Below are 57450 nucleotides of genomic sequence, written 5' to 3'. Positions count from 1 at the left end.
GATGCACCTGCTCGAAGGCAGCGTCACCCTGCAAGACAACGAGGGCGGCGAGGTCACGGTCAATACCGGGGACACGGTGTTCGTGGCCAAAGGCGCGCCGTGCGCCTGGACCAGCACGGTGTATGTGCGCAAGGTCTACGCCGTGCAATAAAGCCGTCAGGCTTTCAGCGCCTCTTCCAGGAAACGTCACCAGCGCCTGTTTGCGCTGGTGACCCGAGCGATCAGCTGAGGCACACCGCCTGCCGGCCGGATTCAGCAGATTATCCCTTGCCGGGTTGAATAACGGCATTTTCCCACTGACACCTTTTGCTAGCTTAGTGAAGCGTCGGACCAAGCTGTGCACAGCGCCTATTACCGCGCCAGGAAGCCATTTGAATGACCACATACCCAGCGATCAGCGACAGCCTTGACCGGCAGACGTCCCAGCAGTTTTACATCGACGGCCGCTGGGTGCACCCGGCGATTGCGGCCAGTTTGCCGGTGATCGATCCGGCCACTGAGCAGGTGGTTGCCCAGGTCGCGCGAGGCTCTGCCGAGGATGTCGAGCGGGCCGTCGCCGCCGCACGCGCAGCGTTTGCCGGTTGGTCTGCGACCCCCGTCGCTGCAAGAGCGCAGGTGCTGGGAAAAATCCACGCGCTGATCCTCGAGCGCACCGAGCAATTGGCGCAGGCGCTCTGCCTGGAAATGGGCGCGGCCATCGGCTTCGCACGGGCGATGCAGGTGCCGCTGGCGGCCGAACACGTGCGGGTCGCCCGTGATGTGCTGTCCAGCTATCGCTTCCAGACCGTCGAACGCGGCACGGCCATCGAGCGCGAGCCAATCGGCGTGTGCGGTCTGATCACGCCGTGGAACTGGCCGCTGTACCAGATCACCGCGAAAGTGGCGCCGGCCATCGCCGCTGGCTGCACCGTGGTGTTGAAACCCAGCGAACTGTCACCCTTGAGCGCCCTGCTGTTTGCCCAACTGGTCCATGATGCTGGCCTGCCGCCCGGCGTGTTCAACCTGGTGAACGGCAGCGGCGCCGAGGTGGGTGCGGCCATGGCGGCACATCCGGATATCGACATGATTTCCATCACCGGCTCCAACCGAGCAGGCGCGCTGGTTGCACAAGCGGCCGCGCCGACGGTCAAGCGTGTCACCCAGGAGCTGGGCGGCAAGTCCCCGAACGTGCTGCTGCCCGACGCTGATTTTGCCAAGGCTGTGCCGCTGGGGGTGATGTCGGCGTTTCGCAACGTCGGCCAGTCGTGCAGTGCGCCGACGCGAATGATCGTGCCAAAAGACCGCCTGGCCGAGGTCGAAGCCCTGGCTGCGGCAACCGCCAATGCACTTATCGTCGGCGACCCGCAATCGCAAGACACCCAGCTGGGCCCGATTGCCAATCAAGCGCAGTTCGATCGCGTGCAGGCCATGATTCAGGTCGGCCTCGACGAAGGTGCCAGGCTGGTATGCGGTGGACCTGGGCGAGTGGCGGGTTTTGCCACCGGTTTCTATACCCGACCCACGGTTTTTTCCGAGGTGGCCAGCGCCATGCGCATCGCCCAGGAAGAAATATTCGGCCCGGTGCTGTGCATCCTTGCCTATGAAAGCGTGGACCAGGCGGTCGCGATTGCCAATGACACGGTCTACGGGCTCGGCGCCCATGTGCAGGGCCGCGACCTTCAACTGGCGCGGGCAGTGGCCTCACGCATACGTGCAGGCCAGGTGCACCTGAACCACCCGGCCTGGAACCCGATGGCACCGTTTGGCGGCTACAAGCGCTCCGGCAATGGCCGTGAATATGGCGTGCAGGGGTTCGAGGAATATCTGGAAACCAAAGCCATTATCGGGTTTGGCGAATGACCTGTGACGAGGTCCACGGCCTGCTGTGGCCGCAATAGCCTGTCATCTATAACTGCTATGACCCATACGGAAGCCCAGTACATGCCAGCACCCTTGATTCCCGTGCACTCCTCCCCCGACCTGCCGACAGACGCTGACGTGGTGGTGATCGGCGGCGGCATTATCGGCGCGTTTACCGCCTACTTCCTGGCTAGGCGCGGCATGAAGGTCGCCCTGGTCGAGAAGGGCCGCATAGGCGCAGAGCAATCAAGCCGCAATTGGGGCTGGTGCCGTCAGCAGAACCGCGATGCGCGTGAGCTGCCGATGGCCACCAAAAGCCTGGAACTGTGGGAGCAGTTTGCTGCGCAGACAGGCGAGCAGACAGGCTTCACGCGGTGCGGCCTGCTTTACCTGAGCAACGATGAGAAGGAACTGGAAGGCTGGGCGCGCTGGGGCGAGTTTGCCCGAACGGTCAACGTGCAAACGCATATGCTCAGCGCCGAACAGGCCGCCGAGCGCGGCAGGGCCACCGGCAAGCCGTGGAAAGGCGGCGTCTTTGCCCCCTCCGACGGTACCGCGGACCCTTCCCGCGCCGCGCCGGCAGTCGCACGCGCCATCATGGCCCTGGGCAGCACGGTACATCAGGAGTGCGCCGTGCGTGGGGTCGAGACCGAAGGCGGTCGACTGTCGGCGGTGGTCACGGAAAAAGGCACGATCCGCACCCGGCTCGCGGTGCTTGCAGCAGGCGCCTGGGCCTCTTCGTTCTGTCGTCAATACGGCATCCGGTTTCCCCAGGCGACGATTCGCCAGACGGTGCTCTCGGTGTCGGCCCCCCTTGAGGAAATCCCCAGTGCCTTACACACCACCGGCGCTTCCATGACGCGCCGCGCCGACGGCAGCTATACCCTGGCGATCAGCGGGCGCGGGCGAGTCGACATTACGCCGCAGTTGCTGGGCTTCTCCACGCAATTTCTGCCGATGTTCCAACGTCGCTGGCGCAACCTCGCGCCGGGCGGGCTGGAGGGCTGGCGCGCAGGTCACGAAAGCTTCAAGCGCTGGCGCCTGGACCAGCCGACGCCGATGGAAAAAATGCGAATTCTCGACCCGCGCGCCGACGCCTCGGCAGTCGCGCTGACCTACAAGCGTGCCGTGGAACTGGTGCCGGCACTGAAGGAAACCTCGATTCAGGCGGCCTGGGCCGGTTATGTGGACAGCACGCCCGATGGCGTCCCCGGTATCGGCGAAATGGCCAGCCTGCCCGGTCTGATATTGGCGGCGGGGTTCAGCGGGCATGGCTTCGGTATCGGCCCGGGTGCCGGACATTTGATTGCCGATATCGTCAGCGGCATGGCGCCTATCGTTGATCCGCGCCCCTATCACCCGGACCGTTTTCAATCGTCTGCGTGGGGCAAGGTGGCGGATTTCTGAGCCTGCGCTGAGCAAGCGCGGCAAATCGCAGGCAAGAAAAAGCCCGCTCAATGAGCGGGCTTCTTTTGGTGACCTGGCGTTCAGTGTTCCAGGTTGCCGAATATGGCGCAGCGGACGGGACTCGAACCCGCGACCCCCGGCGTGACAGGCCGGTATTCTAACCGACTGAACTACCGCTGCGCGTAACACATGAAGCGAATGGTGGGTGATGACGGGATCGAACCGCCGACCCTCTGCTTGTAAGGCAGATGCTCTCCCAGCTGAGCTAATCACCCTTCGTTTCGGTGTGGGCGCATCATACATCAAAAATTCGTAATGTCTTGATTTAAATGTACTTTATTTAAAAAAAGTTTACCGCACGAGTTTTTTCCGTATTTCGGACAATAAAAAGCCCGCTCAATGAGCGGGCTTCCTGTGGTGACATGGCGTTCAGCGTTCCAGGTTACCGAATATGGCGCAGCGGACGGGACTCGAACCCGCGACCCCCGGCGTGACAGGCCGGTATTCTAACCGACTGAACTACCGCTGCGCGTAACACTTGAAGCGAATGGTGGGTGATGACGGGATCGAACCGCCGACCCTCTGCTTGTAAGGCAGATGCTCTCCCAGCTGAGCTAATCACCCTTCGTTTCGGTGTGGCGCGCATTCTACGGAGCGCTCCCAGCTCTGGCAAGCACTTTCTTAAATCTTTTTTTTCAGCCCTTCCAATGGCTTACGCAGGGTTGGCCTGCGGCGTGATCAAGAGAATAATGCCCCCCTTTGTATAGAGGAGAGACTCACCCCATGTGGTTCAAGAACCTGCTTATCTATCGCCTGACCCAAGATCTGCCTGTTGATGCCGAGGCGTTGGAAGCGGCCATGGCCACTAAACTGGCGCGCCCGTGCGCAAGCCAGGAACTGACCACTTACGGTTTCGTCGCGCCTTTTGGTAAAGGTGAAGACGCACCCCTGGTCCACGTCAGCGGGGATTTCCTGCTGATCGCCGCGCGCAAGGAAGAACGCATCCTGCCGGGCAGCGTTGTGCGTGATGCAGTCAAAGAGAAGGTCGAGGAGATCGAGGCCGAGCAAATGCGCAAGGTCTATAAAAAGGAACGCGACCAGATCAAGGATGAAATCATCCAGGCCTTCCTGCCACGCGCCTTCATTCGTCGTTCGTCGACCTTCGCCGCCATCGCGCCGAAACAGGGCCTGATCCTGGTGAACTCGGCCAGCCCGAAACGCGCGGAAGACCTGCTCTCCACCCTGCGCGAAGTGATCGGCACCCTGCCCGTTCGCCCACTGACCGTCAAAACCGCACCGACGGCGATCATGACCGACTGGGTCACCACCCAGAAACCGGCCGATGACTTCTTCGTGCTCGACGAATGCGAGCTGCGCGACACCCATGAAGACGGCGGGATCGTGCGCTGCAAGCGCCAGGACCTGACCGGCGAAGAAATCCAGCTGCACCTGACCACCGGCAAGGTCGTGACCCAATTGTCCCTGGCCTGGCAGGACAAGCTGTCCTTCATGCTCGACGACAAGATGACCGTCAAGCGCCTGAAGTTCGAGGACCTGCTGCAGGACCAGGCCGAACAGGACGGCGGCGACGAAGCCCTGGGCCAACTGGACGCCAGCTTTACCCTGATGATGCTGACCTTCGGCGAATTCCTGCCGGCGTTGATCGAAGCACTCGGCGACGAAGAGACGCCACAAGGCATCTAAGCCATGTGAAGCTCAAAATGTGGGAGGGGGCTTGCCCCCGATGGCGGTGGTTCAGCTGATAGATGTTTGGCTGATACACCGCTATCGGGAGCAAGCCCCCTCCCACATTTGATCGTATTGGCAATTCAAAAAAATCGAACAAGAAAGGACACTCCCATGCGCGCACTCGCCGCCCTGAGCCGCTTCGTCGGCAATACCTTCGCCTACTGGGTGTTGATCTTTGCCGTCGTCGCATTTCTCCAACCCAGCTGGTTCCTCGGCCTGAAAAGCGCCATCGTCCCCCTGCTGGGCCTGGTGATGTTCGGCATGGGCCTGACCTTGAAACTCGAAGACTTCGCCGAGGTCGCCCGCCATCCGTGGCGCGTTGCCCTGGGCGTGGTCGCGCATTTTGTGATCATGCCCGGCGTAGCGTGGTTGTTGTGCCAGGTCTTTCACCTGCCGCCGGAAATTGCCGTCGGCGTGATTCTGGTGGGCTGCTGCCCAAGCGGTACGTCATCCAACGTGATGACCTGGCTGGCCCGTGGCGACCTGGCACTGTCAGTGGCCATTGCCGCCGTCACCACCCTCCTCGCCCCGCTGCTCACCCCGGCGTTGATCTGGCTGCTGGCTTCGGCCTGGCTGCCGGTGTCGTTCATGGAGCTGTTCTGGTCGATCCTGCAAGTGGTGTTGCTGCCGATCGTGCTCGGCGTACTCGCGCAACGCCTGCTGGGAAATCGTGTCCGTCATGCGGTCGAGGTGCTGCCGCTGGTCTCGGTGGTCAGCATCGTGATCATCGTCGCCGCCGTGGTCGCCGCCAGCCAGGCGAAGATCGCCGAGTCGGGCCTGTTGATCATGGCCGTGGTGATGCTGCACAACAGCTTCGGCTATCTGCTCGGCTACTTCACCGGGCGCCTGTTCAAGTTGCCATTGGCGCAACGCAAATCCTTGGCGCTGGAAGTGGGCATGCAGAACTCCGGTCTTGGTGCCGCGTTGGCCAGTGCGCACTTCTCGCCACTGGCGGCGGTACCCAGCGCGCTGTTCAGCGTCTGGCACAATATTTCCGGGGCACTGCTGTCGACTTACTTTCGACGCATGAGCGAGAAGGAAGATCGCCGCGCGTTGGAGAATGCCCCGCACACTTGATCGACCGGCCCATGTTCGGCACTCTTGGCAGCTCGCGGGGACGACCCCGCGACGCCAACGCGCGTTGAATCCGGGGACGACCCCGCCTGAAGAAGCGAGGTCATCATGTCCTGGATCATTCTGTTTTTCGCCGGGTTGTTTGAAGTCGGCTGGGCCGTCGGCCTGAAGTACACCGACGGCTTCAGCAAGCCCCTGCCCACCGTACTGACTATCGCTGCCATGGCTATCAGCCTTGGCCTGCTGGGTCTTGCGGTAAAGGAACTGCCGCTGGGCACCGCCTACGCCGTATGGACGGGAGTGGGCGCCGTGGGTACGGTGATCGCCGGGATTATCCTGTTTGGGGAATCCATGGCGTTGTTTCGGTTGGCCAGTGTGGCGTTGATTATTTGCGGGCTGATTGGGCTCAAGATCAGCGCTTAGGCCGCTACCGCCATCGGGGGCAAGCCCCCTCCCAGATTTTGAATGGGTTCACAAATCAAAAGGTGGGAGGGGGCTTGCCCCCGATGAGGCCCTTACATCCAGCACAGAACTACCTGACACTCCCCCGCAGAACACCGACCACAGCCTGCAACTGCGCAGGTGTCGCCTCCTCTACCCGAACAGGCTCCCCCGCCACCAGCACCACCCGCGACCAGATCCGATGAAAGAACCCCTTGTTCGGATCGCGACTGAAAAAACTTCCCCACAACCCCTGCAACGCCAGCGGAATCACCGGCACCGGTGTCTCTTCGAGAATACGCGTCACGCCACCACGAAACTCATTCATCTGGCCATCGCCGGTCAACTTGCCTTCCGGGAAGATGCACACCAGCTCACCGTCCTTCAGGTACTCGGCAATCCGCGTGAAGGCTTTCTCGTAGATCTGGATATCTTCGTGACGCCCCGCAATCGGGATCGCCCCGGCGGTGCGGAAGATAAAGTTGAGCACCGGCAAGCGGTAGATCTTGTAGTACATGACAAAACGAATCGGCCGACGCACTGCGCCACCAATCAGCAGCGCATCGACAAACGACACATGGTTGCAAACGAGCAAGGCCGCGCCTTCGTCCGGAATCCGCTCCAGGTTGCGATGCTCGACGCGGTACATGGAATGGCTGAGCAGCCAGATCATGAAGCGCATGGTGAACTCGGGCACGATTTTGAAGATGTAGGTATTGACCGCGATGTTGAGCAGCGACACCACCAGGAACAACTCGGGGATCGACAGCTTGGCCACGCTCAGCAGCAGGATCGACACGATGGCCGACACCACCATGAACAATGCGTTGAGAATGTTGTTGGCCGCGATCACACGCGCGCGCTCGTTCTCGGCGGTACGCGACTGGATCAGCGCGTACAGCGGCACGATGTAAAAGCCGCCGAACACGCCCAGGCCAAGGATATCGAACAACACCCACCAGGCTTGCCCGTAGCCGAGCACCGCGAGCCAATCGTTGGCCTGGACATTCTGCGCGAAGCCGCCGGAATGCCACCACAGCAGCAGACCGAACACCGTCAGCCCGAACGAACCGAACGGCACGAGGCCGATCTCCACTTTACGTCCCGAGAGCTTTTCGCAGAGCATCGAGCCCAGGGCAATCCCCACCGAGAACACGGTGAGAATCAGGGTCACGACGGTTTCATCGCCATATAGCCATTCCTTGGCGTAGGCCGGAATTTGCGTCAGGTAGATCGCGCCGACGAACCAGAACCATGAGTTGCCGACGATCGAGCGCGATACAGCCGGGGTCTGTCCCAGCCCCATGCGCAACGTCGCCCAGGACTGGGTGAAGATATTCCAATTCAGACGCAGTTGCGGCGTGGACGCCGCCGCCCGTGGAATGCTGCGGCTGGCCAGATACCCCAGCACCGCCACACCGACAATCGCCACGGCCACTACCGGCGCGTAATCGGTGGACGACATCATGATCCCCGCGCCGATGGTGCCGGCAAGAATTGCCAGGAACGTGCCCATTTCCACCAGGCCGTTGCCGCCGACCAGCTCATCGTCGTGCAGGGCCTGGGGCATGATCGAATACTTCACCGGGCCGAACAGCGCCGAGTGGGTGCCCATGGCGAACAGTGCCAACAGCATCAACTCCAGGTGATTGAACAGAAAGCCGGCGGCCCCCACGGCCATGATCAGGATTTCTCCGAGCTTGATCGCACGGATCAGCGCGTCCTTGTTGAATTTCTCGCCGAACTGCCCGGCCAGCGCCGAGAACAGGAAGAACGGCAGGATGAACAGCAAGGCACACAGGTTGACCCAGATGGAACGGTCGCCCTCGATGCTGAGCTTGTAGAGAATCGCCAGAATCAAGGATTGCTTGAAGATGTTGTCGTTGAAAGCGCCCAGGAGTTGGGTGATGAAAAACGGCAGGAAACGCCGTGTGCGCAGCAAGGTGAATTGTGAGGGGTGGCTCATCGTCCGTGTTCCTGCGTGGCCTGTTATCAGTCAGGCCACGACTTTACCTAATCCTGCTTACTTATTCGCTAACCCCGCAATGCACGGCGAAACAAAAAGCTCGCCTTTGTAGGCACCTTGCACGGTGCGCTTGGCCACGATCAGCCACATCAGCGCCAACGCCGCCACCAGCACACTGCCCAATACGCTGAAGAACCCCAGGTGCAGCAGGCTCGCCAGCTTGAGCGTGGCCAGCGCGTACACCCCCAGCGGAAAGGTAAAGCCCCACCAACCCAGGTTGAATGGAATGCCGGCGCGCAGGTAACGCAGGGTGATCAACACCGCCATCAACATCCACCACAAGCCGAAGCCCCACAGCGTAATGCCCGCCACCAGGCCGAGCCCGTTGGCCATCTCGCCGACACCCGGCAGGCCATTGGCGGCGAAGATCGCGGGCGCATCGCCGCCCAGCAGCAACATGCCCAGGGCACCGGTGCCGATGGGGCCCAGCGCCAGCCAGCTCGATGCCGCCATATTGGCGTGGGGCAGTTTGTGCAGGGCCATGCGCAGCATCAGGATAGTCAGGATGCTGAAGGCGACCGGCAGGGAGAACGCCCAGAGTACGTAACTGGTCACCAGCATCACCAGTTGCCCATGGGCATCGATCAGGTGCGGCGCCAGCAGGCCACCGCTGGCGGCGGCGACTTCGGCGGCCACCACTGGGAGCAGCCACACCGCAGTCATCTGGTCGATGCTGTGTTCCTGGCGAGTGAACATCATGAACGGGATCAGTACGCCGCAGGCCAGGGACATCAATACGTCCGTCCACCAAAGAGCTTCGGCCAAGGGGATGACATCGCTGCCCCAACGCGGCAGGCCGAACAGCAGCAAACCATTGAGAATCGTGGCCAGGCCCATGGGGATGGTGCCGAAAAACATCGAGACTGTGGAGTGCCCGAAAATCCGGCGGGCCTCGTGGAAAAACAGCACCCAGCGTGCGCCGTACAGGGCGCTGAACAAGATGAACAGACCGATGGTAAACATCCACAGACCTTCGGCGACGGCATGCAAGCCGTGCACATTGACCGGCAGTTGCGCCAGGGCCAGCGCCAGCACGCCGGTGCCCATGGTCGCGGCAAACCAGTTCGGGGTGAACTGGCGAATCACTTCCCGGGGACGGGTCAGGTGGTTGAAGGGTTTATAGCGGGTGGTTGTCGAGCAGGTCATGATGGCAATCCTCTTCCTCGCATGAGGTTGAGGCCATCATAGAAGCGCATCGAATATCTATATAACGGGTAATATCTCTAACTGTTATCTGTTTTACAGATATGCGGTGATGGCGCGCGCTGCAGCAGCAGTCCGGCCAAGGCACTGATGGCGAGCAGTATAAGCAGCGCACCGTAGGCATCAGTGGTCGCAATCAGACCGAATTCCCGGCTCAGGTTGCCCGCCAGCAGTGCCGGCAGGCAGAACGCCAGGTAGCTCAAGACATAGAACGCCGACATTAATCCCGCTCGCTCATGGGGCAAGGCCAATCCCACGATACTGCGCACACTGCCCATGAACCCGCCGCCGAAACCCAGGCCTGCAACCACGCTGGCGAAGAAGAACAGCCACAAGCTGGCACTTTGCACAGCCACCAGCAACAGCGCTACGCCCGCTGCCAGCAATGCCGCCGACAGCCGCATGACCTTGTCCGCCGGGTGCTCGCGCAGGCTGTAGATCATCACCGCCCCGCTGAGGGTGATCACCGCCACCAGGCCACCGCCGATCAGGTGCGACGTCGACCCCGTCGCGGCCCGTACCAGGGAGGGCGCCAGGGATGAAAAGAACCCTCCCAGTGCCCATACCGCCACATTCAGCGGCATCGCCAACCCCAGCGCGCGGCGTGCCTGCTTCGGCACATGCAGGGTCGGCGCCAGGGACTTCAAGGCTCCCGGGATTCGGCTGACGGTTTCCGGCAAGCGCCAGACATACATCGCCTGGAGCACCATCAGTCCGAGCAAGGCAAAGTAGATCAACTGGGTCGGCCAGGGTGCGTATTCCACTAGCAAACCGCTGCCCAGGCCGCCACTGGCCATGCCCAGCATCGGCGCGAGGCTGTTGAGCATCGGGCCGCGCAGGCGATCGGTGTCGAGCAGGGTGGCACCCAAGACTGCCGTGGCCGTCCCGGTGGCGAAACCTTGCAGTGCCCGCGCAGCAATCAGGTATGCGGTGCTGTCGGCGTTGATGAATAACAGCATCGCCACGATATTCAGGATCAATGCGGCGAAAATCACCGGCTTGCGCCCGACGTAATCCGACAGCGAACCCACTGTCAGCAGCGCCGCCAGCAGGCTCACGGCATACACGCCAAAGATCAGCGTCAGCATCGCCGCAGAAAAATGCAGGTTGTCCTGATACACCTGATACAACGGCGTCGGCGCGCTGGAGGCGGCGAGAAAGGTCAGTACGGTGATCACCAGGAAGGTCAGGCTGGACCGTTGAGACAGGTTGCTTGGCATAGGTTTGGTGGGCATAGGCACGCTCCGCTAAAGCTAATATTTTGCTTTTGCGGAGTGTGCTACCCGCCGGCGCTTAAAGCAAATTCTTTGTGTTAAGGTTTTACCCATGGCGATCAAAGAAGGCCTTCGCCCGGGGGGCCGTAGTGCCCGGGTACAAGAATCCGTGCATTCGGCCGTCCGCGAATTGCTGCACACCCATGAACGCGCAAACATCACCGTACCGATGATTGCGGCACGCGCGGGCGTCACCCCCTCGACGATTTACCGTCGCTGGGGCGACCTCTCGGCGCTGCTGGCCGATGTGGCCCTGGCGCGCATGCGCCCGGACACCGAACCGGCCACGACCGGCAGCCTGCGCGGCGACCTGCAGGCCTGGGCCGAGCAATACCTGGACGAAATGAGTTCGGAGCCTGGGCGCCACATGATGCGCGACGTGCAGTGCAGCCTGACGCCGGGGTACTGCGTGAGCATCTTGAGCGGGCAGTTGCAGATCATTGTTGACCGTTACCCGGAGCAGGCAGTACCCAGCGTGGATCGTTTGATCAACCTGCTCGCGGCGCCCACGGTGTTTCGCATTCTGTTCTCGACCCAGCCCCTGAGCGTCGAAGAGCTGCATGCGCTGATCGATCTGGCACTGACAAACTAAAGCCTTGCACAAAGCAAATGTGGGAGGGGGCTTGCCCCCGATGACGGTGTGTCAGCTGCAGATAAGCTGGCTGACACACCGCTATCGGGGGCAAGCCCCCTCCCACATTTTCAACCGCGTTTAACCGGTATTACGTACGCATCCCACGCCCGCTTACCAGCAACCGCGCACAACCGATATACAAGACAATAGTGGCGACGATCATGAAGGTGATCGCCACGCTGATCCTGATATCCGACACCCCCAGGATGCCGTAGCGAAAGGCATTGACCATGTGCAGCACCGGGTTGGCCAGGGACACGGTCTGCCAGAACGGCGGCAGCAACGTGATGGAGTAGAACACCCCGCCCAGGTAGGTCAGCGGCGTCAGCACAAACGTCGGGATGATCGAAATATCATCGAAGTTGCGCGCAAACACGGCATTGATGAAGCCCAGCAGCGAAAAGATCGTTGCCGTCAGTACCACCACCAGAATGGTGACCCCCAGGTGATGCACTTGCAGGTGGGTGAAGAATAGCGACAGCAAGGTCACGATCACCCCCACCATCAGGCCACGCAGCACGCCGCCCAGGGTATAGCCGATCAGAATGGTGTGCGGCGACACCGGTGAAACCATCAGTTCCTCAATGGAGCGCTGGAACTTGCTGCCAAAGAAACTCGATACCACGTTGCCGTAGGAGTTGGTGATCACCGACATCATGATCAGGCCCGGCACGATGTACTCCATGTAGGTGAAGCCACCCATGTCGCCGATCTGCCGACCGATCAGGTTACCGAAGATCACGAAGTACAGGACCATGGTAATCGCCGGCGGCAGCAGGGTCTGCGGCCAGATGCGGGTAAAGCGCTTCACTTCGCGGTAGACGATGGTCTGCAGCGCGACGAGGTTGGGTTGCAGTTCGGAACTCATACCGCCACCTTCGCCAGATTTTTCTCCACCAGGGACACGAACAACTCCTCAAGGCGATTGGTTTTGTTACGCAGGCTCGACACTTCGATGTTCTGGGTCGCCAGTTGGCTGAACAGCGCGGTGATGCCCATGGCTTTGTCGACCTGGACTTCCAGCGTGTGACTGTCCACCAGGCGGCTCGGGTAGCCCAGCAGTTGCGGCGGCGCCGACAGGTTGTTTTTCAGGTCGAGCAGGAAGGTTTCCACATGCAACTGGCCCAGCAGGTTACGCATGCTGGTGTTCTCGACAATGGTGCCGTGGTCGATGATGCCGATATTGCGGCACAGCTGTTCGGCTTCCTCGAGGTAGTGCGTGGTGAGGATGATGGTGATGCCCTTCTCGTTCAGCTCGGTAAGAAAGGTCCACATCGACCGACGCAACTCGATGTCCACGCCTGCGGTGGGTTCGTCGAGGATCAGCAGGCGCGGTTCATGCACCAGTGCGCGGGCGATCATCAAGCGGCGCTTCATGCCACCGGACAATGAACGCGAAGGCACATCGCGCTTGTCCCACAGGCCCAGTTGGGTCAGGTACTGTTCGGCGCGCTCCTTGGCGACTTTCATCGGGATGCCGTAGTAGCCGGCCTGGGTCACGACGATGTCGAAGGTCTTTTCAAACTGGTTGAAGTTGAATTCCTGTGGCACCACGCCGATGGAGCGCTTGAGCGCCGCCGGGGATTTGTCCAGGTCATGGCCGAAGATATTCACCGTGCCGCTGGTCTTGTTGACCAGGGTCGAGAGGATACCGATGGTGGTGGATTTGCCGGCACCGTTGGGGCCGAGCAAGGCGAAGAAGTCACCTTCGGCAACGTCCAGATCGATACCACTCAGGGCCTGGAAACCGTTGCCGTAGGTTTTGGTTAGCTGCCGGATGGACAGAGCGGAACTCATATCGGATTACGCACCAAAGAAAAGAATAGAAACAATAGATGAGGGCGCACCACAGGTAGTTCAACCTGCGATGGGATGCGAGCATGGTGCGTGCCCGCGCCACACAAGTACAGTCACCCGTATTAATAGTGTTTATCAGGTCAACGCGGTCATCACGGCCTTGCGGTAGGCCGGACGCTGTTGCAGGCGCTGGTACCAGGCCTCCAGGTTGGGCATTGCCGGGCGTTCGATAGGCATCTCGAACCAGGCGTAGATAAAGCAGCCTAGTGGGATATCACCCATGCCGAACGCCTGCCCGGAAAGGTAGGGCTGCGCGGCCAGAGCCTGTTCGACGGTACTGAGCGCATCGATGCAGGCTTGGCGCCCGGCATTGATACTGTCCCAGTTGCGCTGTTCGGGTGCTGTACGCAGGATGCCCCAGAATACCGCTTTGAACGGATCGGCGAGCGTCGACGTGGTCCAGTCCATCCACTTCTCGGCGCTGGCCCGGATTTGCAGGTCACTGGGGTAAAATTCCGACGCGTGCTTGGCACACAGGTAGCGCACGATGGTGTTGGATTCCCACAGTACAAAGTCGCCATCTTCAATCATCGGCACCCGGCCATTGGGGTTCAAGGCTCGGTATTGCGGGGTGTCGACCACACCGAAGGCCCCGCCCGCATCAATTGCCTCATAGTCCAGGCCGAGTTCCTCGGCGCACCACAGTGCTTTCCTGACGTTTGACGAATTCTTACGACCCCAGATCTTCAGCATGACCGCGCCTTATCGTTGTTGAACATGGCTTGATGAACGCCGCAGCATACGCCGGTTCACACGAGGCTTGAATCACTCTGCATGTCCCGGCATGTCTGGAATTGAGTCGGCCAGGCGCACCGCCCCACGCACAACGCAGCAAATACTGACTGCCTGGTCATATATATCCGCGCGGGTTCCGCGATGTTTCTTGGCGAACTCCCCCACCGCAGGGAGGTCACTATCGATGAAGCGGCTGGGACTCAGGTACATACCGCAGTGATGCTATCCCCAGTACAACTTGTAACACCCTGATCACCCCGCTTGGCCGGACGCCGACTAAGCTTCCTGGTGGTTTCGCCCCTGGTTTCACGGAGGATTGAATATGCTGTTGTTGTGGATACTGGTTCTGCTGGTCGGCATTGCCTACCTGGCACACCGCCGCACCGCGCCCCTGCCCGCCCTGGGTGTGGTCGCCGTTTATCTGCTGGCGATGGGCGCCTGGAGCCATGCACCGGGTTGGCTGCTGCTGATTTTCTGGGTGCTGATCGCCGTCGTGGCCGTGCCCCTGCTGCTGCCCGACCTGCGCCGCCAATACTTCACCAGGCCGCTGTTCAGCTGGTTTCAGAAAGTCCTGCCGCCGATGTCCGCAACCGAGCGCGATGCCATCGACGCGGGCACCGTATGGTGGGACGGCGAACTGTTCAGCGGGCGCCCTGACTGGGACAAATTGCTGGCCTACCCCAAGGTGCAACTGACCGAAGAAGAACAGGCGTTTATCGACGGCCCCACCGAAGAGCTCTGCGCCATGGTCAGCGACTGGGAAATTGGCCAGGCCATGGACCTGCCCCCCGCTGCCTGGGAGCACATCAAGACTCACGGGTTCTTCGCCCTGATCATCCCCAAGGAATACGGCGGCAAGGGCTTCTCCGCCTATGCCCACTCTCAAGTCGCGATGAAACTGGCTACCCGCAGCGGCGACCTGGCATCCACCGTGATGGTGCCCAATTCCCTCGGCCCCGCCGAGCTGCTGCTGCACTACGGCACCGACGAGCAACGCAACCACTACCTGCCGCGCCTGGCGCGTGGCGACGATATTCCTTGTTTCGCCCTGACCGGCCCGCTGGCCGGTTCCGATGCCGGCGCCATGCCCGACACCGGCGTCATCTGCAAAGGTGAGTGGGAAGGCAAGGAAACCCTCGGCCTGCGCCTGAACTGGGAAAAGCGCTACATCACCCTCGGCCCGGTCGCGACCTTGCTCGGCCTGGCGTTCAAGGCCCACGACCCGGACCACCTGCTGGGCGATGAAGAAGATTTGGGCATCAGCCTCGCGCTGATCCCTACCGACACCCCCGGCGTCGAAATCGGCCGCCGTCACCTGCCCCTGGGCGCCGCGTTCATGAATGGCCCCAACTCGGGCAAGGACGTGTTCATTCCTCTGGAATTTCTCATCGGCGGCCAGGAAATGCTCGGCAAGGGCTGGATGATGCTGATGAATTGCCTGTCCGTCGGCCGTTCAATTTCCCTGCCTGCGGTGGGCACCGGCGCCGCCAAGTTCACCAGCCTGGTGACCGGCCAATACGCGCAGGTGCGTGAACAGTTCAACGTGCCGCTGTCGGCCTTCGAAGGCATCCAGGAAGCCCTGGCGCGTATCGGCGGCAACGCCTGGCTGATGGACAGCGCACGCATGCTCACCGCCAATGCCGTGGACCTGGGCGAGAAGCCTTCGGTGCTGTCGGCGATCCTCAAGTACCACCTCACCGAACGCGGCCGCGAGTGCATCAGCCACGCCATGGACGTGCATGGCGGCAAGGGCATCATCATGGGCCCGAACAACTACCTGGGCCGCAGTTGGCAAGGGGCGCCGATCTTCATCACCGTGGAGGGCGCGAATATCCTTTCGCGAAACCTGATGATCTTCGGCCAGGGTGCGATTCGCTGCCATCCGTTCGTGCTCAAGGAAATGGCCCTGGCCGGTCGCGAAGACCATGACCAGGCACTCAAGGAGTTCGATGGCCTGCTGATGCAGCACATCGGTTTCGCCGTGAGCAACGCCGCCAGTACGTTGGTGTTGAACCTGGGCTTCGGTCACTTCGAAAAGGCCCCGGGCAACCGTCTGAGCCAGGGTTATTTCCGGGCGCTGAATCGCCAGGCCGCCGCCTTCGCCCTGCTCGCGGACCTGAGCATGATGCTGCTGGGCGGCGAGTTGAAACGCCGCGAACGCCTGTCGGCGCGCCTGGGTGATGTACTGAGCCACATGTACCTGGCATCGGCGGCGCTCAAGCGCTACCACGACCTGGACTCGCCGGATCACCTGGAACCGCTGTTCGCCTGGGCCATGGAAGAAAGCCTTGGCCAATCCGAGCGTGCGCTGGATGAACTGCTGAGCAACTTCCCGAACAAGGTACTGGGCTGTCTGCTGCGGGTGATCGTGTTCCCGTTCGGGCGTCGCCATACCGGGCCATCCGATGCGTTGGATGCCGAGGTTGCGGCAGTGATCGGCCGCGCCAAGGGCGACCCAACCCTGGAAGAGTTGCTGGCGGGCTGCTACCGCCCACAATCGGCGGAAGATCCGGTGGGCGCGCTGCAGCACGCCTACGACCTGCTCGGCGCCAGCCATCCCCTGCAGAAAAAACTGCACACCGCGCTCAAGAGCGGACAGGTCAAACCGACTGCCGGTGAGTCGGCCATCGACGCCGCGCTGCACGCCGGTGTGCTGCAACCGGCCGAGGCGCAGACCCTGCGCGACGCCGAAGCGGCGCGGCGCAAGGTGATCGACGTGGATGATTTCAGCAAGGACGAGCTGATACAGGCTGAGGGTAAAGTCCGCTGATACCGGCGGTCATATAAAAACGGGCGCGAGAGGCATATACTCTCGCGCCCGTTTTTGCTTTAGAGGACTTATCTCGTGTCCAACGTCGTTGCCGATCATCTCGTCTTGCTCGACCACCTGCGTAGCATCCTGGTTGCCGTCGGCGAAGCCGAACAGGTACCCGAGGAAAGCCACACGCTGTTTATGGAACGTTTCGACGAACTGCGCGCCCTGTTGCCGATCGATCCTATCGAAAGCCAATACCTGGGCCAGGATCTGATGAGCCAGGTCATCCTGCGCTACCCGCAGATCGCCCACCTGGTACCGCGCGACCTGCTGTGGTTCTTTGGCGGCGATTGCCTGCACTTCATGCCCGACGAAGAACTGGACCTGTACCAGGCCTTGGAAGAACGTCGCCATGAAGCCGAGCTGAACGACGAACCGTTCGACTGGAACCAGGAAAAGCAACTGCTGGCCATGCCGGACGACCAGAGCAAGCACTGAGATTCAAATGTGGGAGGGGGCTTGCCCCCGATGAGGGTGTGTCAGTAGGCGCATTTTTGACTGAACCACCGCCATCGGGGGCAAGCCCCCTCCCACATGTTTAACCCCAGTTCTACCGACTGCGCAGTGTCGGCTCCTTCGCCATGCACTCCACCAGATAATCAATAAACACGCGCAACTTCGGCGGCAAGTACCGCGTAGGCGAATGCAGCAACCACGCCTCGCCGTGGTACGACGCAATAAAATCCCATGCCGGCAATACCTGCACCAACCGCCCCTCTTCCAAGGCGTGCCGCGCCGTGAAATACGGCAAGCTGCCAATCCCCACATGCTGCAACACCGCATCCAGCCGCACGCCCGTGTGGTTCGCCGCATACCGCCCGCGCACACCGACCGTCACCGCCTTGGCGCCCTGACGAAACTTCCAACGTGAGTCTCCAGGGGTTTCACCCAGGTAGATGCAACTGTGTTCCAGCAGATCATGGGGATGGCTCGGCGTGCCATGCTCGGCCAGGTACTGCGGTGTCGCACAGAGCAAATGTTCAATCGGCAATAACTGCCGCCCGACCAGACCGGGCGGCGGGCTGTCGGTGATGCGGATGCTCAGGTCGACATTGTCGTCGATCAGATCCACGTGCCGATCCTCAAGGATCAGTTGCACATCCACCTTGGGATAGCGCCGCAGGAACGCCGGCATATGCGGATGCACCACAAACCGCCCCACCGCCTTGGGCACGCTGACCCGCACCAGGCCCTCGGCTTCGTGGGTAAATTGCCCGCTGATTTCCATCACCGAACGTGCCGCACTGACCATCTCCCGGCACCGCTTGAACACCTCTTCGCCGCCCTCGCTAAGGCGCAGCTTGCGCGTGGTGCGTTGCAACAGGCGGGTCGCCAGTGCCTGTTCCAGGCGCGAAATGCTGCGGCTGACCGCCGAGGGCGAAACGCTCAGCTGCCGCGCCGCTTCGGAGAAACTGCCGGTTTCCACTACCTTGACGAAAATCGCCATTTCGCCCAGCAGCGGTAAAGGAAGATTGATGCTCATGACGCACAGGTCCATTGATATTTGAATGGATTATCACCTATAAGCGCACTATTTATACTGCCCGCATCAACCTGGATGCGGATGTAGACGATGACCGAGCGCCTGTTTTTTACCCATGATCACCTCACTGCCGAGCTGGAAGTGCTGAGCTGCACGCCGCACGCCGAGCAATTTGCCGTGATCCTGCAGTCGACGATTTTCCATCCCCAAGGCGGTGGCCAGCCATTCGACACCGGCTGGCTGGGCGACAGCCAGGTGCTGCGCGTCATGCAGCAAGCCGAGCATGTGGTGCATTACGTCAACCACCCCCTGGAACCCGGCCCGATCACTGCACGGGTCGATGCGCAACGCCGCGCGCTGCACACACGCCTTCATTCAGCGGGCCATCTGATTGGCAATGCCGGCGAACGCCTGGGCTGGATGCCGATCAAGGCCCACCATTGGCCCGGTGAAGGCAAAATCACTTTTATCCGTGGCGAAACCGCGCAGGACCTGGATGCGCAGGTCCTTCAGCAATTGGTCAACGGATGGATCGCCGCAGACTATCCACGCCACATGGCCCTGGAAGACGGCACCCGGCAAGTCGGCTTCGGTGAATTACCGGCATACGCCTGTGGCGGCACTCATGTTCAAGCACTGAGCGAACTGGGCCAGGTGACGATCCTGGCCCTCTCGGAAAAAAAGGGCGCGCTGTCGGTACGCTACGAAGTCAGCTGACACGCCGAACATCAAAATGTGGGAGGGGGCTTGCTCCCGATGGCGGCCTCCGGGCCGACCAGGATGCTGGATCAGCCCGAGTACATATCCGTTTCTGCGGTAACGGCTACTTAGGGTTCCGCTTTTACAGCGGCTCACTTTTGAAAAGCCGGAATGCCGGCCCAGTCAAAAGTAAGCAAAACGCTCTTGCCCCACCACTCGGCACCTCGCCCAGGCTCGGTGTGCCCGAACACAGGCTTGAATCCGTGGGCCGCCGCAATGGGCCATCCATGGCCCAGTGCGGCTAACCCGGCGTCCTGCCGGGTTACCCACGAATTCAAGCCTGCGTTCGGCCAGCGTGGTTTAACGGGGCGCCTAAGATCAAAAGCCAGATCAAGAGCAAGAGCGACTCGCTGCGCATCGTGGTTACGGTTGGGCGCTACAGAGTTGTGTAGATACCTATGCCCCGATGAGGGTGTGTCAGTCACTGAATGTATCGTCTGATACACCGCCATCGGGAGCAAGCCCCCTCCCACATTTGAAGCCGGCCTACACAGCCATCGCCCCTGCCCTGCCCGGCTCTACCACAAACGACTGCAACGTCGAGACCGTGGCTGCCGGATCGCGAGGGTCGCTGATCACGCGAAAGTGCGTGAGCATCTTCTGCGCGTCCAGTTCCACCGACACATACCCACGCTGACGGCTGTCAAAAAACTTCACATGGGGATTGAGCGGCAGGATGTTCATGAAGGCCTCATAGGGCGGGCCATCGGAGGTCACCGAAGAGCCAACGAACTCGGTCGCCACAACCGGTGAGTCCGGGTCATTGGCATCGGCGTGCAGGTCCGTGGCCCAGAACGAGTGGATATCCCCGCCCCAGAACACCGGATTACTCACGCGATTGCGCTGGATAGACGCCAGCATTCGCTTGCGGTTGGCCATATAGCCATCCCAGCCATCAGTCCAGCGGCCAAGCTTATGGTTGGTCAGGTCACGCTGCAGCAGCGGCGCTACCAGCAGGTCCTGGGCGATCACATTCCACTGCGCCCGGGACTGGGCAAAGCTCTGGTCCAGCCAGGCTTCCTGCTGCCAGCCGAGCATCGTGCGAGCCGGGTCACGCAAGTCGCTGCAGGGGGTGGTGACAATATGTCCTTGATGGCTGCCATTGGCCGCGATGCAAGGCTGCTCGGAACGGTACTGGCGACCGTCGAGTACATGGAAACGTACCAGTTGGCCATAGTCGAGACGTCGATAGATGCGCATGTCCGGCCCCCGCGGCCTGCTGCTCGCACGCAATGGCATATGTTCGTAGAACGCCTGGTAAGCCGCCGCCCGTCGCTGGAGAAACTGCGTTACGGGAATCTTCGGGTCCTGGGACCAGCGGTTGGCATAGTCGTTCTGCACCTCGTGATCGTCCCAGGTCGCCACGCTGGGCGCGGCGGCGTGCAGGGCCTGCAAATCGGGATCGGTCTTGTACAGTGCGTAGCGGTTACGGTAATCGCTCAAACTCACCGCGTTGCCGCTGCCATGGGCGCGGACGACTTTGCCGGAATCCGCCGCGTAGGAGCTTTCGTAGATATAGTCGCCGAGGAAAAACACCAGGTCGGGATGCTCGGCAGCCAGGTGCCGATAGGCACCGAAATACCCGCGCTCCCAGTGCGAGCAGGAGACGAACCCGAGCCGGGCGGACGCCATCTCATGCCGCGCAGGCGTCGTGCGTGCCTGGCCAATCGGGCTCTGCGCGCCAAGGCCCTCGAACTGATACCAGTACGGCCGGCCCGCCGCCAGCCCCGCCACCTCGACATGCACCGAATGGGCAAAGCGCCCGGTCGCGATCACCTCGCCCTGTTGCACGATGCGCGTCATCGCCGCATCGCTGGCCACCCGCCAACGCACCGGCACCGCACGCTGCAAGCCACCGCGTCCATCCTCGGCATTGAACAACGGCGCCAGGCGCGTCCATATCACAAAGCCATCCGGCAATGGGTCACCGGAGGCCACACCGAGGGTGAACGGATAATCCACGCCGGCACTGCGCGCAAACGGACTGAGGATGGAAAACGCCGTAGCAACTGCCAGCCCGCCGAGTACCCGGCGTCGGGTGTGATCTATATCGCCGTTCACAAGCAGCGCTCCCAGTCATCACGCACGATGGCAAACCCGAGCAAGTCCTCATAAACGCCGTTCTTTAGAAACGCCTGGCGCATGCAGCCTTCATAGCGCAGGCCGATCTTTTCCATGACCCGCGCCGATTCCTTGTTACGACCAAAACATTGGCTCCCCACGCGCTGCAACCCTAACTCGTCAAACCCGAAGTCCATCACCGCGCTCGCCGCTTCCGCCGCGTAACCCCGGTTACGGCAATGCGCCGCGACCCAGCCACCCAAGTGCCCATAACGATGCCGAGCATTCATACGCAGGCTGACCATGCCGACAAATTCATCGGTGTCGTGCACATGCATCCCCAGGTTCAGCAGCTCGCCGGTGCGGTACTTGTCGGCGATCCCGGCAATAAAATCCTGGGCGGTTTCCAAGGTGTAGGGCAACGGAATGTTCGCCGTGTTGTCGGAAATTTCCGGGCCGTTGACGAGCGTGAAAAGCACCTGTGCCTGATGCATTTCCAGTGCTCGCAACAACAGTCGCGGAGTCGATAATCGAGGCAGTGCAGTGGACATGGGCGCCGGCTCTCACGATAAATTTCTCAAGCATGTACGCCCTGGGTGTCAGTTTCGTTACGCGCAAAAACTGACCGGTAAGTTTTCTGAAAGACCCATCCTAGAGCCTCAAAACCGTCAATTAAAGTTAACCATTCGGTCATGTTTGCTTGCTAGCGTGTCGCCCCTAATTCAATGACGGGGCAACGGAATGAGAACCTGGGATGAACCCAAGAAGCGCAAGGCGCACATCGAACTGATCCCGATGATCGACGTGATGATGTTCCTGCTGGTGTTTTTCGTACTGGTGAGCCTGAACGTGATTCCGGCCCTGGGCATGAAGACTCAGTTACCCAGCGCCAGCAGTTCACAGCAGCTCAAACCGCAGAACAAATTCATCCTGACCCTGGGCCTGGAAGGCCAGTTGCAACTGGACGGCAAGGACCTCACGGTCGACGCGCTGGTACCGGCGCTGAAGGCGGCGCAACAGCCCGAGACCAAGTCGACGATCATCGTCAACAGCGACAAAGGCGTGGAAGTTTCGCGCCTGGTGGAAGTGATGGACACCCTGCGCCTGGGTGGCTTCACCTCCGTGTCCATTGCCACGCGTAAGTCTTGATCATGTACGCGCTGTTTCGTGTACGGCAGTTGCTGGGCAGTGTCCCGGCCCTGATCGCGCTGGTGCTGATTGCGCTGGGTATCCAGTCCCAGACGTTAAAGGTCGAGCCGGTGTATGACGAGTCGGCGGTCGAGCTGGCGTTGGTCGAGCCGGAGCCGGAAGTGGTTCCGCAACCTGTAATGGAACAGGAGCAGCCACCGCCGGTGATCGAGGATGAGGAAGCCGAGCCGGCCCCACCGCCACCACCGCCAAAACCGGTGCCGAAACCTGAACCCAAGCCCAAGCCGAAACCGGTGCCCAAGCCTGCGCCCGTGGTCGCCAAGCCAACGCCGACGCCGCCACCGGTGGCCGCCAAACCTGCGCCCGCAGCGGTTGCGCAGGCTGCCCCGACACCCGCCCCGCCCGCGCCGCCGAAGGTCGACAGCCAGGCCCTGGAAGGCGGTTATCTCAAGGGCTTGCGCAACGAGCTGGACACCTACAAGCAATACCCCACCGGGCGCCAGGCCTCCCTCGAACGCCCGAGTGGCGAAGTGGTGGTGTGGCTGCTGGTGGACCGTCAGGGCCGCGTGCTGGATTCCGGCCTGCAAACCCAGGCCCCGAGCATGTTGCTCAACCGGGCCGCCACCAACAGCTTGCGTCGCATCAAGCAAGTCAAGCCGTTCCCGGAACAGGCGTTCGGGGGCCGCAATGAGCAGCGCTTCACCGCCACCTTCAACTACAGCGTGCAATAAGCACCCGCCACCAGGACGACAGTGATGAAGTTCACCCGCATTCACCTGGCACTCGTTGCCGCGACCAGCATGACCCAGGCAATGGTCATGGCAGATACGAGCGACAGCGACGTCGGCACCATTGGGGTCCAAGGCAAGGCCAGCGCCGGGGGCGGTTACATGGTGCCCGAGGACAGCATCAAGGGCCGCTCCACCGTGACCAAGGAGGCGCTGGATAAACAGACGGCCACGGGCAACGCCATCGACAAGCTCAAGTACACGCCGGGGCTGAACATTTCCAGCGAGGACAACACCGGCCTGTCAGGCTTTCGCTTCACCATGCGCGGCATGAACTCCGACCAGGTGGGCATGTCGGTGGACGGCATGCCGATCAACGATTCGGGCAACTATGCGCTGTACTCCAACCTGCTGGGCGATCCGGAAAACATCGACCAGATCTTCGTCACCCAGGGCGCGTCGGAGTCCGACGGCCCGCACATCGGCTCCAGCGGCGGCAACATCGGCATTGTCACCATTCGCCCGACCAAGGAGACCGGCGCCTTCGTCAAACAGATCGTCGGCAGCAACGCCACGCGCAAAACCTTCGCCCGTCTCAATACCGGCGAAGTCAACGGCCTGAGCAACTGGCTGTCGGCATCCCACACCGAGGGCGATATGTGGCGCGGCTCGGGCGCCGTGCGCGCGGACAAGGTGGAATGGAACAGCTTCTTCGACGCCGGTAATGGCAACACCGCCAACCTGATCCTCAAGTACCACGAGCAGGACAACAACAGCTACAGCCAGTTGACCAAAGCGCAGTTCCAGCAAAACGGCCGCAAGTACGACCCCTACCCGGCAACGCCGACGGTGGGCAGCAACGGCAAGTACAACAGCTACTACGCCCTGGCGCAGAACCCGTTTCAGACCTTCACCGCCGTACTCAATACCCAGTTCAAACTGGCCGACAACCTGGCGCTGTCGGTGATCCCGTATTACTTCTGGGGCAACGGCAGCGGCGTCGGCTCATCGAGCTATGCGCTCAACCGTGGTTCGAACCAGGGCGGCGTATTCGACCTTGGCAATCTGCCAACCGCCGCCCAATACAACGCCGACGGCACCCCGAACAGCGGCGTGTATTACCGCCCTTCACGCACGCAAACATGGCGCCCGGGCATCACCACCAAACTGACCTGGGACCTGGGCGACCACAGTCTGCAATTGGGTTACTGGTACGAGCGCGCACGCCAGAGCCAGACCCAGCCGTTCATCCAGCTCAAGAGCAATGGCAAGCCGGTCGACACCTGGCCGGATTCCAACAGCGCCATCGTCGACGCCAACGGCAACCAGATCCAGGGCCGCGACCGCTTCACCGTGACCCCGGCGCAAAAAGTCTGGGCCCAGGACACCTGGTACATCAACCCGGACTGGACCTTTATCGCGGGCCTGGCCTACATGAACGTCGAGCGTGACGGCACCAACCACGGCAGTCTCAGCGAACAGCCGGAAAAGCGTAACCAGACCTACAACAAACTGCTGCCCAATGCCGGCCTGAAATACCAGCTGGACGAGCGTGACCAGTTGTTCTACAGCCTGTCGCGCAACATGCGCGTACCGCAGAACTATGCGCTCTATGACAAAGGCGCCGGTTCCATCGACCTCGAGCCGGAAACCAGTTGGAACCACGAACTGGGCTGGCGCTATAGCGGCGACGACATGACCCTGGCCGCAACCCTGTTCTACATGGACTTCAAGAATCGCCAGGTCTCCTCCAAGGACATCAATGGCGACTCCGCCGATATCAACGTCGGCGCCGTCACCAACAAAGGCCTGGAACTGGAGTGGAGCGGCCTGCTGCCCCACCATTTCAACTACTACACCTCCTACACCTACACCAAGGCCGAGCAGCAGGACGACATGACCGTCTACAACGCGGGCCAGGCCATCGCGTTGCCCACCAGCGGCAAACAGTTCGCCAACGTGCCGAAGAACATGCTGGCGGCCAACATCGGTTATGACGACGGGCGCTTCTACGGCACCTTCGGCGGCAAGTACACCAGCAAGCTCTACGGCGACCTGACCAACGACGAAGCCATTTCCGCGCGCACCGTGTTCAACCTCGGCGCGGGTATCTACCTGCCGGTCGACAAAAAGGTCGTGAAGGACGCGACCCTGCGCCTGAACGTCGACAACCTGTTCGACAAGAAATACCTGGACGGCGTGTACACCACCAAGACCAACGCCGCCAGCTACAGCGGTTTTCGCGATGGCGACCCGGCGTACATCGTCGGCCTGGACCGCACCGTCACGGTTTCGCTGGAAGCGAATTTCTAAGACTGACCCAAGAGGAACATCATCATGGATATGAACCTGCTCCACGACGTCACCTTCTATGTAATGTATGCCGCGATGGCCATCGCGATTTTCATCGCCATCGAGCGCGGCATCTACTTCGCTTACGTGCGCCGCCAGGCCCGCGCCCTGATCGAGGCGCTGGGCGCCACCGTGCACAGCGAACGCGACCTGCCGGACCACCTGACCCGTCGCGACAGCCTGCCGCTGAACATGATTCTGCCGGTATTGGCGCAAAAGGCCTCCCACGGGTCGCGCAAGGACCTCGACGACGAAATCGACACCCAGTACCTCAAGACCCGCGCCCCGCTGGCCCGCAGCCTGTGGATCATCGAGACCATCACCACGGCGGCCCCGCTGCTCGGCCTGCTGGGGACCATCCTGGGTATCATCGATACGTTCAAGGCATTGGCCACAGCGGGTGTTTCGGACCCGGGGCAGATTTCCGGGGGTATCGGCACGGCCTTGTTCGCCACCGGGCTGGGGATCGCCATCGCGCTGTTCTGCGTGGTGTTTCATAACTTCTTCCAGGACAGCCTGGAGCGCATCAACGACCAGCTGAAGATCCTGCTGATCCGCGCCTCCAGTGGTGCCCGCGCCCACGATGAAGTGCCGCACCGCGCGCCCACGCCACTGCACAGCCGCACGGCCTGACCTGCACGGCGGGCGCGTCATGGCCCGCCTGTTCTTTTTGCGCAATGAGACGCTTATGTCCCTTTCGATGAAGTTGCGTGTCGCAGGCCTCGCCGGCTTGCTCCTCAGTCCGCTGGCCATGGCGGACTTTTCAATTGCAGGGTTTGAACTGGTGCACACCGTGCCGGTGGACACCACATTGGGCACTGCCGATCTGCGTCAGCCGGGCCCGGTGTGGATCGAGCTGTTCGACGGTGCAAAAAACCGCATCGATATCGGCCAGTTCTACGCGGCCGACCATCCCGGCTCGGTGATGGACAGGGTTATCGAACACCTGGAAGCCGCCGGTAAACGCGGCGTGAAGATTCGTTTCCTGCTTGAAGAAAAAGGTATCAGGTTATCGGATGCGGCCACCCTGGAGCGCTTGCGCGCCATTCCCAACCTGACCTTGCGGGTGCTGCCCTTCGGGCAATTGAGCGGCGGGATCATCCACGCCAAATACATGGTGGTGGACGCCAGCCAGGCGTTTATCGGCAGCCAGAATTTCGACTGGCGCTCCCTGGAACATATCCACGAAACCGGGCTGCGCATCAGCGATGCAAGCGTGGTCGGCCAGGTCCAGGCGATCTTCGACCAGGACTGGCAAGCCCAGCAGGCCCTCAGCGACAACCAACCGGTGCCACTGCCCACCGCCGGCCAGGCGCCTGCGCGTACCGGCAACTATCTGGTGGCCAGCCCGCAACGCTACAACCCGCCCGGCGTGGGGGATTCACAACAGGAACTGCCGCGCCTGCTGGACGAAGCCAAGCAAGAGGTGCGCGTGCAATTGCTGGACTATGCGCCGCTGTCCTACGGACCGGATCGGACCCGCCCTTACTACGCGGTGATCGACAACGCCGTGCGCGCCGCCGCTGCGCGCGGCGTGTCGATCAAGCTGATGGTGTCCAACTGGAACACCGACCCGCTGGAACTGCCCTACCTCAAGAGCCTGGCGGTGCTGCCCAACGTGCAGATCAAGATCGTCACCCTGCCCGAGGCCAGGCAAGGATTCATCCCCTATGCGCGGGTGATCCACAGCAAGACGATGGAGATCGACGGGCAGGTGGCGTGGGTCGGTACCAGTAACTGGTTGGGCGGTTATCTGGACAATTCGCGCAACCTGGAAGTGGTGATGCGCAGTGAAGCGATGGCCAGGCGCGTAGGGCAATTGCATCAGCAGTTGTGGGACGGGCCCTATGCCAGAGCCTTGAACGCGGCGGATGAATACCCCGCGCCTCATCCTGGCCAGCATTGACCTCCAGCACCTGAGTAATGCTAGTGTGTGGAAATGTTTCTGACTTATCCGTCAGAAACACCCTACTCACTGCCTGCAAGGGAATGCCTCCAACCATGCACTTTCCACTGAAAAAACTCGCGGCTGCCACGCTGTTCGCCGCCAGCCTTACGGCGGCTACCACGCCTGCGCTCGCCAACATCACTGCCGAACAAAACACCGCGATTGTGAAGAGTTTCGGCGACGCATCCATCAGCGATTTCCGCAGTTTCCTCGGCACCCTGGCCAAGGGCGACCTGGGCAAGACCCGTGACGTCGCCCCGGCCATCAGCGCCTTTCTCGATGACAAAACCCTGAGCGCCGAGCAGCAGAACGAGATCAACCGCCTGCTTGGTATTTATACGCGGGTGAAGTACGGCAAGGCGGCCCTGGAAACCTTGCGCGAACTGGTGGAAATTCCGACGTTCAACGTAGACGGCCTGCCGCAGTACAAAAACCCGGAATTTCTCAAGATCGCCGACAGGATCCAGGCCCTGGCCAAGTCCTTCAACCTGAACTTCCGTAACGTCGATAACCGCGTGTATGAAATTTCACTGGAAGGCAGCGGTGACGAAGTGGTGGGCGTGCATGCCCACGCCGATGTGGTCCCGGTGACGCCGGAAAATTGGGTGCTGCAGGATGGCACCAGGCTGGACCCGTTCAAGGTCACGCTGATTGGCGATCGCATGTATGGTCGCGGCACCGAGGATGACAAGAACGCCATCGTCGTGGCGATGTACGCCATGAAGGTGATCAAGGAAGAGAAGCTGCCGCTGGCGCGCACGTTCAAGCTGCTGGTGGACACCACCGAAGAAACCTCCGGTGACGCCATTCCCTACTATTTCGAACGCAATCCCATACCGAACTACAACCTGGCGCTCGATGGCGGTTACCCGGTAGTGATCGCCGAAAAAGGCTCGGGCACCGTCATGGCCACTTTCCCGGTGCGCAAGGGTGAAGGCACCGGCGCGGAAATTATCGCAATGACCGGGGGCAAGGCCACCAACCAGATTCCATCGGTCTCGGTCGCCACGCTGGTCAGCGATAACCCGGCTGAACTGGCGGCCGGCCTGCAGCAGGCCGGGGATGACTATGCCAAGCGCAATGGCGGCAATTTCCAGGTGAGCGCCCAGGTTGACGGCAAGAACGTCAAACTGACCGTCACCGGCGTGTCGGCCCACTCTTCGGAACCCGAAACCGGGGTCAACCCGGTGGCACGCATGCTGGAATTGATCCACAGCGTCGATGGCAAGATCGCCCTCAAGCACAACCACATCACGGATGCTGCGCAGTATGCGGCGGACAACTGGGGCCTGGATTACCTGGGTGGCAAATTGGGCGTGGGCTATGCCGATGACTTCATGGGGCCGCTGACCACTTCGCCGACCTTTGTCGGTCTGGATGACAAAGCCTTCAAGCTGGCCGTCAACCTGCGCGCGCCGAAGGGTAAGACCCCGGAAGCGCTCGAGGCGCAGATCGAGCAGAAACTGAACGCCTGGAACACGCACGCCAAGGTCAACGTGAATTTCACCTATTCGCTGGACAAGCCGATGTACCGCAACCCCGAGGGCGAATGGGTAAAAGCCCTGCTGGCGGTGGCCACGGAAAACCTGGGCATGCAGCACAGGTTCGGCACATCCGCCGGCGCCACCTCCGTGCACGATCTGCCCAACGGCGTGCAATTCGGCCTGGCCCGCCCGGAAGAGAAGTACACCGGGCACACCGACGGTGAGTTCAAGACTGTCGAGCAGTTCCTGCTGGACCTGCAGATTGTGACTGAAATGATGGGACGTGTCGGCCAGTTGCCCAAGCTCTGACCCGTTCTCGAGCCCGCCGCAATGGCGGGCGCTTCATGCCTGCAACATCAGCATGTCCTCAAAGAACCCACCGACCGGCTCAGTGGGATGGCACAGCTGGATCTCGAGCACCCAGGCCATTTCACTCGGTGGAATTTCCAGCTCGGCCAATTGTTTGCTCTCGAACAGCGCATGGGGAAAATCCGCCAGGCGATGCCCCGCCAGATTGCGTGCCAGTCTCCAGCCCTTGGTCACGGCGCTCTGTTCGGCGAAGTCGTAGAGCTCGCGTCCGGTCAGGCCGCGCAGCCAGGCTTGGCGGGTTTCATCGAACACCTGGTGCAGTGCGGTGGTGCAGGCCAGGTGCAGGGGCGAGTCGCCGAAGACAAAGGTGTCGCCGTAGTCGCCTTCGTAGCCGTCCCACACCGGGCCAAGGTCGACCACCACGATATCGCTGGCGCGCAGCCTGCGCTGACGATCGATACCTTCGCGGGGTGGGCGCACCGTGTCGGCGCCAAACCGGATGTAGGTGGGATGCCAGGTGTGCGAAGCGCCCATGGCCTGCAGTTGTTCGGCGGCCATTTCCAGCGCTTCGCCGGTGGTCATGCCGACTTTCAAGCGGCTGGCGATGGCTGCCAGGGCGCGTATGGATTTTTCCCGCGCCGCCAGCATGCCGTCCAGGGAATAACGCGGGCCGACTTTTTCCCAGATCGGGTCGAACGCCGGCAGTGCTGTTCCAGCGCTCGACCGACCACTGGCGACAAACGCCTCCGCGATAAATCGATGGCTCGGCAACCCTGCCTCCAGGCATTGGGTACGCACCTGGCTGAGCAGGGTGCCATTTCCGCACGCATAGACCTGGGCCACCTCCCAGCGATACCCATGGCTCAATGCAACCTCCTGCACCCTGCCCTCGGCTGCGCGCACTGGATGCCAGCGAAACCGTGGATGTTCGAGCGCTGCTTGATCCAGGAAAGCGCTGTCATAAAAATCCGCCGAGTGTGCGCCGCCCCAATACAACGTCACTTCCACATCTTGTTTGAGCGCGCTCAGCAGGATCGGCTTGATGCCGGCGTATCCGGTGCCCGTGGCGAACAGGACCACGACGTCGGCGGCATCGTCCTGCCAGGTACAGGCTCCGAACGGGCCCTCCAATTGCAAGCGGTCTCCTACGGCCAGGCCATCCAGAATGCCCTCGGAAAAGTACCCGCCGCTGACCCGACGAATCTGGAAAACCAAACGCCCTCCGTCCTCGGCAGGCAGGTTGGCAATCGAGAAACTGCGCGTATCGCCGTGTTCCAGGCGGAACTTGAGGTACTGCCCTGCCCGTACCGCCACAGGTGCGTCCGGCAACAGCACCAACTCGATAACGTCGGCGGCGACTGCCTGCTTGCTCAGTACGCGTGCGTCAAACACCAGCGCAGGTGTATCCAGCGACCAGCCGGGAATTTCCAGACGCATGTCGGTGCAGGCGTGGCTCTGGCACAGCAGCATTTCATCGGCAGCCAGGGGGTAGCAAGGCGCGGGCGCGTCCGGGGCCAAACGCCTGGCCTGGTACTCGCCTTGGGTGACCACCACTTTGCACGAGCCGCACGCGCCACGGCGGCAGGAGAACGGCACGGCCAGGCCGCTGGCGAGCATGGCGTCAAGCAACAGCTCGTCGCCGGCCTCAAAGGTTTTGCCCGAGGGGGACAGTTCGATGACATGCCGCATGTGCTGAAGACCCGAGAATGAGTGAAGCCCGATTGTTACGCTAGACTAGGCCCATTAGAACCTCCAGTTTTGGATACTTCAGATGGTCCAGATGCGTAAATGGCGCCCCTTACTCAAGCTCGACGCAGACTCGCCACACGCCTCCTACCGCAAGATAGCCGAGGGCCTGGTGACAGCGATTGTCGAAGGACGCCTGCCGCCTGGCACTTTGCTGCCTGGTACGCGAGAAATGGCGCAGTTGCTCAACGTTAATCGCAAGACGGTCATCCTGGCCTATGAAGAAGCCTTGACCAAAGGCTGGCTGATCAGCGAGCCGCGTCGCGGCACCTTCGTCAATGCCCAACTGACGTCCCAGCAACTGCCCGGTCGTGCACCGCAGTCCTTCGCACCGTCCATACTGGCGCAACCGGTTGTGCCATATTTCACCCACAACGCCCAGGTCACCGCGCTGCAGCACCGGCATGACGCGCTGTTTTTCGACAACGGCACCAGCGACCACCGGCTGCTGCCGCAATCGGTGTTGCATCGTTACTACCGCAACGCCCTGCGCACCAGCTTTGCCTCCAACACCGTGCGCTACGGCAGCGAAGGCACCGGCTATCACTTGCGCTGCGCCCTCGCCGAGATGCTGCGCAGCAATCGCGGGCTGGCCGTCAACGCCGACAACATTTGCCTGACCCAGGGCACCCAGATGTCGCTGTACCTGAGTGCCAGTTTGCTGATCAAACCGGGCGATGTGGTACTGGTGGAGCGTTTGAGTTACCCGCCGGCGTGGGAAATTTTTCGTCAGTTGGGCGCGCAACTGGTCACGGTGGACATGGACGAAGAAGGCTGCCGTACCGACCAGATCGACCGTTTATGCCAGCAGCATAAAGTGCGCATGATCTACGTCACGCCGCATCACCAGTTCCCTACCACCGTCAGCCTGCACGCCGCGCGGCGACAACACCTGTTGACGCTCGCAGCACTGCACGACTTCTGCATCATCGAAGAAGACTACGACCACGAATTCCACTTTAACGGCCGCCCCTACCTGCCGCTGGCCAGTGACCGTTCCCAGCGCCATGTGATTTATATCGGCTCGTTATCCAAAGCACTGGGCTCGACGTTTCGCTGCAGCTATGTGGTGGCCCCCGCACAAGTGATTGAGGCCCTGCAGCGCAATGCGGCGCTGATGCTGGGGGATGCCGACGCCGTCGCCCAGAAAATGCTGGCCGACCTGATCAATGAGGGTGAGCTGAAAAAGCACCTGCGCCGCGTGTCGAAAGAATATCGAGTGCGTCGAGAGACGCTGCAAACCTGTCTGCACGAATCGCTGGGCGAGCGTATCCAGATACGCGAGCCCGAGGGTGGCCTGGCGCTGTGGGTGCGTTTCGAGGATGGAATAGACGTTGACCGGATGGTCAAAACCGCCCTGGGCCACGGACTGGTAGTGCGCAGTGGCCGGCAGTTCTCACCGATGGGCCAGCCGGAGAATGCGTTGCGGTTGGGTTTTGCGTCGCTTAATCAGGCCGAAATTCGTGAGGCTACGTTGCGGCTGGCTCAAGCGGCGAATGCTCTTTAGCACCATTGATCGTTCCCACGCTCTGCGTGGGAACGATCAAGAAATTACAGACAAAAAAAAGCCACTCGATTGAGTGGCTTTTTCTTTGAATTGGAGCGGGAAACGAGACTCGAACTCGCGACCCCGACCTTGGCAAGGTCGTGCTCTACCAACTGAGCTATTCCCGCAAATGGCGTCCCCTAGGGGACTCGAACCCCTGTTACCGCCGTGAAAGGGCGGTGTCCTAGGCCACTAGACGAAGGGGACACGCTACTGAAACACATGGTGTGTATTCCAGTGCCCAGAGGCCTCATCCGAAGATTCGGTCCTGGGTTCACTCAATGCCGCCCGAAGGCCACACTGCTTGTAAATTGGAGCGGGAAACGAGACTCGAACTCGCGACCCCGACCTTGGCAAGGTCGTGCTCTACCAACTGAGCTATTCCCGCATGGCGTCCCCTAGGGGACTCGAACCCCTGTTACCGCCGTGAAAGGGCGGTGTCCTAGGCCACTAGACGAAGGGGACACACGTACAACATTCACTCCCTACCGCGTTTCGCTGTGTGCTTTACGCTGTAAGTGGCGCGCATTCTATGGATGGATTCAAAGGTCGTCAACCCCCAAGGATAAATTTATTTAAATCAATGACTTCGCCGCCGTTTACCGGCCTGCGCGGGCATTCTCGCCGACCAAGCCCTGGCGCCTATATTCTGGCGCCCTGCAAGGCGCTATAGTTGCCACAGGCGAATGATGGCAATGTGCATGCATGCCGGGAACACTTACCTATATAGAAGACACTACCTGGGCAACTGGTCGAACAGTCCTATCCGCCGGATAGCTCAGTCACTACACTCCATAGCAAACCCCTTGAAGAGGTCACACCGGTGACACCACTCATGATCACCCTGCTGGTTATAGTCGGGATCGTAATACTGATCGCCATTGGCTACATGAACCATGTGGTGGAAAACAATAAGCTGGAAAAGAAGCGTACCGAGATCGAGCTCAATGATCGGCTGCGTCGCTGTGGTGAAATCACCGAGACCTTTCCCGGCCAATTGATGACCCCGGCGCTCAAGCTCTTGCTGACCCGCCTGGAACTCAACGTCAACCAGCGCCTGCTGAACCTCAACAAATCCAGCGCCGCGCTCAAGGCACGGATTACCGAGCTCAATGCACTGGTCGCTCAGGGCGAATCGATTCCGGTGGCCAACCCGCCCGCGCCGATCCAGACCGAAGCCAAGGCCAAGGATGTACGCTTTTTGCTCGAAGCGCTGCATGGCCAAGTCACCCGCGCGGCCCAGGACGGTTTTCTGCCGACCAATGAAGCCAAGCACTGGATCAAGGAAATCCGCCACATCCTGGTGCTGCTGCACATCGAGTTCTTCAACAACCTGGGCCAGCATGCCCTGCAACAAGGTCAACCGGGCCAGGCGCGCCTGGCGTTCGAGCGTGGCGTGCAGTACCTGCGCAAACAACCGGAGCCGGTGCTGTACAGCGCACAGCTGCGATTGCTGGAGGCGCAACTGGCCCGCGCCAACTCCACGGTGTTGACCAACAGCCAGCCGGCCGAGGACGAAGTTAACGAACTGACCCAAGGCCTGAAAGTCGTCGACGCCGATGCCGAATGGAAAAAGAAAGCCATCTACGATTGATCGCCTTCTGGCTGTGTGGCGACGTCCCGTCGCCACATGCCATCAAAATGCACCTATCCCCACGCCCCCGACTAAGGTAAAAAAGTGCCCCTCACTCCGTGAAGTTAGAGGCCTGCTATGCCTGTCGCCGTGATTGATGGACAACCGCTGCACTATATCGACCAGGGCACCGGCCCGGTCGTCCTGTTGGGCTCGAGCTACCTGTGGGACCGCGGCATGTGGGCGCCGCAGATCGAAGCGCTGTCGCAGCAATACCGTGTCATCGTCCCGGAACTGTGGGGCCATGGCAAATCGGGCCCGCTGCCCGCCAATACCCGCTCCCTTGATGACCTGGCACGTCAGCACCTGGTGCTGCTGGACCACCTGGACATCCCGCAGATCAACCTGGTGGGTCTGTCGGTCGGCGGCATGTGGGGCGCCCGCCTCGCCCTGCTCGCACCTGAACGCATCAACAGCCTGGTGCTGATGGACACCTACCTCGGCGCCGAGCCGCAAGCCACGCGCGAGTACTACTTCTCGCTGTTCAAGATGATTGAAGACGCCGGTGCCATTCCTGAACCCTTGCTGGATGTGATCGCGCCGATCTTCTTTCGCCCGGAAATCGACCGCGAATCAGCGCTGTATCAAGACTTTCGCACATCGCTTCAAGCATTTTCCCGGGAACGCCTGCTGGACAGCGTCGTGCCCCTGGGCCGCCTGATCTTCAGCCGCACCGACATCCTGGGTCAGCTTTCTCGCCTGGATTGTGATACCACACTGGTCATGTGCGGCGAACAGGACAAGCCCCGCCCACCCGCTGAATCTGCGCAAATGGCCGAGCTGATCGGCTGTACCCTGACCTTGATTCCCGTCGCCGGGCATATCTCCAGCCGAGAGAATCCGGACTTCGTCAATGAAGCGCTGCTGACCTTCCTCGCCAACCACGCCTGACCTCCCTTCCCCACTGATCGCAGCGCCCCGGCTGCGATCAGAGGCGGAAGTGCCCCACCATGCCCTTGAGTTCCGCACCCAACTGCGCCAGCTGGATGCTCGATGCGGCATTGCCTTGCATGCTCAACGCCGACTGATCGGCACTCGCCCGGATGCTGGTGACGCTGCGGTTGATCTCTTCGGCCACCGAGCTTTGCTCTTCGGCGGCGGCGGCAATCTGCTGGTTCATCTGCTGAATCAATGACACCGCTGCGGCAATGCTGCCCAGGGCGCTCTCGGTTTCCAACGCATCACTGACCGCCAGCTTCACCAGCTCGCCACTGTGCTGAATCTGCTGCACCGACGACTGCGCCGCGCTGCGCAAGGTGCTGACCAGTCGTTCGATTTCCTCGGTCGATTGCTGGGTGCGCTTGGCCAGGGCCCGCACCTCGTCGGCGACCACCGCAAAGCCGCGCCCTTGCTCGCCTGCGCGGGCCGCTTCAATGGCGGCGTTGAGGGCGAGCAGGTTGGTTTGCTCGGCGACGCTCTTGATCACGCTCAACACCGCGCCGATGTTCTGGATCTCCGCGCTGAGGCTTTCGATACGGGTGCTGGCACTGCTGCTGGAGGTGGCCAGCAATTCGATGCGCTGCAAACTCATGCGCACCACCTGCTGGCCGCTATCGACCTTTTCGTCCGCCGTCTGCGCGGCTTGCGCGGCCTCTTCGGCGTTACGTGCCACGTCGTGCACCGTGGCGGTCATCTGGTTCATCGCCGCGGCCACCTGTTCGGTTTCCTCCTTCTGGCTGCTGACCTCGGTGTTGGTCTGCTCGGTCACGCTGGACAGCGAATGCGCCGAGCTGGCCAGTTGTTCGATACCCGACTGCAACCCGCTGACCATATGGCTCAGGCCGTTACCCATCTGCTGCATCGCCTGCATCAGTTGGCCTATTTCATCACGGCGGCTGATCTCCATGCGCCCACTCAGGTCGCCGGCGGCAATCTGCTGGGCCACCGCGATCACCCTGCGCAGCGGCGTCACGATCAAGCGGGTAATCACCCATGCCGCAATCAGCCCCACCAGCAACGCCAGGGCGGATGAACCGATGATGAGCAGCGTGCTGTTGGCCAGTTGCGCCTGCATCGACTGGTCTTCAGCGTCATAGGCCTGGGTGACCCGGCTGACCACTTGATCGGCGCGATCATGCAACTGTTTGTAGACCACTTTTTCCTGGGCCAGCAGGCCGGTGTATTCCCCCAGCTTTTCGCTGAACGAGGCGATGTGCCCGGACACTTCATTAAGCACGGTCTGATAACCGGGGTCCTTGACCGAGGTTTTCAGTTGCTCGGCCTGAGCCAGTGCCTGGTCAGCCTGTTCGATCCTGCCCTGTTCGGCCTCGTCCGCGTCGGCCTTGCGGCTCTGATCCAAACGCAGCCGCGCTTCGTTCATCGCCTGCAGCATCAACCGCGACACCTGGCTCACCTGCCCCGCCTGCTCGATAAACTCGGCGCCTTCCTTGCCCTGGCTTTCCTTCAGGCCATAGGCACCGTCGTCCGCCAGGCCGGCCTGCAACACATCGAGATTATTGGCCACGCTGGACACCGACCAGCTGGCCATTTCCAGGGCCAGGTCCTTGGCCTGGGTCAGCTCGACAAATTCGTCGAACGCCTTGCGGTAGGCGGCCAGGGCCTGCTCCACCTCGGTCATCACCGGCACGTTGGCGGCGGACTGGTCCTTGAGGCTGACCGCCAGCGCAGTCAGCGCGTCGACACTTTCGTGCAGGGCGTCCACCGACTTGGGATCGGCGTGCAAGGCGTAGTCCTGTTCGATCAGGCGCACCTTGAGCAGATCACTGTTGAGCGAAGACATACGCTTAAGGCCTTCGAAGCGCTGACCTACAGTTTGCAGGGACCCTACGCCAATGGCCGCGACCAGTGCCGTCAGCAGCAGCACCAGGGTGAATCCCAAGCCCAGTTTTTTCGCCATACCGAGGTTGGCGAAACATCGTTGCGCGCCCGAAATCATTGCACCTGAGTCCTCTCGCAATGGCTTATGCCATAAACCCGCTTTACCAGCAGCGAGATTGGCAACCACGGGGCACTGAGCACAAGTCATTGGCGCCACAATAATGGCAAAAAGCTACATACCCGTCGTTTTCAGAATGGTCGAGGTCGATCTGGCGGGCCCCAGGGCACGGAACAGCGCCAAGGCACGCTGATCCGCCGCATAGGCCACGTTGATGCGCAGCCACTCGCTGCACTCACCCTTGGGGTTGAACAGCGTTCCCGGCGTCAACAACACACCCAGCCGGCGGGCACACGCCTGCACGCACGAAGGGCTTTGCGCGCCAGGTCGCGCCCACAGGAACATGCCGCCGGCGGGGACCGCAAACACTTGCCATTCTTCATCCTCCAGCACCTGCAGGGTGGCGGCCATTTGCGTATTCAGACGCTTGCGCAGGCGCTGCACCCACTTGCGGTACGTGCCGTTGGCCAGCAAGGTCGCCACCATCGCTTCGGCAAAACGCGACGTGCCGATGCCTGTCAGGGTCTTCAGATGCGCCAGTTGGGCGATGATCGCCGCACTGGCGCTCAGGTAGCCCACGCGCAAGGCACTGCTCAGCGTCTTGGAAAAACTGGAAACATAGATGACGCGGTCTTCATGGGGCAACGCCGACAACCGCGTGCAACTGGCATGTTGCAGGTCGCCGTAGACGTCTTCCTCGATGATCAGGAAATCCCGGCTGCAGGCCAGCGCCAGCAGCCGCTCGGCCACTGCGCGGCACAGACTGGTGCCGGTAGGGTTGTGATAGAGGCTGTTGATGAACAGGCACTTGGGACGATGGCATTGCAGGTGTGCCTCCAGCACCTCGATGTCCGGGCCGCTGCGCGTGCGCGGCACTTCGAGCAAGGTGACGCCGTGAAAGGCCAATTGCCGATAGAGGTTGCCGTACCCCGGGGTTTCGACCACGACCGTATCGCCCGCCTTGAGCAGGCTGCGTATGAGCAGGTCCAGGGCATGGCTCGCGCCGTGGGTAGTCAGAATGCACTCCAGGCTGCTGGGCACGTGGATCCGGGTCAGACGCTTGAGTAATTGTTCACGCAGGGCCGGCAATCCCAAGGGCGTGCTGTAGTTGAACAGCCCGGCGGTGTCGGTGCGACTGACTTCGCGGATCGCGTAGTTGATGTCATCGCTCTCGCGCCAGACGTCCGGCAGCCAGCCGCAGCCGAGTTTAAGCTCGCCCAAAGGGCCGTCGGTGAAGCTGCCCCACTCCAGTTCGGCGCCTTCGTACCACGGGTTTTCCTGAAGGGTCACGGGCTGCGCCACCACGAACCCGGCGCCGTTTTTCGAGGCCAGCAGCCCCTGGGCCGCCATCCGCTCGAATGCCTCGATGACGCTGGACTGGCTCAGCAGGTTGTCGAGGGCCAATTGCCGGACGGACGGCAAGCGTGTGCCGGGGCTCACCCCATTGTTGCGAATCCATCCCGCGACTGCGCTGATGATTTGCTGCACCACCGGTACTGGGGCTTGTCGATCAATCCCTAAATCCATGAGCCACTCACTTCAACTGTTTGTTATTCAACCCAAACAGTTAAGCACAGAAGCTCAAAAAAACCCGTCTCCGAAATTTATTAAATCATTGATTTAATTATATTTTTTACCTCATGATACATATTCAGTCACGGCTTTTTGCCAGCTATGGAAACACCCCACAACACCGCAGTCGTTTTCAAACAGGTTGCAGTGTGAAGTCTTAAATCGCTGTGGCACCGCCGTCCACCGCCAAGGCCTGGCCGGTGGTGAAGGCCGCGCCATCGCTGCACAGGTACAACACAGCACTGGCGATTTCCTCGACCTTGCCAATGCGCCCGACCGGGTGCATCGCCGCCGCAAACTCGGCCTTGCGCGGGTCAGCTTCGTAGGCGCGTCGGAACATGTCGGTATCGATCACCGCCGGGCAAACGGCGTTGACGCGGATTTTCTTCTTCGCGTACTCAATGGCCGCCGACTTCGTCAGGCCGATCACCGCATGCTTGGACGCCGCATAAATGCTCATTTTCGGCGCCGCGCCCAAACCCGCGACCGACGCCGTGTTGACGATGGCTCCCCCGCCCTGGGCCAGTAACAGTGGCAGTTGGTGCTTCATGCACAACCACACGCCCTTGACGTTGACCCCCATGATGGCATCGAACTCATCCAGCGTGCCGTCGGCCAACTTGCCCTTCTCGATCTCGATCCCGGCATTGTTGAAGGCATAGTCCAGGCGACCGTAGGCGGCAATGGTCTGTGCCATCAGTTGCTGCACGTCCGCCTCCAGGGTGACATTGCAGCGCACAAACAACGCCTGGCCACCGGCTTGCCGGATCAGCGCCACAGTACCCTCGCCGCCCGCCACATCGAGGTCGGCCACCACCACTTTCAAGCCTTCGGCGGCAAACGCCAACGCAGTAGCGCGGCCAATACCGGCGGCGGCGCCAGTCACGAGGGCGACCTGGCCGGAAAACGTCATGCTCATGGGGGAATGTCCTGTGGGATTGATAACCGTGGAGCGAGTCTAGCCAACGACGGGAGCGCCGCGTCAGCACTATCAGAAGCCCGGTTGGCGCAGCATGAGTCCTGGTGATAAGGCCATAAGGTGGAGTATCAACCCGGTCTATCGGCAAGCATTCGCTGGCTCGAACAACCTTGCTCACGGACCGTTACTTGTCTATGACTGATACTTCATTTCTAAAAGAGTTGCCGCCATGACTGCCCAGACCAACCGCCAGTTCCTGCTTGCCAAACGCCCGGTCGGAGCGGCCACGCGGGACACCTTCACTTATCAGGAAGTGCCGGTGGGTACACCGCAGGACCGGCAAGTGCTGGTGCGCAACGAGTACCTGTCCCTCGATCCCGCCATGCGCGGCTGGATGAATGAGGGCAAGTCCTACATTGCGCCTGTGGGCCTTGGCGACGTGATGCGTGCACTGGGCGTGGGCAAGGTGATTGCCTCCAACCATCCGGACTTTGCGGTCGGCGACTACGTCAACGGCGCCCTGGGCGTGCAGGATTATTTCCTCGGCGAGCCGCGCGGTTTCTACAAGGTCGACCCGAAACTGGCGCCGCTGCCCCGCTACCTGTCCGCGCTGGGCATGACCGGCATGACCGCCTACTTCGCGCTGCTGGACACCGGCGCGCCCAAGCCTGGGGAGACCGTGGTGATCTCCGGCGCCGCCGGCGCGGTCGGCAGCATTGCCGGGCAGATCGCCAAGCTCAAGGGTTGCCGCGTGGTGGGCATCGCCGGGGGCGCCGACAAGTGCAAGTTCCTGGTCGACGAGCTGGGCTTCGACGCCGCCATCGACTACAAGCACGAAGACGTACCCGCTGCGCTGAAGCGTGAATGTCCCAAAGGCGTGGATGTGTACTTCGATAACGTTGGCGGCGAGATTCTCGACGCGGTGCTCAGCCGCCTGGCGCTGAAGGCGCGGGTGGTGATTTGCGGCGCCATCAGCCAGTACAACAACAAGGAAGCCGTGAAAGGCCCGGCCAACTACCTGTCATTGCTGGTCAACCGCGCACGGATGGAAGGTTTTGTGGTGATGGATCACGCGGCGAACTTTGCCGCTGCCGGGCAGGAAATGGCGGGTTGGATGGCCCAGGGCAAGCTCAAGAGCAAAGAGGATATCGTTGAAGGGTTGGAAACGTTCCCGGAAACGCTGATGAAACTGTTCAACGGCGAAAACTTCGGCAAGTTGGTGCTGAAGGTCAGCTGACGGGCGACATATACAGCTGTGGGATGGGCAAGCCCTAATGCCAGTCAGTTAAGCGAACGAAATGCTCAAAGCAGCGAAGATCAAATGTGGGAGGGGGCTTGCCCCCGATGGCATTGTGTCAGCCAGCTCATCTGCAGCTGGCACACCGCCATCGGGGGCAAGCCCCCTCCCACATTTTTCAGTGCCCGCCTGGGTATCAGGCGATTTCAGCAACGACCGCCGCCAACGCTTTCGCCGGATCGGCCGCCTGGCTGATCGGACGGCCGATCACCAGGTAATCAGAACCGGCATCGAGTGCCTGGCGCGGCGTCAGAATACGGCGCTGATCATCCTGAGCGCTGCCCGCCGGACGAATGCCTGGGGTGACCAGTTGCAACGACGGGTGAGCCGTCTTGAGGGCCTGGGCTTCCAATGCCGAGCACACCAGGCCGTCGAGGCCAGCTTTCTGCGCCAGGGCGGCCAGGCGCAACACCTGCTCCTGCGGCTCGATGTCCAGGCCGATACCGGCCAGGTCTTCGCGTTCCATGCTGGTCAGCACGGTCACGCCGATCAGCAGCGGTTTCGGCCCGCTGCGCTGCTCCAGCACTTCACGGCAGGCGCTCATCATGCGCAGGCCACCGGAACAATGCACATTGACCATCCACACGCCCATCTCGGCCGCAGCCTTGACCGCCATGGCGGTGGTATTGGGGATATCGTGGAATTTCAGGTCGAGGAACACTTCGAAGCCTCTGTCACGCAGGGTGCCGACGATTTCCGCCGCGCAACTGGTGAACAGTTCCTTGCCGACCTTGACCCGGCAAAGCGCGGGGTCCAACTGGTCAGCCAGCTTCAGTGCGGCGTCACGGGTGGGGTAATCCAGGGCGACGATGATAGGCGTCTGGCAGACGGACATTGGCATGGGCTCTCAGGCAAGTCGAAATCGGCGCGGATTGTAGCGCAAGCGGCGCCGTTGCGGGATCCGGTGATCGGTAAATACTGATTCAGCGTGGATCGGCGCGGGTTTGCAGCCATTGTTTCAAAGCCGATACATTCATGACATGCGCCCAACACGCCCCACCGCTAGCCTCGCCGCATGACCGACCGTCCAGCACTTCCAGCCATGGGGCTGGGCGCCTATGCTGACCGTAACAATCAGGCAGATGATCGCACTATGCATACTCCTCCCGTCCCGGTAAACGACGAGCACCCAGGCGCGGTGATCGCCGACGACAAGCGCTGGAACACTCGCGCACTGATCGTCGATGACGATGTGCCAATTCGTGAATTGCTGATCGATTACCTGGCGCGCTTCAATATTCTCGCCACGGGTGTGACCGACGGCGCGGCGATGCGCCTGGCCATGCAAGCCGAAACCTTCGATGTGGTGGTGCTCGACCTGATGCTGCCGGGCGAAGACGGCCTCACCCTGTGCCGCTGGCTGCGGGCTGAATCGGACATTCCGATCCTGATGCTCACCGCTCGCTGCGAACCCACCGACCGTATTATCGGCCTGGAGCTGGGCGCCGACGACTATATGTCCAAACCGTTCGAACCGCGCGAACTGGTGGCCCGTATCCAGACCATCCTGCGCCGGGTGCGCGATGACCGCACCGAGCAGCGCGCCAACATCCGCTTCGACAGCTGGCGTCTGAACAGCGTGTTGCGCCAACTGGTGGCCGACAACGGCCTGGTGGTGCCGCTGTCCAACGCCGAGTTCCGCCTGCTGTGGGTGTTCATCGAGCGTCCGCGCCGCGTATTGAGCCGCGAGCAATTGCTGGATGCGGCCCGCGGTCGCTCCATCGAAGCCTTCGACCGCAGCATTGATTTGCTGGTCTCGCGCCTGCGCCAGAAACTGGGAGACGACCCCAAGGCCCCGCAATTGATCAAGACGGTACGCGGCGAAGGCTACCTGTTCGACGCGCGGGATATCGGCTGATGCGCGCCACTTTCAATACGTTGTTCGGGCGGCTGTTCGGCGTGTTGCTGGTGGCGATTGTGCTGGCGCATCTGCTGGCGTTCTTCTGGTTCCATCATTACGGCCCTCCGCCGCCGCCGCCGCAGGAAACCTTCGTCGAGCAGCCGGATGGCTCGATGAAACCGCTGGTCAAGCAGCATCGCCCCTGGTTCGGTGGCCCGGTAGTGCCGCTGACGTTTCAATTCATCTCGTTGATCATCGCCGCGTGGTATGGCGCCAAGCTGTTGAGCCGGCCGATCCAGCGCCTGAGCGCGGCGGCCGAGCGTTTAAGCCTTGACCTGGACAGCCCGCCCCTCGAGGAGTCCGGACCTCGCGAGGCGCGGCTGGCTGCATCAACCTTCAACCTGATGCAAAGGCGCATCCGCGAACAAGTCAGCCAGCGCGCGCGCATGCTCGGGGCGGTCTCCCATGACCTGCGCACCCCGCTGTCGCGGCTCAAGCTGCGCCTGGAACAGATCGAAGACATCCGGTTGCAAGGTCAGATGCGCCAGGACCTGGACGACATGATCGGCATGCTCGACGCCACCTTGAGCTACCTGCACGAACAGCGCACCAGCGAGACCCGCCACTGGCTCGACGTGCAGGCGCTGGTGGAATCGCTCAGCGAAAACGCCCAGGACCAGGGCAGCGATGTGCAGGTCGGCGGCACCTGCGCGCCCTTGCAGGTGCAGCCGATGGCGTTGCGTTCGTGCCTCAACAACCTGATCGACAATGCCCTGCGCTATGCCGGTTCCGCCCGTGTGGAACTGGCGGACAGCCCTGGGGCGCTGGTGATCCGGGTGATCGACCACGGCCCCGGCATCGCCGCCGACAAGCGCGAAGCGGTGTTCGAACCGTTCTTTCGCCTGGAAGGCTCACGCAACCGTAATTCCGGCGGCGTCGGCCTGGGCATGACGATCGCCAGGGAAGCGGTCGAGCGGCTCGGCGGCCACCTGAGCCTGGAAGACACGTCAGGCGGCGGATTGACCGCAGTGATGTGGCTGCCCAGGGCTTAAAGCGGCTTGTCTTCGCGTCGCGCCTGGGCCTGGGTCGCGCTCCAGTCAGTCAACAGGCTGTAGGCCACCGCGAGCAAGGTCGGGCCGATAAACAGGCCGATAAAACCGAACGCGATCAAGCCGCCGAATACCCCCAGCAACACGATCACCAGCGGCAGGTTGCCGCCACGGCTGATCAGGTAAGGCTTGAGCACGTTGTCGACACCGCTGATGATGAAGGTACCCCACACGCCGAGGAACACCGCGTAGGTGTAGTCACCCTTCCACGCCAGCCAGGCCGTGGCCGGGATCCACACCAGCGGCGGGCCCATGGGAATCAGGCTGAGCAGGAACGTCACGCCGCCCAGCAGCAACGCACCGGGCACCCCGGCGATCAGGAAACCGATCAGCGCCAGCACCGCCTGGGCCGCAGCCGTGCCGATCACCCCGTTGACCACCCGTTGCACCGTACCGGCCACCAGTTCGATGTAGTAACCGGCGCGGTCGCCGATCAGGCGCTCAAGCAGCCGATGCACGAACATCGCCAGGCGCGGCCCGTCGCGGTAGAAAAAGAACACAAAGACCAGGCTCAAGGTCAGTTCGAGGATACCGCCGCCGATCTGCGCACTGCGCGCCAGCAACCAGTTGCCGACCTGGCCGAGGTACGGCTTGATGCTGAGCATCAGCGCCGCGCCCTGCTGGTCAATGCTGTCCCAAGTCGCCACCAGCCGCTCGCCGATAACCGGGATCGAGCCCAGCCAGGCGGGCGCATTGGGCAGGCCGTCGACCTGGATATCCTTGATCAGCACGACGGCATCGCGCACATGGTCCGCCAGGTTGAACCCCAGCCACACCAGCGGCAGCGCCACCAGCAACATCCAGCCCAACGTGAGGATGCCGGCCGCCAGCGACTCGCGACCGCCCAGCCCGCGTGTCAGCAGTACCATCAGCGGCCAGCTCGCGAATGCCAGCACCGCGCCCCAGAACAGCGCCGACCAGAACGGCGCCATGACCCAGAAGCTGGCACCAAACAGCACCAGCAGCAGGATTTGCACCAGCAGGCGATCGTTATTGAGCATCGAGTATCTCGAAAAGAGTCGGTAGAAGACAGCTTAGGCGAACGGCGCGGGTCCGTTCGCCTTGTGAGGTTAGCGTATCAGACGCACGTGCAGGCCCTCGGCGTCACCCGGGCTGTTTTCCAGGCGTGCGGCGCGCACACCATTGTCGATCAGCCCCTGACGCCAGGCTTCGGCGTTGGGGCCGGACAGACTGACGCGCAAGGTGGTGTCCAGGTTCAGCCCCCTGGAGATCAACGTCAGCCACGTATCGTCAGGCTCGGCGCCGAGCGCAGGAAAGTCCAGCTCGCCGGTACTTTTCAACTCACGCAACAGCGTCGCCGAGGTGGGGAGAAGATTACCCAGCGGCGTGCCGGCGTCCATCTGCTCTACATGCAGATAAGCGCGGCGATTGCCACGAGTGATGCCGTACAGCGCCACCAGCGAGTTGTCCTGCGGGGCCGCCAGACGCAAAAGCAGGTATTCCTGCTGGCCATCGGCCCCTACCAGCTTGGCGTTGCCGAATACTTCGTTGGCCCACAGGCTGCTTTCACCACAGTCGCGGGCCTGGCACCAGAACAGCAACTGCGCACCCTTGGCCTGCAAGGCTTCGCGGGTGGCGGTAAAGGCGGCGCTGGAGCTGTGTTCGGCAGGCAGCTCGTACGTGATCGCGGTGGTCTGACCGCGTGCGGTGGCCTGGCTTTCCGAGCGCAATTGGCCGCTGATCTTGCGGATGGCGCCCATGGGGTAGATGCGTTCGCGGTCTTCAGCGGGGCGGTAATCGACGATCTGCGCGTCCACTTGGCGGGCAACGGCCGGCAAGTCCTGGCTTCCCGGCACATCGGCGGCGAACACGAGCGGGCTGAAACAGCACAGCCCAAGGGCACGTAGACATCCTTTACCCAGGCTCATCGGATCAATGAGCCGTGGCCATGGAGGGTCGCAGCAGTTTGAAGATGGTGCATGGTTAACTCCCTTTCAATCCGCCCAGCCTCGGCAGTTGACCGCGCCAAGTCAAGGCGCGGAGAAGAACCGATTGAAACAGTCTGCAACAAGCACCGCACCGGGCTCGTCATTCAGGTGCAAATGATGACCACCCGGCAGCGTCGTCACGGTGAAGGGCAGCTGTGAAAGCAATTCAGGATGTTTCGCCACCATACCGTCAGCCGCTACCACCAACTGCGTAGGGCAGCCCACTCGTCGTATGAAAGCCATGGCTTGTTCATTGGTCAGACGCATCGGTGATGGCAGGGTCAGGCGGCTGTCGCTGCGCCAGGTATAGCCACCCGGCACCGGCATCAAACCGCGCTGGGCCAGCAGTTCGGCAGCTTCGCGACTGACCGCGACGAGGCCATGCATGCGTGCCTCGACCGCCCGGTCCAGGCTGGCATACACCGGCTTGCGCTTGCCTTGCAGGGTCAGCTGCGCCTGCAAGGCCATGCCCAGCCGCTCGGCTGCGTTCTCGCCACTGGCGGTCGGCGGGATCACCCCGTCGATCAACCCCAGGTGCGTTATGCGCTCCGGTAACGCGCCGGCCAGCACCAGGGAAACGATGGCGCCCAGGGAATGGCCAAGTAATGCAAAACGTTGCCAGCCCAGTTGCTCAGCCACTTGCAGTACATCGTGCACGTAATCCCACAAGGCATAACCGGCCCCTGCCGGACGATGTGCCGAGTGCCCGTGGCCGGCCATATCCAGCGCGACGATGCGTAAACCCGGAAGCTTCGGCGCCAGGCGCGCAAAGCTGTTGGCGTTGTCCAGCCAACCATGCAGGGCAATCACCGGCAAACCGTCTTCCGGCCCGAACAGATGCGCGGCCAGCTCGATGTGCGGCAGGCTCAGGCGTACTTCTTCCACGGGCGTGCTCATGCGCAGCTGCGCTCACGGGCCTGCCATCGGGCAAACAGATGCTTGATCAAAATGGCAGTGTCCTGGGGTCGCTCAAGGGGGAACATATGGCCGCCGGGCATGGTGAGCATTTCACCCATGGGCAGGCGACCTACGCCACTGACATGATGGCGCATCACCACTCGGCTCTGACGGCCACGCACCACCGCCAGCGGCACTTTCAACTGGCGCACCTGGCCGGGGCTGGTGTGAGGCACGCCGCGATAGATGCTGATTTCGGTCGCCGGGTCGAAACGCAAGCGCAGGCGGTCGCCCACTTGCAGCAGGCCATGTTGCAGATACGCCTCGAAGCACTCGGGGTCAAAGCCACGAAACAGAGTCTTGTCGGCGAAGTAAGCGCGCGCGGCGTCCAGGTCGCTGAATTCCTCACGGCGGCCGAGGGTGCGTCCGGCCGGGGTCAGGCGGTCGATGAAGCCAAAGCGTTTGGCGGCGCGAATCACCCAGCGATCCGCGCGGGTCAGCACCGGCGAGTCCAGCATCACCACCCCACGGTACAGCTGCGGACAGCGCATCGCGGCATGCAAATGCAACACTCCGCCCAGTGAATGGCCGACGCCCCATACCGGCTCCGGTTGCTGCTGCAGATGATGGATCAGTTCATCCACCAGGTTCTGCCAGTTATCGTCCACCGGAAACCTGGGGTCATGGCCGTGCTGCGGCAGATGCGCCACTGCATACTCGGGGGCAAGGGCGTCGAACAACTTGCCGTAGGTGGCCGACGGAAAGCCATTGGCGTGGGCGAAAAACACATGCTGCGACATAACGGCTCGCTCGACAGGAACAGACCTCGATTGTCACCATGCCTGGCCCTTACGGCAATGACCGTAACCGCCAGGAATGATGACACTCACGCCATGCCTATCGCGCCGGCGGCTGCTCGCCCAGCGGCACCACGGCCACGGTCAGGCGCGATATGCAACTGGCCTTGCCCTCGTCGTTGGTCAGGCGGATGTCCCACACTTGGGTCGTGCGACCGATATGTATGGCTTTGGCTACCGCCGTGACTCGCCCGCTGCGCACACCGCGCAGGTGATTGGCGTTGACCTCCAGGCCCACGCAATAGAATTTACTGGCATCGACGCACAGATAGGCCGCCATGGAGCCTACGCTTTCGGCCAGCACCACGGACGCGCCGCCATGCAGCAGGCCGTAGGGCTGATGGGTACGGTGGTCAACCGCCATACTGGCGGTGAGGGACTCGTCGTCGAAGCTTTCGAAGCGAATATCCAGCAATTCACCGATGGTGTTTTTCTGACTCGCGTTGAGGTGTTCGATATTCGGTTGCGTGCGCCACAGGCTCATACGGGTGTCCTTATTGGTTTTATTACGACCCTAATCCTGCCACAAAACAGATATAGCCTATGGATTTTTCACACTGACCAGGCTCATCAGCCCCGCCAGCGGGAAATCCCCTTCCAGCTCCGCCAGGCTGGCGGTGTGCATCGGTTCTGGCTGACGCTGATGACCATGCTGCGCAACGCTGATCAGGCTGCCCACCAACGGCTGGTGGCTGACCAGCAGCACGTTGTCATCGCTGTCGAGGTTTTCCAGCACCTGCAACGGATTGCCCTCCGGCGTCAGCCACGGCACCGTGCGAATGTCAGGCTCAAAGCCCAGCGCCTTGCGCACCAGGTGCGCGGTCTGCTGCGCCCTTACATAGGGGCTGGCGATGATGGCGCTGAGCGGCTGGCCGATCAGCTGCGCAGCGCTGCGCAACACTTCGGCCCGGCCGTGCTCGGTCAGGTTGCGCTCGGCGTCGGTGCGGGCGTGCGCCTGGGCTTCACCGTGGCGCAGGATCCACAGTTTCATAGCTTGGGCTCTTCATCACGCACCGGGTGCGGTGCTGGCGGCACGCTATGAGGGGCTTCGCCTTCCGGTGCACGCGGGGTTGGCCAATCGGCAAACGGCCAGGGTTTTTGCTCGGTGTGAAAGCTGCCGAAGCGACCGATCTGCGCCAGGAACTGGCTGAGGCAGTCGCCGAAGTTCATCAGGCTCAGGTTCGGCGCGCCGTAGATCAGTCGGTAAATCAGCTGCACAATCACCAGCGCGCCGAGCAGGAACTGCGCCACCTGCCACACCAGGGCAAATACCAGCATCCACAGAATGCGCAGCACAATGGACTCATACTTGGGACTTGCTTTCGAATCGTTCATGGCGCGTTCCTCAGTTGAAACCGCTGGTGGAAATAAAGTCGACATCGGTCTTCGGCTCGGCGCGCATCAGTAGCTCGATGACCTGGCTCAAGGTGCGCCCCTCAAACAGGATCGCGTGCAGCCCGGCAACCAGCGGCATATACACACCGACTTCCTGGGCCTTGGCCTTCAGCACTTTGAGGGTGTTGACCCCTTCGGCCACTTCGCCCAGGCGTGTCACCGCCTCTTCCAGGCTCAACCCCTGGCCCAGTGCGAAACCGACCTGATAGTTACGGCTTTTGGGCGACGAGCAGGTGACGATCAGATCGCCGACGCCCGCCAGGCCCAGGAACGTCATCGGGTTGGCGCCCTGATTCACGGCGAAACGGGTCATTTCGGCCAGGGCGCGGGTAATCAGCATGCTCTTGGTGTTTTCGCCCATCCCCAGCGCCACGGCCATGCCGGCGATGATCGCATAGACGTTCTTCAACGCACCGCCCAGCTCGACGCCGAAGCGGTCGCCACTGGCATAGACGCGGAAGGTGCGGCCATGCAGCACCGCCTGGACGCGCTCGCACAGTTGCTCGTCTTCACTGGCGATCACCGTGGCGGTCAGCGCATGCTCGGCCACTTCCCGCGCCAGGTTCGGCCCGGACAGCACGCCAATACGCGCCTGGGGGGCGATCTCTTCGAGGATTTCGCTCATCAGCTTGAACGTCTGCGCCTCGATGCCCTTGGTCAGGCTGACCAGCAGCTTGCCCGCCAGACGTTCGGCGTGAGGCGCCAGCACCGAGCGCAAAGCGCTGGAGGGCAGCGCGACGAAGCACAGGTCGCAGTCCGTGAGGGTGGCCAGCAGGTCGGTAACGGGCTCGACCGCCGGGTGAATCTTGATGCCTTTGAGGTAACGCGGATTTTCCCGGTGCACGCGAATGGCCTCGGCCTGCTCGGGATCGCGCATCCACTGACGCACCGCGTGGCCGTTCTCAGCCAGCAGATTAGCCACGGCGGTACCAAAACTTCCGCCTCCCAGGACCGCAATAGGGCGCTGTTCAGTCATATGCAATCCGTTAATCCATACCAGTGGCGATGGCGGCATTATACGGGGCGACCCGCTTGCGGCCAGCCCCCGCGTGAATTCGTGCGCTTGTCGGAAAATGCCACACTTGAGTGAAGTAATTGCAAGTCTCACGACTGGCAAACGGCACGACCTCAGTTAACATGGGCGGCTATTCGTAATTATCAAGGCCGTGCCGTGTATCCGGGCCCTCCTCCCCGCTCATCCCTGCTATTGATGCTGCCCCTGGTGCTCGCGTGCAGTGCCAGTGCGTCGGCTGACGACCTGTTCCTCGACAGCCAGCCGCTGCCGCAGGTGTTGACCGCCACCCGCCTCAAGCAATCGGCCGCTGCCGTACCCGGCAGCATGACCGTGATCGACAGCGAGTTGATCAAGGCCAGCGGCGCGCGTGACATTGCCGAGCTGTTACGCCTGGTGCCCGGGATGATGGTCGGCTACACCACCGGCAACCAGGCGGCGGTGAACTACCACGGCACCAGCGCCAGCGATGCACGGCGCATGCAGGTCCTGATCGACGGACGCTCGGTGTACCGCGCCGGCCTGGCCACGGTGGATTGGAGCGATATTCCGGTGGCCATGGAAGACATTGAGCGTATCGAGGTGTTTCGTGGCCCCAACACCGTCAGCTACGGCGCCAACGCGCTGATGGCGGTGGTCAATATCCTCACCCGCTCACCGGCCAACAGCCAGGGCACGCGACTGAAGGTCATCCGGGGTGAACGCGGGATCAACGATGTCTATGCCAGCCAGGGCGTGGGGTGGGACACCGGCGATCTGCGCCTGTCGCTGTCAGGGCAGCAGGACGACGGTTTTGACCGCGATGCCATCGGCGCCGACCGCCGCGACAGCCGTCGCCTCAGCCGTTTCAGCCTGGCCGTCAGCCAGACCTTGAATGCGCAACAGAGCATCGACTGGCAGCTGGATGCCAAGGAGGGGACCAATCAGCGCCCCTACACCTACACTCCGGTATTTGCCGGGATCACCGAGGGCGGTACCAGTTCCGACGCCACCGCAAAGGACTATGCAGGTTCGATGCGCTGGAACTTCGATTTCAACCCGGAACACAGCCTGTATATCCAGGGCTCGGCCCAGCAATGGGACCGCCGCCAGATCTGGAAAGCCTGTGACGCCAAGGTGTCGTTCAGCCCCGAATTGACCCGGTTGTGGCAACTCAACCCCAACTACGCCGAACAGCTGGCGCGGCACATGGATAGATTCAGCCAAGGCAGCGCCCCACCCGGCAGCGCCGCCGAACAGGCATTGGGTAACCAGGTACTGGACCAGTGGCGCAACGGCGCCAACCAGAGCGTGTGCGGCGATATCGACCAAAGCACCCGGGAAAGCCGCTACGACGTGGAGCTGCAGGACACCCTCAGCCTCTCCGACAGCCTGCGCCTGGTCAGCGGGATGAATTACCGCTACGACCGCGCCGACTCCGACACCTACTTCAACGGCACGCTGGACGACACCACCTGGCGCCTGTTCGGGCACCTGGAATGGCGGGCCAGCGAACACTGGCTGCTGCAGGGCGGCGCGATGTACGAAGACACCCGCTTGAGCGGCAACTCGCTGACACCCCGCGTGGCGGTCAACTATCTGATCAACCCGCGCCACGGCCTGCGGGCGGTGTACTCCGAGGCAATCCGTTCGCCGGACATGTTCGAGAACAACGTCAACTGGAGCTATCGCGTCACCAACCTCAGCTCGCCGGTCTACGGGCAGAATTCCGGGCAATATTTTGTGGTGACACGCGGCCCGGGCAATCTCGATAAAGAGTTGATGCGCTCGCGTGAACTGGGCTACAACGGCTTCTTTGCCGACCTCGGGTTGAATGTCGACGTGAAGCTCTTCTACGACGAAATCACCGACATGATCAGCTCGCCGTTGCGCAACAACCAATATATCGCCAGCAACGCCAACAGCTCGCGCTTTACCGGTGCCGAATCACAGTTCGACTGGCGCGTCAGCGACGCCGACCGCCTGCGCCTGACCTACGCTTACGTCGATGCGAGCGCCAGCAACCCGCTGGACAAGGCGCAGACCGCACGCAACAGCGGCTCGGCCGGCTGGTTGCGCGAATGGGGCCACGGCTGGTCGAGCGCCTTGTTCTATTACGGTGACGACGCACTCAACGACTATCGCTTCGAACGGGTCGACCTGCGCGTGGCCAAGCGCATTGCCCTGGGCAAAACCAACGTGGAGCTGGCCGGCATGCTGCAACAACGCCTCGACAACCAGCCGACCACCTGGCCTGACAATAATTACGACCATCGCCATGTGCTCTACTTCAGCGCGCAGCTAGAGTTCTGACATGGGCGCCCCGTCACGGATGACCCTCCCTTTTGTTTCACGGCTGTGGCGACGCGGCTTGCTGCTGGCGTGCCTGCTGTTCACCACTCCCGCGTGGAGCGCCGATATCCTGCTGACCGCCGCCGAGGACAGTGCCGGTGTCCGGGGCTTTACCCGGGCCCTCGCCGAGCAGCGCCCCGAAGACCACGTCACCTTCACCCTGCTTGAAGAGTTGCCGGCGCCGAGCCAGTTGCCCGCCACTACCCGCCTGATCCTGCTGGACCTGCCCGGCCTCGACTGGCGCTTGCGCGATGCCCAGGGGCCACCGACCCTGGTACTGCGCATCAGCCGCCTGCAAGCCCATCAACGCCTGGGCAGCGCGCACCCGGCCAAGATCAGCCTGCTGTGGAGCGACCCGCCGCTGACGCGCCAGTTGCGCCTGATCGCCAGCATCTTGCCCCAGGCCCGGCGCATCGGCGTGCTTTATGGCGCCGACAGCGAATTCCTGCTGCCTGAGCTCGGCCGGTACGCCGCGCCATTGGGCCTGGAAATCGTGCCCCAACGCTGGGACAACACCAACGATAGCCGCCCCCTGCAAGCCCTGTTCAAGAACAGTGATGTGCTGCTGGGCCTGGACGACCCGCAACTGTACAACCCTAAAACCGCCAAGAACCTGTTGCTGAGCAGCTATGCCCAGCAATTGCCGCTGGTCGGGCCCAACGCCGGGTTTGTCCGGGCCGGCGGCCTGGCCAGCACCTATAGCGACCAGCCCGACTGGCTCGCCGTACTCGATCGCCTGCTGGACCACCCGCCGGCCAACTGGCCACGCACGCTTTATCCGCAACACTTCAAAGTGGCGGGCAATCCGCAAGTCGCACGCTCACTGGGCATCGAACAGGTCGACGAAGCTGGCGTCGCCGCCCGACTGGCCGAAGGAGATCAACGCCCATGACCTTGCGCCGTCGCTGGGACATTAACACCCGTACCCAACTCATCACTTTGGGACCTGCGCTGTTGCTGACCTTGCTGTTGATCAGCTTCTTTACCTTCGTGCGTATCCAGGACTTGCGCCAGGAGCTGGACCACACTGGCCAGTTGATCGCCAACCAACTGGCGCCTGCCACCGAGTACGGCGTTATTTCCGGTAACAACGACGTGCTCGACGCCTTGCTGCGCGCGACGCTGGCCACCCCCCACGTGCGCTTCCTGGAGATTCAGGACAGCGCCGAGAACATTCTGGTGTACGTCGAGCAGCCGTCGGAGAAGCACGACCGCTCACTGTCGGTGAAGGTGTTCCAGGCACCGATCCGCTTGCAGCATATTCAGCTGGGCAATGACTTTTTCCAGGACAACCTCAACGAACCCAAGGCGCCGCGAGCCGACTACCTGGGCCGGGTGATCGTAGGCATGTCCAATGACGCGTTCAGCCAGCGTCAGCAGGAAATCCTGTTCAAGGCCGGCATCCTGGCGCTGTTCGCGCTGCTGTTTACCTTCCTGCTGGCCCGGCGCCTGGCCGCCAGCCTGTCGCAGCCGATCAGCGCCATGGGCCACGCGGTGAAGGCCATCCAGCAGGGCGATTACACGACACCGCTGCCGATTGTCGACGACTCCGAACTGGGCGACCTGGCACGCCACATCAACAACCTGGCCGCGGGCCTCAACCAGGCCAGCCGTGAGCAACAGCAGGCCATGGCCCAGTTGATCCAGACCCGCGAAGAAGCCGAGCGCGCGAACAATGCCAAGTCGGAATTCCTGGCGATGATGAGCCATGAACTGCGCACGCCGATGAATGGTGTGCTGGGCATGCTGCAACTGCTGGAAACCACCGAGATGACCGAAGAGCAGGCCGAGTACGCGGCGCTGGCCTCCGAGTCCACCGAACACCTGCTCAAGGTGATCAATGACATCCTCGACTTCTCGCGTATCGAACGGGCCGCGCTGGAGCTGGAACATATTTCCTTCAACCTGGCCGACCTGATCGGCAGTTGCGCCCAAGCGTTCCAGCACAGTGCGCAGCAGCGCGGGCTGGCCCTGGAACTGTCGACGCCATCGGGCATGAACGCCCTGCGGGTGCGCGGTGACCCGACGCGTATCCGGCAGATCCTGGTGAACCTGATCGGCAACGCCTTGAAGTTCACCGAGCATGGTACCGTGCACGTGGAGCCCCACTGGCAAACCCTGGACCATGAACTGGTGTGGTTCACCTGCACCGTGCGCGACAGTGGTATCGGTATTTGCGCCGAGCGCCTGGAATTGATGTTCGACGCGTTCCAGCAGGCCGACAGCTCTATTTCAAGACGTTACGGAGGCACCGGCCTCGGCCTGCCGATCGCCCGCACCCTGGCCGAACGCATGGGCGGTACTTTGCGCGCCCAAAGCGAAGAAGGCCGCGGCTCGATGTTCACCCTGGAAATTCCGCTGGCCATCGACCAACAAAGCCTGCCTGCCATCGCCCCGGACGCGGTGGGTAAACCCAGTGCTGGCGACGGGCGGCACATACTGCTGGTGGAAGACAACCCGGTTAACCGTACCGTGGTCGAAGCCATGCTGCGCAGCCTGGGTTTCGAGGTCAGCCTGGCCACCGATGGCGCCGAGGCGATCCGCAGCGCCGAGAGCCTGATCTTCACCGCGATCCTGATGGACTGCCGCCTGCCATTGATCGACGGCTACGAGGCCACTCGGCAAATTCGCCAACTGCCGGGCTGCACTGACTTGCCGATTATCGCCCTGACCGCCAACGCCTTGCAGGGCGACCGCGAAGCCTGCCTGGCCGCCGGAATGAACGATTACCTGGCCAAACCGTTCAAACGCACGGATTTGCAGCAAATCCTCCAGCGCTGGGTGCATTAGCTGACGTGGCTCAGCCAAGTCCGACTGGCGTGGAAGACGAAAGTGCGGCAGTCTTAGGCACCCGAACGGGCCGATAAACAGGTCCGGTTTAATATTTCAGTGAACAAGTGTACATTGAGTACCTTGACGCTGTGACTTTCACTACAACGCAATAGTCTATGTGTAGGCTGCCGCTATGAGGCATGAACGCTTCATTCGGTTCGGGAAGATTTGCCCTGCCCTGCCGCATGGGATTATTGAGGAGCTCGCATGACCAAACAAAACGCCTTTACTCGGGAAGACCTGCTGCGCTGCAGTCGCGGTGAGCTGTTCGGCCCAGGTAACGCGCAACTGCCCGCCCCGAACATGCTGATGGTGGATCGCATCACCCATATCAGCGAAGAAGGTGGCAAGTACGGCAAAGGTGAATTGGTCGCCGAGCTGGATATCACCCCCGACCTGTGGTTCTTCGCTTGCCACTTCGAAGGCGACCCGGTAATGCCGGGCTGCCTGGGCCTCGATGCCATGTGGCAACTGGTCGGCTTCTACCTGGGCTGGCAAGGCCTGCCGGGTCGCGGTCGCGCCCTGGGTTCGGGCGAAGTGAAGTTCTTTGGCCAGGTCCTGCCGACCGCCAAGAAAGTCACTTACAACATTCAAATCAAACGCGTCCTCAAGGGCAAGCTGAACCTGGCCATCGCCGACGGTTCGGTGACTGTCGACGGTCGCGAGATCTATACTGCCGAAGGCCTTCGGGTCGGCGTATTCACTTCCACTGACAACTTTTAAGGGTTATCCGCATGCGCCGCGTCGTTATCACTGGTCTGGGCATCGTTTCTTGCCTGGGCAATGACAAAGAGACCGTCACCGCTAACCTGCGTGCAAGTCGCCCTGGCATCCGCTTCAACCCGGAATATGCCGAAATGGGTCTGCGTAGCCAGGTTTCCGGCTCCATTGACCTGCCCCTCGAAGAGTTGATCGATCGCAAGATCTATCGCTTCGTCGGCCACGCTGCCGCCTATGCCTACCTGGCCATGAAAGACGCGATCGCCGACTCCGGCCTGAGCGACGACCAGGTGTCTAACGTACGTACCGGCCTGATTGCCGGCTCCGGCGGCGCATCCACCTTGAACCAGATGGAAGCGCTGGACATCCTGCGCGAAAAAGGCGTGAAACGCGTTGGCCCGTACCGTGTAACGCGGACCATGGGCAGCACCGTTTCCGCCTGCCTCGCCACGCCGTTCGCGATCAAGGGTGTGAACTACTCGATCTCCTCCGCCTGCGCCACCAGCGCCCATTGCATCGGGACGGCCGTTGAGCAGATCCAGCTGGGCAAGCAGGACATCGTATTCGCCGGCGGCGGTGAAGAAGAACATTGGAGCCAGTCGTTCCTGTTCGACGCCATGGGCGCGCTGTCTACCCAGTACAACGAAACCCCGGAAAAGGCCTCCCGCGCCTACGACGCCAAGCGTGACGGTTTCGTCATCGCCGGCGGTGGCGGCATGGTGGTGGTCGAGGAGCTGGAACACGCCCTGGCCCGTGGCGCGAAGATCTACGCGGAAATCGTCGGCTACGGCGCCACGTCCGACGGCTACGACATGGTTGCGCCAAGCGGTGAAGGCGCCATCCGTTGCATGCAGATGGCCATGTCCACCGTGGACACCCCGATCGATTACCTGAACACCCATGGCACTTCGACGCCGGTGGGCGATGCCAAGGAGATGGAAGGCGTGCGTGCGGTATTCGGTGACAACGCGCCGAAAATCAGCTCCACCAAGAGCCTGTCGGGTCACTCCCTGGGCGCCGCCGGCGTTCACGAAGCGATCTACTGCCTGTTGATGATGGAAGGCAACTTCATGGCCGGCTCGGCCAACATCGACGAGATCGACCCGGTCGTCGCCGATATGCCGATCCTGACTAAGACCGTTGAAGATGTGAAAATCGACACCGTGATGAGCAACAGCTTCGGCTTTGGTGGCACCAACGCCACCCTGGTGCTGAAACGCTGGCAGGGCAAGTAAGGCCTGACGCTTGACCGATGAAAAGCCCCGACTGGTTCGGGGCTTTTTTATGGGCGATTGAATGAGACCGAGTAACGTGCATCGGGGGCAAGCCGAGCCGCCCCTCTCACATTTGACCGAGTTGGCCCAAAGAACTCGGTCGAGTGTGGGAGGGGGCTTGCCCCCGATGGCGGCCTCTGGGCCGACCAGGATGCCGGATCAGACCGAGTACATATCCGTTTCTGCGGTAACGGCTGCTTAGGGTTCCGCCCTTACGGCGGCTCACTTTTGAAAAGCGCAAAAGTAAGCAAAACGCTCTTGCCCCACCACTCGGCACCTCGCTTAGGCTCGGTGTGCC

The 57450-nt window shown here is 61.8% G+C and carries 49 protein-coding genes, 8 tRNA genes and 2 pseudogenes (1 of these 59 only partly in view); 27 read left to right on the top strand and 32 right to left on the bottom strand.

What is annotated here, in order from left to right; all coding sequences use genetic code 11:
- From TU82_RS25440 to TU82_RS25430, 3 genes are all read left to right on the top strand, one after another.
- On the top strand, positions 1 to 151 hold the end of the coding sequence (locus TU82_RS25440) for a cupin domain-containing protein (RefSeq protein WP_057725977.1). The gene continues 563 nt to the left of window position 1, outside the view; only the last 151 of its 714 coding nucleotides appear in the window; its start codon lies beyond the left edge, outside the window; it ends in the stop codon at positions 149 to 151.
- 224 nt (positions 152 to 375) lie between these two features.
- Positions 376 to 1839 (top strand): aldehyde dehydrogenase family protein, encoded by a 1464-nt coding sequence (locus TU82_RS25435; protein WP_057725976.1) that lies wholly within the window; start codon positions 376 to 378, stop codon positions 1837 to 1839.
- An 81-nt stretch (positions 1840 to 1920) separates the two neighbouring features.
- Positions 1921 to 3246 (top strand): NAD(P)/FAD-dependent oxidoreductase, encoded by a 1326-nt coding sequence (locus TU82_RS25430; RefSeq protein ID WP_057725975.1) that lies wholly within the window; start codon positions 1921 to 1923, stop codon positions 3244 to 3246.
- Positions 3247 to 3349: 103 nt separating this feature from the next.
- Here the strand turns inward: TU82_RS25430 and TU82_RS25425 are convergent.
- From TU82_RS25425 to TU82_RS25410, 4 genes are all read right to left on the bottom strand, one after another.
- A tRNA-Asp gene (locus TU82_RS25425) sits at positions 3350 to 3426 on the bottom strand.
- Between the two features lie 19 nt (positions 3427 to 3445).
- Positions 3446 to 3521 (bottom strand) — tRNA-Val (locus TU82_RS25420).
- 177 nt (positions 3522 to 3698) lie between these two features.
- Positions 3699 to 3775, bottom strand: a tRNA-Asp gene (locus TU82_RS25415).
- Positions 3776 to 3794: 19 nt separating this feature from the next.
- A tRNA-Val gene (locus tag TU82_RS25410) sits at positions 3795 to 3870 on the bottom strand.
- Between the two features lie 159 nt (positions 3871 to 4029).
- Between TU82_RS25410 and rdgC the strand changes: the two genes are divergently transcribed.
- From rdgC to sugE, 3 genes are all read left to right on the top strand, one after another.
- A complete protein-coding gene (gene rdgC / locus TU82_RS25405; protein ID WP_057725974.1) occupies positions 4030 to 4950 on the top strand; it encodes a recombination-associated protein RdgC in 921 nt (306 codons plus the stop codon).
- Between the two features lie 156 nt (positions 4951 to 5106).
- A complete protein-coding gene (locus TU82_RS25400) occupies positions 5107 to 6072 on the top strand; it encodes a bile acid:sodium symporter family protein (protein WP_057725973.1) in 966 nt (321 codons plus the stop codon).
- Positions 6073 to 6177: 105 nt separating this feature from the next.
- Complete coding sequence (gene sugE / locus TU82_RS25395; protein ID WP_057725972.1) at positions 6178 to 6492, top strand: quaternary ammonium compound efflux SMR transporter SugE; 315 nt, start codon at positions 6178 to 6180, stop codon at positions 6490 to 6492.
- A gap of 109 nt (positions 6493 to 6601) precedes the next feature.
- Here the strand turns inward: sugE and TU82_RS25390 are convergent, their stop codons facing one another.
- The 3 genes from TU82_RS25390 to TU82_RS25380 all read right to left on the bottom strand — a co-directional run bounded on the left by TU82_RS25390 (position 6602) and on the right by TU82_RS25380 (position 10959).
- Positions 6602 to 8476, bottom strand: coding sequence for an MFS transporter (locus TU82_RS25390; protein WP_057725971.1), 1875 nt, complete (start codon positions 8474 to 8476; stop codon positions 6602 to 6604).
- Positions 8477 to 8533: 57 nt separating this feature from the next.
- A complete protein-coding gene (locus TU82_RS25385) occupies positions 8534 to 9682 on the bottom strand; it encodes a TDT family transporter (protein ID WP_057725970.1) in 1149 nt (382 codons plus the stop codon).
- 77 nt (positions 9683 to 9759) lie between these two features.
- A complete protein-coding gene (locus tag TU82_RS25380; protein WP_057726027.1) occupies positions 9760 to 10959 on the bottom strand; it encodes an MFS transporter in 1200 nt (399 codons plus the stop codon).
- A 106-nt stretch (positions 10960 to 11065) separates the two neighbouring features.
- On the opposite strand from TU82_RS25380, the gene TU82_RS25375 reads away from it, so the two are divergent.
- Entirely contained in the window at positions 11066 to 11605 is a 540-nt protein-coding gene (locus tag TU82_RS25375; protein WP_057725969.1) for a TetR/AcrR family transcriptional regulator, read from the top strand.
- Positions 11606 to 11735: 130 nt separating this feature from the next.
- On the opposite strand, the gene TU82_RS25370 is transcribed toward TU82_RS25375, so the two are convergent.
- From TU82_RS25370 to TU82_RS29300, 4 genes and pseudogenes are all read right to left on the bottom strand, one after another.
- Entirely contained in the window at positions 11736 to 12515 is a 780-nt protein-coding gene (locus TU82_RS25370) for an ABC transporter permease (RefSeq protein ID WP_057725968.1), read from the bottom strand.
- Positions 12512 to 13444: an ABC transporter ATP-binding protein gene (locus tag TU82_RS25365; protein WP_057725967.1), complete on the bottom strand. Its 933-nt coding sequence runs from the start codon at positions 13442 to 13444 to the stop codon at positions 12512 to 12514. The genes TU82_RS25370 and TU82_RS25365 overlap by 4 nt, the downstream gene beginning before the upstream one ends.
- A gap of 135 nt (positions 13445 to 13579) precedes the next feature.
- Positions 13580 to 14197, bottom strand: a complete 618-nt coding sequence (locus TU82_RS25360; RefSeq protein WP_057725966.1) for a glutathione S-transferase family protein — start codon at positions 14195 to 14197, stop codon at positions 13580 to 13582.
- 114 nt (positions 14198 to 14311) lie between these two features.
- Positions 14312 to 14449, bottom strand: a pseudogene (locus tag TU82_RS29300) (cysteine protease); the annotation flags it as partial.
- A 112-nt stretch (positions 14450 to 14561) separates the two neighbouring features.
- On the opposite strand from TU82_RS29300, the gene TU82_RS25355 reads away from it, so the two are divergent.
- Positions 14562 to 17009, top strand: a complete 2448-nt coding sequence (locus TU82_RS25355) for an acyl-CoA dehydrogenase (protein WP_057725965.1) — start codon at positions 14562 to 14564, stop codon at positions 17007 to 17009.
- 75 nt (positions 17010 to 17084) lie between these two features.
- The gene (locus TU82_RS25350; protein WP_057725964.1) at positions 17085 to 17492 is read left to right on the top strand and encodes a PA2817 family protein; all 408 of its coding nucleotides are present in this window, start codon (positions 17085 to 17087) and stop codon (positions 17490 to 17492) included.
- Between the two features lie 112 nt (positions 17493 to 17604).
- Here the strand turns inward: TU82_RS25350 and TU82_RS25345 are convergent, their stop codons facing one another.
- Positions 17605 to 18537, bottom strand: a complete 933-nt coding sequence (locus TU82_RS25345; RefSeq protein WP_057725963.1) for a LysR family transcriptional regulator — start codon at positions 18535 to 18537, stop codon at positions 17605 to 17607.
- A gap of 90 nt (positions 18538 to 18627) precedes the next feature.
- Between TU82_RS25345 and TU82_RS25340 the strand changes: the two genes are divergently transcribed.
- A complete protein-coding gene (locus TU82_RS25340; protein ID WP_057725962.1) occupies positions 18628 to 19254 on the top strand; it encodes an alanyl-tRNA editing protein in 627 nt (208 codons plus the stop codon).
- Between the two features lie 528 nt (positions 19255 to 19782).
- Here the strand turns inward: TU82_RS25340 and TU82_RS25335 are convergent.
- Both TU82_RS25335 and TU82_RS25330 read right to left on the bottom strand, forming a co-directional pair.
- Positions 19783 to 21357 (bottom strand): alkaline phosphatase D family protein, encoded by a 1575-nt coding sequence (locus tag TU82_RS25335; protein WP_057725961.1) that lies wholly within the window; start codon positions 21355 to 21357, stop codon positions 19783 to 19785.
- Positions 21354 to 21908: a GNAT family N-acetyltransferase gene (locus tag TU82_RS25330; protein WP_057725960.1), complete on the bottom strand. Its 555-nt coding sequence runs from the start codon at positions 21906 to 21908 to the stop codon at positions 21354 to 21356. The genes TU82_RS25335 and TU82_RS25330 overlap by 4 nt, the downstream gene beginning before the upstream one ends.
- Positions 21909 to 22098: 190 nt before the next feature.
- Here TU82_RS25330 and TU82_RS25325 point away from each other — a divergent pair, with 190 nt between their 5' ends.
- The 6 genes from TU82_RS25325 to TU82_RS25300 all read left to right on the top strand — a co-directional run bounded on the left by TU82_RS25325 (position 22099) and on the right by TU82_RS25300 (position 29327).
- Positions 22099 to 22506 (top strand): ExbD/TolR family protein, encoded by a 408-nt coding sequence (locus TU82_RS25325; RefSeq protein WP_057725959.1) that lies wholly within the window; start codon positions 22099 to 22101, stop codon positions 22504 to 22506.
- Positions 22507 to 22508: 2 nt separating this feature from the next.
- Positions 22509 to 23237 carry an energy transducer TonB family protein gene (locus TU82_RS25320; protein WP_057725958.1) on the top strand — a complete coding sequence of 243 codons (729 nt, stop codon included), beginning with the start codon at positions 22509 to 22511 and terminating at the stop codon, positions 23235 to 23237.
- A 24-nt stretch (positions 23238 to 23261) separates the two neighbouring features.
- A complete protein-coding gene (locus TU82_RS25315) occupies positions 23262 to 25547 on the top strand; it encodes a TonB-dependent receptor (protein ID WP_057725957.1) in 2286 nt (761 codons plus the stop codon).
- A gap of 24 nt (positions 25548 to 25571) precedes the next feature.
- Entirely contained in the window at positions 25572 to 26219 is a 648-nt protein-coding gene (locus TU82_RS25310) for a MotA/TolQ/ExbB proton channel family protein (RefSeq protein ID WP_057725956.1), read from the top strand.
- 55 nt (positions 26220 to 26274) lie between these two features.
- Positions 26275 to 27492, top strand: a complete 1218-nt coding sequence (locus tag TU82_RS25305; RefSeq protein ID WP_057726026.1) for a phospholipase D-like domain-containing protein — start codon at positions 26275 to 26277, stop codon at positions 27490 to 27492.
- Between the two features lie 95 nt (positions 27493 to 27587).
- Entirely contained in the window at positions 27588 to 29327 is a 1740-nt protein-coding gene (locus TU82_RS25300; RefSeq protein WP_057725955.1) for a dipeptidase, read from the top strand.
- Positions 29328 to 29360: 33 nt separating this feature from the next.
- Here TU82_RS25300 and TU82_RS25295 read toward each other — a convergent pair whose 3' ends face one another.
- A complete protein-coding gene (locus tag TU82_RS25295) occupies positions 29361 to 31016 on the bottom strand; it encodes a M24 family metallopeptidase (protein WP_057725954.1) in 1656 nt (551 codons plus the stop codon).
- Between the two features lie 82 nt (positions 31017 to 31098).
- On the opposite strand from TU82_RS25295, the gene pdxR reads away from it, so the two are divergent.
- Positions 31099 to 32580, top strand: a complete 1482-nt coding sequence (gene pdxR / locus TU82_RS25290; RefSeq protein WP_057725953.1) for a MocR-like pyridoxine biosynthesis transcription factor PdxR — start codon at positions 31099 to 31101, stop codon at positions 32578 to 32580.
- Between the two features lie 91 nt (positions 32581 to 32671).
- Here the strand turns inward: pdxR and TU82_RS25285 are convergent.
- The 4 genes from TU82_RS25285 to TU82_RS25270 all read right to left on the bottom strand — a co-directional run bounded on the left by TU82_RS25285 (position 32672) and on the right by TU82_RS25270 (position 33084).
- Positions 32672 to 32747 (bottom strand) — tRNA-Gly (locus TU82_RS25285).
- 3 nt (positions 32748 to 32750) lie between these two features.
- A tRNA-Glu gene (locus tag TU82_RS25280) sits at positions 32751 to 32826 on the bottom strand.
- A 105-nt stretch (positions 32827 to 32931) separates the two neighbouring features.
- Positions 32932 to 33007, bottom strand: a tRNA-Gly gene (locus TU82_RS25275).
- A gap of 1 nt (position 33008) precedes the next feature.
- Positions 33009 to 33084 (bottom strand) — tRNA-Glu (locus TU82_RS25270).
- Between the two features lie 358 nt (positions 33085 to 33442).
- Here TU82_RS25270 and TU82_RS25265 point away from each other — a divergent pair.
- Both TU82_RS25265 and TU82_RS25260 read left to right on the top strand, forming a co-directional pair.
- Positions 33443 to 34213, top strand: coding sequence for a hypothetical protein (locus tag TU82_RS25265; RefSeq protein WP_057725952.1), 771 nt, complete (start codon positions 33443 to 33445; stop codon positions 34211 to 34213).
- Between the two features lie 117 nt (positions 34214 to 34330).
- Positions 34331 to 35143 carry an alpha/beta fold hydrolase gene (locus tag TU82_RS25260; RefSeq protein ID WP_057725951.1) on the top strand — a complete coding sequence of 271 codons (813 nt, stop codon included), beginning with the start codon at positions 34331 to 34333 and terminating at the stop codon, positions 35141 to 35143.
- A 37-nt stretch (positions 35144 to 35180) separates the two neighbouring features.
- On the opposite strand, the gene TU82_RS29645 is transcribed toward TU82_RS25260, so the two are convergent.
- The 4 genes and pseudogenes from TU82_RS29645 to TU82_RS25245 all read right to left on the bottom strand — a co-directional run bounded on the left by TU82_RS29645 (position 35181) and on the right by TU82_RS25245 (position 39639).
- Positions 35181 to 36023: a methyl-accepting chemotaxis protein gene (locus TU82_RS29645; protein ID WP_420893038.1), complete on the bottom strand. Its 843-nt coding sequence runs from the start codon at positions 36021 to 36023 to the stop codon at positions 35181 to 35183.
- Positions 36024 to 36041: 18 nt separating this feature from the next.
- A pseudogene (locus TU82_RS29640) lies at positions 36042 to 36266 on the bottom strand (HAMP domain-containing protein); the annotation flags it as partial.
- Between the two features lie 996 nt (positions 36267 to 37262).
- The gene (locus tag TU82_RS25250; protein ID WP_057725949.1) at positions 37263 to 38675 is read right to left on the bottom strand and encodes an aminotransferase-like domain-containing protein; all 1413 of its coding nucleotides are present in this window, start codon (positions 38673 to 38675) and stop codon (positions 37263 to 37265) included.
- Between the two features lie 202 nt (positions 38676 to 38877).
- The gene (locus TU82_RS25245; RefSeq protein ID WP_057725948.1) at positions 38878 to 39639 is read right to left on the bottom strand and encodes an SDR family oxidoreductase; all 762 of its coding nucleotides are present in this window, start codon (positions 39637 to 39639) and stop codon (positions 38878 to 38880) included.
- Positions 39640 to 39868: 229 nt separating this feature from the next.
- On the opposite strand from TU82_RS25245, the gene TU82_RS25240 reads away from it, so the two are divergent.
- Entirely contained in the window at positions 39869 to 40876 is a 1008-nt protein-coding gene (locus TU82_RS25240) for an NADP-dependent oxidoreductase (RefSeq protein WP_057725947.1), read from the top strand.
- 196 nt (positions 40877 to 41072) lie between these two features.
- Here TU82_RS25240 and pyrF read toward each other — a convergent pair whose 3' ends face one another.
- Entirely contained in the window at positions 41073 to 41771 is a 699-nt protein-coding gene (gene pyrF / locus TU82_RS25235) for an orotidine-5'-phosphate decarboxylase (RefSeq protein ID WP_057725946.1), read from the bottom strand.
- Between the two features lie 258 nt (positions 41772 to 42029).
- On the opposite strand from pyrF, the gene TU82_RS25230 reads away from it, so the two are divergent.
- Complete coding sequence (locus TU82_RS25230; RefSeq protein ID WP_057726025.1) at positions 42030 to 42794, top strand: response regulator; 765 nt, start codon at positions 42030 to 42032, stop codon at positions 42792 to 42794.
- Complete coding sequence (locus TU82_RS25225; protein WP_057725945.1) at positions 42794 to 43828, top strand: sensor histidine kinase; 1035 nt, start codon at positions 42794 to 42796, stop codon at positions 43826 to 43828. Before TU82_RS25230 ends, TU82_RS25225 begins: the two co-directional genes overlap by 1 nt.
- Here the strand turns inward: TU82_RS25225 and TU82_RS25220 are convergent.
- The 8 genes from TU82_RS25220 to TU82_RS25185 all read right to left on the bottom strand — a co-directional run bounded on the left by TU82_RS25220 (position 43825) and on the right by TU82_RS25185 (position 49959).
- The gene (locus TU82_RS25220; RefSeq protein ID WP_057725944.1) at positions 43825 to 44886 is read right to left on the bottom strand and encodes an AI-2E family transporter; all 1062 of its coding nucleotides are present in this window, start codon (positions 44884 to 44886) and stop codon (positions 43825 to 43827) included. The two genes, TU82_RS25225 and TU82_RS25220, sit on opposite strands and share 4 nt — an antisense overlap.
- Before the next feature lie 69 nt (positions 44887 to 44955).
- Positions 44956 to 45774 (bottom strand): DUF4892 domain-containing protein, encoded by an 819-nt coding sequence (locus TU82_RS25215; RefSeq protein ID WP_057725943.1) that lies wholly within the window; start codon positions 45772 to 45774, stop codon positions 44956 to 44958.
- A 102-nt stretch (positions 45775 to 45876) separates the two neighbouring features.
- Complete coding sequence (locus TU82_RS25210; protein WP_057725942.1) at positions 45877 to 46731, bottom strand: alpha/beta hydrolase; 855 nt, start codon at positions 46729 to 46731, stop codon at positions 45877 to 45879.
- Positions 46728 to 47531, bottom strand: a complete 804-nt coding sequence (locus tag TU82_RS25205; protein WP_057725941.1) for an alpha/beta fold hydrolase — start codon at positions 47529 to 47531, stop codon at positions 46728 to 46730. The genes TU82_RS25210 and TU82_RS25205 overlap by 4 nt, the downstream gene beginning before the upstream one ends.
- A gap of 97 nt (positions 47532 to 47628) precedes the next feature.
- Positions 47629 to 48072 carry a hotdog fold thioesterase gene (locus TU82_RS25200; RefSeq protein ID WP_057725940.1) on the bottom strand — a complete coding sequence of 148 codons (444 nt, stop codon included), beginning with the start codon at positions 48070 to 48072 and terminating at the stop codon, positions 47629 to 47631.
- Between the two features lie 57 nt (positions 48073 to 48129).
- On the bottom strand, positions 48130 to 48579 hold the full coding sequence (sixA, locus tag TU82_RS25195) for a phosphohistidine phosphatase SixA (RefSeq protein WP_057725939.1): 450 nt from the start codon (positions 48577 to 48579) through the stop codon (positions 48130 to 48132).
- Positions 48576 to 48923: a DUF4389 domain-containing protein gene (locus tag TU82_RS25190; RefSeq protein ID WP_057725938.1), complete on the bottom strand. Its 348-nt coding sequence runs from the start codon at positions 48921 to 48923 to the stop codon at positions 48576 to 48578. Before TU82_RS25190 ends, sixA begins: the two co-directional genes overlap by 4 nt.
- 10 nt (positions 48924 to 48933) lie before the next feature.
- Positions 48934 to 49959 (bottom strand): NAD(P)H-dependent glycerol-3-phosphate dehydrogenase, encoded by a 1026-nt coding sequence (locus tag TU82_RS25185; RefSeq protein ID WP_057725937.1) that lies wholly within the window; start codon positions 49957 to 49959, stop codon positions 48934 to 48936.
- 195 nt (positions 49960 to 50154) lie between these two features.
- On the opposite strand from TU82_RS25185, the gene TU82_RS25180 reads away from it, so the two are divergent.
- The 5 genes from TU82_RS25180 to fabB all read left to right on the top strand — a co-directional run bounded on the left by TU82_RS25180 (position 50155) and on the right by fabB (position 57113).
- Positions 50155 to 52287, top strand: a complete 2133-nt coding sequence (locus tag TU82_RS25180) for a TonB-dependent receptor plug domain-containing protein (RefSeq protein WP_082632093.1) — start codon at positions 50155 to 50157, stop codon at positions 52285 to 52287.
- Between the two features lies 1 nt (position 52288).
- Positions 52289 to 53218, top strand: coding sequence for an ABC transporter substrate-binding protein (locus TU82_RS25175; RefSeq protein ID WP_057725935.1), 930 nt, complete (start codon positions 52289 to 52291; stop codon positions 53216 to 53218).
- Positions 53215 to 55116 carry an ATP-binding protein gene (locus TU82_RS25170; protein WP_057725934.1) on the top strand — a complete coding sequence of 634 codons (1902 nt, stop codon included), beginning with the start codon at positions 53215 to 53217 and terminating at the stop codon, positions 55114 to 55116. The genes TU82_RS25175 and TU82_RS25170 overlap by 4 nt, the downstream gene beginning before the upstream one ends.
- Before the next feature lie 249 nt (positions 55117 to 55365).
- The gene (gene fabA, locus TU82_RS25165) at positions 55366 to 55881 is read left to right on the top strand and encodes a 3-hydroxyacyl-[acyl-carrier-protein] dehydratase FabA (protein WP_003210552.1); all 516 of its coding nucleotides are present in this window, start codon (positions 55366 to 55368) and stop codon (positions 55879 to 55881) included.
- Positions 55882 to 55892: 11 nt separating this feature from the next.
- A complete protein-coding gene (gene fabB / locus TU82_RS25160) occupies positions 55893 to 57113 on the top strand; it encodes a beta-ketoacyl-ACP synthase I (protein ID WP_057725933.1) in 1221 nt (406 codons plus the stop codon).
- Positions 57114 to 57450: the final 337 nt, after the last annotated feature.

Origin of the sequence: Pseudomonas orientalis, assembly GCF_001439815.1 — a bacterium.
Lineage (GTDB): Bacteria > Pseudomonadota > Gammaproteobacteria > Pseudomonadales > Pseudomonadaceae > Aquipseudomonas > Aquipseudomonas orientalis.
The sequence above is the reverse complement of the archived record's forward strand: the minus strand, read 5'-3'. Positions and strand labels throughout refer to the sequence as shown.

Bases quoted from the DNA above. Each gene is read 5' to 3' on its own strand.
- TU82_RS25435 (WP_057725976.1), top strand. From the start codon at position 376: ATGACCACATACCCAGCGATCAGCGACAGCCTTGACCGGCAGACGTCC.
- TU82_RS25430 (WP_057725975.1), top strand. From the start codon at position 1,921: ATGCCAGCACCCTTGATTCCCGTGCACTCCTCCCCCGACCTGCCGACA.
- rdgC (WP_057725974.1), top strand. From the start codon at position 4,030: ATGTGGTTCAAGAACCTGCTTATCTATCGCCTGACCCAAGATCTGCCT.
- TU82_RS25400 (WP_057725973.1), top strand. From the start codon at position 5,107: ATGCGCGCACTCGCCGCCCTGAGCCGCTTCGTCGGCAATACCTTCGCC.
- sugE (WP_057725972.1), top strand. From the start codon at position 6,178: ATGTCCTGGATCATTCTGTTTTTCGCCGGGTTGTTTGAAGTCGGCTGG.
- TU82_RS25390 (WP_057725971.1), bottom strand. From the start codon at position 8,476: ATGAGCCACCCCTCACAATTCACCTTGCTGCGCACACGGCGTTTCCTG.
- TU82_RS25385 (WP_057725970.1), bottom strand. From the start codon at position 9,682: ATGACCTGCTCGACAACCACCCGCTATAAACCCTTCAACCACCTGACC.
- TU82_RS25380 (WP_057726027.1), bottom strand. From the start codon at position 10,959: ATGCCAAGCAACCTGTCTCAACGGTCCAGCCTGACCTTCCTGGTGATC.
- TU82_RS25375 (WP_057725969.1), top strand. From the start codon at position 11,066: ATGGCGATCAAAGAAGGCCTTCGCCCGGGGGGCCGTAGTGCCCGGGTA.
- TU82_RS25370 (WP_057725968.1), bottom strand. From the start codon at position 12,515: ATGAGTTCCGAACTGCAACCCAACCTCGTCGCGCTGCAGACCATCGTC.
- TU82_RS25365 (WP_057725967.1), bottom strand. From the start codon at position 13,444: ATGAGTTCCGCTCTGTCCATCCGGCAGCTAACCAAAACCTACGGCAAC.
- TU82_RS25360 (WP_057725966.1), bottom strand. From the start codon at position 14,197: ATGCTGAAGATCTGGGGTCGTAAGAATTCGTCAAACGTCAGGAAAGCA.
- TU82_RS25355 (WP_057725965.1), top strand. From the start codon at position 14,562: ATGCTGTTGTTGTGGATACTGGTTCTGCTGGTCGGCATTGCCTACCTG.
- TU82_RS25345 (WP_057725963.1), bottom strand. From the start codon at position 18,537: ATGAGCATCAATCTTCCTTTACCGCTGCTGGGCGAAATGGCGATTTTC.
- TU82_RS25340 (WP_057725962.1), top strand. From the start codon at position 18,628: ATGACCGAGCGCCTGTTTTTTACCCATGATCACCTCACTGCCGAGCTG.
- TU82_RS25330 (WP_057725960.1), bottom strand. From the start codon at position 21,908: ATGTCCACTGCACTGCCTCGATTATCGACTCCGCGACTGTTGTTGCGA.
- TU82_RS25325 (WP_057725959.1), top strand. From the start codon at position 22,099: ATGAGAACCTGGGATGAACCCAAGAAGCGCAAGGCGCACATCGAACTG.
- TU82_RS25320 (WP_057725958.1), top strand. From the start codon at position 22,509: ATGTACGCGCTGTTTCGTGTACGGCAGTTGCTGGGCAGTGTCCCGGCC.
- TU82_RS25315 (WP_057725957.1), top strand. From the start codon at position 23,262: ATGAAGTTCACCCGCATTCACCTGGCACTCGTTGCCGCGACCAGCATG.
- TU82_RS25310 (WP_057725956.1), top strand. From the start codon at position 25,572: ATGGATATGAACCTGCTCCACGACGTCACCTTCTATGTAATGTATGCC.
- TU82_RS25305 (WP_057726026.1), top strand. From the start codon at position 26,275: ATGTCCCTTTCGATGAAGTTGCGTGTCGCAGGCCTCGCCGGCTTGCTC.
- TU82_RS25300 (WP_057725955.1), top strand. From the start codon at position 27,588: ATGCACTTTCCACTGAAAAAACTCGCGGCTGCCACGCTGTTCGCCGCC.
- TU82_RS25295 (WP_057725954.1), bottom strand. From the start codon at position 31,016: ATGCGGCATGTCATCGAACTGTCCCCCTCGGGCAAAACCTTTGAGGCC.
- pdxR (WP_057725953.1), top strand. From the start codon at position 31,099: ATGGTCCAGATGCGTAAATGGCGCCCCTTACTCAAGCTCGACGCAGAC.
- TU82_RS25260 (WP_057725951.1), top strand. From the start codon at position 34,331: ATGCCTGTCGCCGTGATTGATGGACAACCGCTGCACTATATCGACCAG.
- TU82_RS29645 (WP_420893038.1), bottom strand. From the start codon at position 36,023: ATGGTCAGCGGGTTGCAGTCGGGTATCGAACAACTGGCCAGCTCGGCG.
- TU82_RS25250 (WP_057725949.1), bottom strand. From the start codon at position 38,675: ATGGATTTAGGGATTGATCGACAAGCCCCAGTACCGGTGGTGCAGCAA.
- TU82_RS25245 (WP_057725948.1), bottom strand. From the start codon at position 39,639: ATGAGCATGACGTTTTCCGGCCAGGTCGCCCTCGTGACTGGCGCCGCC.
- TU82_RS25240 (WP_057725947.1), top strand. From the start codon at position 39,869: ATGACTGCCCAGACCAACCGCCAGTTCCTGCTTGCCAAACGCCCGGTC.
- pyrF (WP_057725946.1), bottom strand. From the start codon at position 41,771: ATGTCCGTCTGCCAGACGCCTATCATCGTCGCCCTGGATTACCCCACC.
- TU82_RS25230 (WP_057726025.1), top strand. From the start codon at position 42,030: ATGCATACTCCTCCCGTCCCGGTAAACGACGAGCACCCAGGCGCGGTG.
- TU82_RS25225 (WP_057725945.1), top strand. From the start codon at position 42,794: ATGCGCGCCACTTTCAATACGTTGTTCGGGCGGCTGTTCGGCGTGTTG.
- TU82_RS25220 (WP_057725944.1), bottom strand. From the start codon at position 44,886: ATGCTCAATAACGATCGCCTGCTGGTGCAAATCCTGCTGCTGGTGCTG.
- TU82_RS25215 (WP_057725943.1), bottom strand. From the start codon at position 45,774: ATGAGCCTGGGTAAAGGATGTCTACGTGCCCTTGGGCTGTGCTGTTTC.
- TU82_RS25210 (WP_057725942.1), bottom strand. From the start codon at position 46,731: ATGAGCACGCCCGTGGAAGAAGTACGCCTGAGCCTGCCGCACATCGAG.
- TU82_RS25205 (WP_057725941.1), bottom strand. From the start codon at position 47,531: ATGTCGCAGCATGTGTTTTTCGCCCACGCCAATGGCTTTCCGTCGGCC.
- TU82_RS25200 (WP_057725940.1), bottom strand. From the start codon at position 48,072: ATGAGCCTGTGGCGCACGCAACCGAATATCGAACACCTCAACGCGAGT.
- sixA (WP_057725939.1), bottom strand. From the start codon at position 48,579: ATGAAACTGTGGATCCTGCGCCACGGTGAAGCCCAGGCGCACGCCCGC.
- TU82_RS25190 (WP_057725938.1), bottom strand. From the start codon at position 48,923: ATGAACGATTCGAAAGCAAGTCCCAAGTATGAGTCCATTGTGCTGCGC.
- TU82_RS25185 (WP_057725937.1), bottom strand. From the start codon at position 49,959: ATGACTGAACAGCGCCCTATTGCGGTCCTGGGAGGCGGAAGTTTTGGT.
- TU82_RS25175 (WP_057725935.1), top strand. From the start codon at position 52,289: ATGGGCGCCCCGTCACGGATGACCCTCCCTTTTGTTTCACGGCTGTGG.
- TU82_RS25170 (WP_057725934.1), top strand. From the start codon at position 53,215: ATGACCTTGCGCCGTCGCTGGGACATTAACACCCGTACCCAACTCATC.
- fabA (WP_003210552.1), top strand. From the start codon at position 55,366: ATGACCAAACAAAACGCCTTTACTCGGGAAGACCTGCTGCGCTGCAGT.
- fabB (WP_057725933.1), top strand. From the start codon at position 55,893: ATGCGCCGCGTCGTTATCACTGGTCTGGGCATCGTTTCTTGCCTGGGC.